Raw genomic sequence first — 57,671 nt, forward strand, 5'->3', positions numbered from 1 at the left:
AGGTACGACTCGGCGTCGCGCTTGAGCTTCATCAGCACGCGCGCGGAGATCTCCTGCGCGGTGTAGCGCTTGCCGTCGATCTCATCGGTCTTCCAGTCGGAGCCGATGTGCCGCTTGACCGAGCGGATGGTGCGGTCCACGTTGGTGACCGCCTGGTTCTTCGCCGGCTGGCCGACGAGCACCTCGCCGTTCTTGGCGAAGGCGACGATGGACGGGGTCGTCCGCGAACCCTCGGAGTTGGCGATGACCGTCGGCTCACCGCCTTCGAGAACGGCGACGACGGAGTTGGTCGTCCCCAGGTCGATGCCGACCGCTCGCGCCATGAAATCCTCCCGGTAGTGTTGCTGCTTCGCCTTGAGCGTGTGTGGCTCAAGTCTGCTACCGAGAGTCTGCGCCGGTCAAATCAGACTTGAGCGAATGCCGCTCAACCTTCCTGACAGGCCAACGAGCGGGGTGCGGGATTTGTTCCCGCCGGGTCAGGCGGCGCGGTAGCCGACCTCGATGTCGCCACTGCTGGCTTCCAGATTCAGCACGTACTGCGACTGCGGGCTGGTGTCCACGCTGATCCTGCGCTCGCCACTGTCGGTGCTCACGTCTGCCCGGTACAGCTGGCCGCGCGGGACCGTGACACGGATGCCGCCGCTGCTCGCGACCACCTTGACGCTCTGCGGCACCGCCATGTCGACCCGGACGTCACCGGACGAGCTTTCCACCGACGTCCTGCCCCCGACCCCGACGGCGTTGACCTCGCCGGACCGGGACAGAACGGTGAGGTCACCCTTCACGTCGGTGACGGACACGTCGCCGGAACTCGCCTCGACCACGGCCGACTGGCCAAGCCCGGTCAGCTCCGCCCGGCCGGAGCTGACGTTCACCGTGACGGGGCCCGGGACATCCCTGACCCGGACATCGCCGGACCCGGCCCTGACCCCGACCTCGGCCATGCCGACGACCTCGACCTCGCCGGACCCGACCTCCCCCATCACCTTGGCCGCGGTGGGCAACGTGACCTCGTAGTCGATCGAGCAGTTGCGCTGCTCGCAGTCCTCAAGCACCAGCGTGTCCCCGTCCACGCGGTGGGTCTGCCCAGGTTTGTCGTCGCGGTAGTAGACGGTGCGCCGCACCGACGCGGTCGCCCCGGCCCGGATCCGCACGGCCCCCGAACCGTTGTCGATCCGGACCGACGCGACCTGCTGCGTGATGTCCGTCGTATCGCTGAAGTTCTGCGACGACATCCGGAAACCATCGCAGCCGGACAACAGGAGCGTGCCCGCGCCGATCGCGCAGACCCCCAGCACAACACGACGAGACATGACCATCTCCTGCTCCCCATCCGCGTCCGAACGACGTTCCGAACCTATTGAGGCGGCGAACCGGCGGCATCCGGGACCACCCGGAGCCCACCCCGGGTCGCCGACCCTGAGCGGACCGTCGGCAAGGAAACTACGCGTCAGGGTCCCGGCGCGCGCTGGAGTTGGCTTCCGTTCCGGCCGTGGTGCTGGCCCTACCCCCGTTCGGATGAGCGCCCATGATCGCGGCTCGAGCCCTCGCTCCAGCGGATTCCCCCGTCCCCCAACAGTCTCCCCGCCGATTCCCGCAGCCGTCCTCCGCGCCGCGTTCCGCCCCTTGACCAGCCCCCACCGCTCCCGGGGGGCGACCCCGTGGCCAGTCTACCGGGGGTAAGGGCTGGTCATGGGGGTTACTGGCTGGTTGTGACAACTGGATTTGTGGACGGACCGTTGGTACGGACACCTTGCGTTGCGGACAAGCGTGCCCGCACCACGGGCGGGCGGTATCTCGGCTGGAGCCGGAATGCGACCGGGCCTCGGGGCACGGCACGGCCACAAGAGCACCCTCGAAACCTTCGCGGCGGCGCGACCGAACGCCAGCGCCGGAATCAGGAGACTCCGGCGGAACCACCTCCGCTACCTCGGGCGGCGACGGGTCGGGGCGCGGCCGTGCGGCTGGCGTGGGGCTGGGTGGTCGGGGGTGGCGGGGATCGGGAGGATCACGGGTTCCGTACCGAGGGTGAACGGGTCGCCATGGTGCGTCAGTTCGAGTGGTTCGCCCGCGTGCAACCGGTAGGCCGCGCGTTCCGGGCGGATCTCCACCGCGATCTTGCTGCCGCGGAAGGTCATCCGGAAGGCGATCTTCGTCAGTTCCGGTGGCAGGCGCGGCGCGAAGGTCAGGTTGCCGTGGTGGTCGCGCATGCCGCCGAAGCCCGCCACGACCACCAGCCACGCACCCGCGAGCGAGGCGATGTGGAGTCCGTTTTGGACGTTGCCGTGCAGGTCGTGCAGATCTGTCAGTGCCGCTTCGGCGAAGTAGTCGTAGGCCAGTTCCAGGTGGCCGACTTCGGCGGCGATCACTGCCTGTGTGGACGCTGACAGGGACGAGTCGCGGACTGTCAGGGCCTCGTAGTACGCGAAGTCGCGGGCTTTCTGGTCGGGGGTGAACTCGTCGCCGCACAGGTGCAAGGCCAGGACCAGGTCGGCCTGTTTCACGACTTGCTTGCGGTACAGGTCGAAATACGGGTAGTTCAGCAACAACGGGTAGTTCTCGTCCGGAGTGTTGCGGAAGTCCCAACGCGCATGGCTGGTGAAGCATTCGGACTGGGGGTGTACGCCGAGGTCGTCGTCGTACAACACGACCATGGCGTCGGCGGCGTCGCGCCAGCGGGACGCTTCCTCGGTGTCCACGCCCAAGTCGTGAGCCAGTGCGGTGTTGGCTTCGACCATGGCCGCGGCGGCGCGCAGGTTACGGCGTGCCATCAGGTTCGTGTAGACGTTGTTGTCCGCGACGGCCGTGTACTCGTCCGGGCCGGTGACGCCGTCGATGCGGAAATTGCCGTGGGTGTCGTGGTGGCCGAGGCTCATCCACAACCTCGCGGTCTCCACAAGCATCTCCAACGCGCACTCGGACTCGAACGACTTGTCCTGGGTGGCGTAGAGGTAGCGCATGGTGGCGTCGGCGATGTCGGCGTTGATGTGGAACGCCGCCGTGCCCGCGGGCCAGTAGCCGGAGCATTCGTCGCCACTGATCGAGCGCCACGGGAATGCGGCGCCCTTCTGGCACAACGTTTCCGCCCGCGCCCGCGCTTTGTCCAAAGTGGAGTGACGCCAGCGCAGCGCGTCGCGGGCCGCGTCCGGGATCGTGTACGTCAGCACCGGCAGCACGAAGGTTTCCGTGTCCCAGAAGGCATGGCCGTCGTACCCGGGACCGGTCAGGCCCTTGGCCGGGATCGCCCTGGTCTCACCACGGGCACCGGCCTGCAACACGTGGAAGAGCGCGAACCGCACCGCTTGCTGAAGTTCGGCGTCGCCTTCGATCTCGATGTCGGCGGTGTCCCAGAACTCGTCGAGGAAGGCTCGTTGTTCGGCCAGCAGTCCTTCCCAGCCGGTCTGCAGCGCACCGACGAGCGCCGCCTCGACCTGTGACCGCAGCGCGGGTGAGGACCGCTTGCTCGACCAGCCGTACGCCAGGTATTTGGTCAACGTCAGCTTGCTGCCCTTGGGCACGTCGGCCGCGACGGTGAGCCGGGCGAGATCCTCCTCCGCCTTGATCTCCGTGCGGATGTTGTCCTCGTCGAGGAACAACTCGTGGTCCATGGCCGCGGCCATCCGCAGTCCGGACGCGCGTGTGTGGTGCGCCAGCACCGCGCGGTAGCTGCCCCGCTCGGCGAACGCGTCGTCGCTGATCAGCGGGTTGTCCAGAGCGGCCGCGACCCGCGGGTCGTCGGTCCTGGTGGTCACCGGTTCGTTGGCGAGCAGGTCCGACTGGACCACCAGCTGGATCTCGTCGTCCAACGGCTCGACGGTGTAGTTGATCGCGGCGATCGCACGCTGGGTGAAGGAGACCAAGCGCTCCGACGTGATCCGCACGCGACGACCGGTCGGGGAGACCCATTCGGTGCGCCTGCGCAGGCTGCCGGAGCGGAAGTCGAGCACACGCTCGTGCCGCGGCGCGCTGCCGTAGCGCATGTCCAGCGGCTCGTCCTCGACGAGCAGGCGGATGATCTTGCCGTCGGTGACGTTGACGACCGTCTGCCCGTCCTCCGGGAAGCCGTAGCCCGCCTCGGCGTACGGCAGTTTCCGTCGTTCGTAGAAGCCGTTGAGGTACGTGCCGGGCAGGCCGCGCGGTTCGCTTTCCTCGAACGTGCCCCGCAGTCCGATGTGACCGTTGGACAGCGCGAACGTGGATTCCGTACGCCGCAAAGCGTCCAGGTCAAGTCCCTGCCAGCGCAGCTGCCACGGCGAGATCTCGTAACTCGGCTTGTCCATCAGGCCTCCAGCAGCTGCGCGAGGTCGGTCACCACGATGTCGGCGCCGTGCGCGCGCAGGGCATCGGCCTGGTTCGCCCGGTCGACTCCGACAACAAACCCAAACTTCCCATCTCGCCCAGCCTGTACACCTGACAGCGCGTCCTCGAAGACCGCGGTCTCGGCCGGAACCACACCCAAAGCCTTGGCACCGGCCAGGAACGAGTCCGGCGCCGGCTTGCCACGCAGTCCTTCGGACACGATCGTCACGCCGTCGACGCGCGCCTGCACGAACGGAGTCAGGTCGGCGGCGTCCAGCACGGCGGCGCCGTTCGCCGACGAGGTGACCACGCCGATCCGCAGGCCGGCGTCCCGGGCGGCTTCGAGGTATCGCCGCGAACCGGGGTACGGCCGCACGCCCTCGTTCTGGATGATCGACAGCAGCAGCTCGTTCTTCCGGTTGCCCACGCCGTTGATCGTCTCCGCGGACGGCGGGTCGTCCGGACCGCCTTCCGGCAGGGTGATGCCGCGCGACGCGAGGAACGTCCGCACCCCGTCGGCGCGCGGCCTGCCGTCCACGTAGTCCAGGTAGTCCTGTTCGGTGAAGGGGCCCTGCCCCTGCCGACCGGCCAGGAAGTCGTCGAACGTCCGCTTCCATGCCTGCCTGTGCAGCTCGGCGGTCCCGGTCAGCACGCCGTCGAGATCGAACAGCAGGGCCTTGATCGCTTCCGGCAGTCCTATCACCCGTTCGAAACTACCGGTCCGGGCCGGTTCTCACCGGGTGGCGGCGTCGGCGATCTTCACCACGATTCCGGGCTGTCCCTCGGTGGACTTGGTGGTCACGTTGGCCGAGTAGGCCGCCTTACGCGCCAGGTCACGGGTGGCGAACACGCCGCTGGAGTAGCCGTACCTGCTGCCGGTCTTGCCCCACATGGTCACGCCGTTGAGCGTGATGGTCTGCAGTCCCTGGCTGTACATGGCCGGTCCACCGTTGTTCACGGTGTCGACGTCGGGCACGGCGAACAGCCGGTCCATCATGGCCGGACCGAGCAGGCGGCCACGGAACAACGCCGTTATGAACGTGTCGAGGTCTTCGGCGGTGGAGATCATCCCGCCAGCCGCCCACGGGATCGACTGGTTCATCTCAGTCACGTCCACCAGCTTGTCCTTGACCGTGATGTAGCCGCGTGCCGCCGGGTTGGGCAGGTGCGGGTCGTTTCCGGGCGCGTAGGTGTGCCGCAGGCACAACGGCTGGGCGATCCGCTCACGCACGGCACGCTCGTAGCTCTTGCCTGTGACCTTCTCGACGAGCATCCCGGCCACGATGTAGCTGGTGTTGCTGTACTTCTGCGCCGTTGCCGGCGTGAACTCGTGCGGGTGCTTGGTCGCCGTGGCCAGGACCTGCGCCGGAGTCCAGCTGTCGAACCGGTGGTCCACGACGTACTGCGGGTCGGCCATCTCCGGGATGTCGATGTGCGGCAGGCCCGAGGTGTGGTCGAGCAGGGTGTACACCGGGATCGGCGGATAGGCCGCCGGCAGCACGCCGGGCAGGTACCGCTGCACGGGCTGGTTCAGGTCGATCCGGCGCTCCTGCGCCAACTGCAGCACCAGCACCGCGGTGAAGACCTTGGTGGCACTGCCGATCCGGAACGATCCACGCGGATTGACCGGAGCGTTGGTGGTGATGTCGGAAACGCCCGCGGTGCCGCTCCATCTCCCGGCCGATCCGGTGATCCGGACCAGCGCGCCGGTCGTGTCCGGGTTGGGTAAGCCCGAGATGGACGCTTCCAGCAAGGCCGGCTTCAGCGGCGGCAGAGTGGCGGCCTGCGCGGGCAGGGCGGTCACCGCGACGGCGGCCGCGGTGGCGAGGGCGACAACGGTTTTGCGCATGCGGTAGAGCTTTTCGGCTCAGCGGCGGCACGCCATCCGGGCTGAACCCTGGCTGATCAAGATCAGGGTTTCGAGGGTCGCATCAGGTATGCGACCACGGGTTCGAGCTCGGCCACCGTGGGTGGTTCGTCGTCGATCAGCCCTTGCATCAGCAGGCCGTCCATCCCGGCGAGGAACGCCCGGAAGGCGACCTCGTCGTCGTGCTGCACCAGGCTGGTCAGCACGTCCAGCCACAGCCGGGCCGCGGGGCGCAGCGCCGGATTGCGCGCCGCGAACAGGTAGAGCTCGTACTCGGCCATGGTCCGGCCGCGCTGCGGGCCGAGCGACTCGACGATCATCTCGGCGACCTCGCGGGCCCCCTGACTTCCCCTGATCCTGGCCCGTTCGACGAGGTCACGCACTGCTGTGCTGAATCCTCCGGCGCACCACGTGAGCGTCGCCGTGAGCAGGTCCTCGAGGCTGGAGAAGTGGTACGTCGTCGACGTCGTCGGCACTCCGGCCTCTTTGGCGACCGTCCGGTGGGTCACGCCGGCCACGCCGTCGCGTTCGATCACGCGCAGGGTCGCCTCGATCAGCTCCTGCCTGCGGCGATCACCCCGGGCCTTGCGGCCGTCCGGCTGCGTGATCAGTGCGCCCTCCCGAGTTCGAGCATCACGACGCCGCCGATGATCAGCAGCAGTCCGCCCGCCATCGTCCAGTTGACCGGTTCGGAGAGGAACAGCGCCCCGATGACGGCGACTGCCGCGATGCCCGCGGCCGCCCAGATGGCGTACGCGACCCCGACCGGGAAGCCGTCCTTCAGCAGCTTGGCCAGCACACCGAAGGCGATGAGGTAGCCGACGACGACCACGACGGACGGCAGCGGCTTCGAGAAGTTCTCGGAGAGCTTCAGCGAGACCGTGGCGGCGACTTCACCGGCGATGGCGATCGCCAGTAGCAGGTAAGGCGGCATACGGCCAAACTAATGGGACGATAGTCCCAATACCAGGTCAATTTGAGCGATCCAGATCACGTGCCACTGGTTACTGGCGAGTAACCCTGGTTACCGTCGGCGCCATGACAGGCTTGGGGCTGATCCTCGGCATCCTCTGCGTGCTGCTGACCGCGGTCGCGGTCGTCATGACGACCATGACCGTGCGCCGCATGCTCGCCACGATCCGGCTGGGGCAGCCGGACCCGACCCGCAACGGCCCCTTCGGCCGCCGTGTCCGCGTCATGCTCAAGGAAGTCCTCGGGCACACCCGGATGCTGAAGTGGAGCCACATCGGTGTGCTGCACTGGTTCGTGATGGCCGGGTTCGGCGGGCTGATCCTGAGCGTCGTCGCCGCGTACGGCGAGGTGTTCGTGCCCAGCTGGGACCTGCCGGTGATCGGCCACTGGGGCCCGTACAACCTGTTCGTCGAACTGCTCGGGCTCACCACAGTGCTGGGCATCCTCGGCCTGGTCTACATCCGGCTGAGCAACCACCCGCGCTTCAAGGGCCGCAAGTCGCGGTTCATGGGCTCACGGATGGGCCGCGCGTACTTCGTCGAGGCGATCGTGCTGATCGAAGGCCTCGGTGTGATGGGCATCCGCGCGGCCAAGTACGCCGCCGGCTACTTCGACGTGCCGACCTGGTCGGCGCCGGTGACCAAGCTGATCGGCTCGGTGCTGCCCGCCGAGCCCGCGCTGGTGTCGGTCTTCGCGGCGATGAAGATCTTCTCGGCGATGGTCTGGCTGATCGTGATCTCGCTGAACACCACCATGGGTGTGGCGTGGCACCGGTTCACCGCGTTCTTCAACATCTACTTCAAGCGCGAGGAAGGCGTCGCGCTCGGCGGGCTGAAGCCGATGATGAGCGACGGCAAGCCGCTGGACTTCGAGGAGGCCGACCCGGAGAAGGACGTCTTCGGCGCGGGCCGGGTCGAGGACTTCTCGTGGAAGGGCTGGCTGGACTTCACCACGTGCACCGAGTGCGGCCGCTGCCAGTCCCAGTGCCCGGCGTGGAACACCGAGAAGCCGTTGTCCCCCAAGATGGTCATCACGCAGCTGCGGGACCACGCGTACGCCAAGGCGCCGTACCTGCTCGCCGGTGGGCGCCGCGACATGGCGGGCGAGGAGATCGGCCTCGACTCGCACGCGGGCATCGACGTGCTGGCGTTGGCCGAGTCGGAGAAGGCGCTGGTCGGCGACGTCATCGACCCGGACGCGCTGTGGTCGTGCACCACGTGCGGCGCCTGCGTCGAGCAGTGCCCGGTGGACATCGAGCACGTCGACCACATCGTCGACATGCGCCGCTACCAGGTGCTGATCGAGTCGAACTTCCCGGCTGAGCTGAACGGGATGTTCAAGAACCTGGAGAACAAGGGCAACCCGTGGGGCCAGAACGCCAAGGACCGGCTGCAGTGGACCGAGGACCTGGACTTCGAGGTGCCGGTCTACGACGGCACACAGGACTTCGAGTACCTGTTCTGGGTCGGCTGCGCCGGCGCGTTCGAGGACAAGGCCAAGAAGACCACCCGGGCGGTCGCCGAGCTGCTGCACATCGCGGGCGTGCAGTACGTGGTCCTGGGCTCGGAGGAGGCGTGCACCGGTGACCCGGCCCGCCGCGCGGGCAACGAGTTCCTGTTCCAGATGCTGGCGCAGCAGAACGTCGAGATCCTCAACGGCGTCTTCGAGGACCGCAAGGTCAAGAAGATCGTGGCGACCTGTGCGCACTGCTTCAACACGCTCGGCAACGAGTACCCGGAGCTGGGCGGGCAGTTCGAGGTCGTGCACCACACGCAGCTGCTGAACCGCCTGGTGCGGGAACGCAAGCTGGTCCCGGTCGCGCCGATCGCCGAGGACGTCACGTACCACGACCCGTGCTACCTGGGCCGTCACAACAAGGTCTACGAGGCGCCGCGTGAGCTGATCGAGTCGTCCGGCGTGTCGATGCGGGAGATGCCGCGGCACGGCGACCGCTCGATGTGCTGTGGTGCCGGTGGCGCTCGCATGTGGATGGAGGAGCGGATCGGCAAGCGGATCAACGTCGAGCGTGTGGACGAGGCCCTCGGCACCGCGCCGACGAAGATCGCCACCGGTTGCCCGTTCTGCCGCGTGATGCTCAACGACGGCCTGACCCAGCGCAAGAGCGACGGCCTCGCGAGCGAGAACGTCGAGGTCGTGGACGTGTCGCAACTGCTGCTCACGGCCGTGAAGCGCGGCATGCCGCAGCCGCGGAAATCGGGTGACAGCGTTCCTACAGTCAGCTAGGTGACTACTACTGACACGCAGCACTGGGAATCGCAGGCCGCCAACTGGGTGGAGTGGGCCCGCAAGCCCGGGTTCGACGCCTATTGGCATTACCGGGAACGGTTCTTCGACCTGATACCCCCGCCCGGCGGGGTGACCCTCGACGTCGGGTGCGGCGAGGGTCGCCTCACCCGGGATCTGGCCGAGCGCGGGTACGACGTGACGGGCGTCGAGCCGGCGCCGGGGTTGCTCAAGGCCGCGCAAAAGACCGATCCGGACGGCAGGTACGTCGCCGGGGAGGCCAAGGACCTGCCGTTCGGCGATTCCTCAGTGGACTTGCTGGTTTCGTACAACGTGTTGATGGACGTCGACGACCTCGACGGCGCGCTCACCGAATTCGCCCGGGTGCTCAAGCCGGGCGGGAGACTGGCCATCACCATCGTGCACCCGGTGGCTGACTCGGTCGGGTTCGACAAGGACGATCCCGAGGCGCCGTTCGTCATCGACGCCTCCTACCTCAGGACTCAGCCGTTCAGCGCAGTGGCCACCCGCGACGGCGTCACGATGCACTTCAGCGGCTGGCACCGCTCGATCGGCACCTACTGCGACGCCCTGTACCGGGCGGGCCTGCTGATCGAGACGATCCGTGAGCCGATGCCGCACGACGACTCGCCCGCGGACGAATGGGACCGGTGGCGCAGGCTGCCGATGTTCATGCACATTCTCGCAACCAGGCGCTAACCACCTAGTACGTGCGCGACGGCCGCATTCGTGGTGGGCTTGGCCCATGACAGCTGAGAATGTGGACGTCGTGGTGATCGGGCTGGGCCCGGGTGGCGAGGCCCTCGCCACCCGGCTCGGCAAGGCGGGTCTGTCCGTTGTCGGTGTGGATGCCCGGTTGGTGGGCGGCGAATGCCCGTACTACGCCTGCATTCCCACGAAGATGATGGTCCGCGCGGCCGACGCGCTCGCCGAGGCGCGGCGGGCCAGCCAGCTGGCCGGGTCCGCGCAGATCCAGCCGGACTGGGCCCCGGTCGTGGCCCGGGTCCGGGACGAGGCGACGGCCGACTGGAACGACCAGGCCGCGATCGACCGGCTGGAGGCCGTGGGTGTGCGGTTCGTCCGCGGCTTCGGCAAGATCACCGACACCGACGAGGTCACCGTCGCCACCTCGGACGGCGACAAGGTGTTCCGCACCCGCAAGGGAATCGTGCTCAACCCCGGCACCGACCCGGCCATCCCGCCGATCGACGGCCTCGCCGACACTCCACTCTGGACCAACCGGGAGGCGGTGCCGGCCACGGCCGTGCCGTCCTCGCTGATCGTGCTCGGCGGCGGGCCGGTCGGCTGCGAGTTCGCCCAGGTGTTCTCGCGGTTCGGCGCGAAGGTCACGATCGTCCAGTCGCCGGACCGGCTGCTGGCAGGCGACGAGCCCGAGTCGAGCGAACTGCTCCGGCAGGTCTTCGAGCGGGAGAACATCCGGGTCGTCACCGGAGTCCGGGCGACCAAAGTGGACTACGACGGCGCCTTCCACGTCTCGGCGGGCAACGAGGTGCTCAGCGCCGACCAGCTCCTGGTCGCCACCGGCCGGACGCGTGACCTGGCCGCGCTCGGCGTCAAGGCGGTCGGCATCCCGGACGACGGCAAGTTCATCACCGTGGACGACCGGATGCGCGCGGCCGACAAGGTCTGGGCGATCGGGGACATCGCGGGCACCGGCGCGTTCACGCACATGTCCATGTACCACGCGGACATCGCGGCGGCCGACATCCTCGGCGAGGACGGCCCGCGGGCGCAGTACCACGCGGTTCCGCACGCGACCTTCACCGATCCGGAGGTCGCCTCGGTCGGGCTGACCCAGGCCGAAGCCGAGCAGCAGGGCGTCAAGGTCCGCACCGCGCTGACCAAGTTGCCCGAATCCTCCAGGGGTTTCATCCACAAGCTCGGCAACGACGGGCTGATCAAGCTGGTCGAGGACGCCGACCGTGGTGTCCTCGTCGGAGCGTCGGTCGTCGGGCCCGGCGCCGGGGAGATCCTGGGTGCGTTGGTCGTCGCCGTGCACGCACAGGTCCCGACCACCACACTGAAGGGCATGATCCTGGCGTACCCGACCTTCCACCGTGCGATCGGCGCGGCGCTCGCCGAACTGTGAGCGGATCCAAGCAGGGCGGCGGCGAGAGCACACTCACCGTCGTCCTCGCGCTCCTGGTCAACCTGGCGATCGCGATCATGAAGGCGATCGCCGGGCTGATCACCGGCTCCGCCGCGATGCTCGCCGAGGCCGCGCACTCGGTCGCGGACACGTTCACCGAGGCCCTGCTGCTGACCGCGTTGCGCACGTCGGTGCGGCCGGCCGACCGCAGGCACCCCTTCGGTTACGGCAAGGAGCGCTACTTCTGGTCGCTGCTCGCGGCCGTGTCGATCTTCGTGTCCGGCGCGGTGTTCTCCTTCTACGAGGGGTTCGACGCGATCTTCGGCGAACCGGTCGAGCAGGAGTCGCCGATCGTCGCGTACGTCGTGCTGGCGCTGGCGTTCGCGCTGGAGATGGTGTCGTGGTCGCAGGCGGTGCGGCAGACCCGCCGGGCCGCCAAGGCGGAGAACCGGACTCTAGTCGAGTACCTGCGGCACAGCGACGACCCGACGAGCAAGACGGTGTTGTTCGAGGACAGCGCCGCGTTGATCGGCCTGTTCATCGCGTTCGCCGGGATCGGGCTGCACCAGATCACCGGATCGCAGTTGGCGGACGGTATCGCGTCGGTGCTGATCGGTCTGTTGCTCGCGGTCGTGGCGTACCTGCTCAGCCGGACCAACCGGGGCCTGCTGATCGGCCGCCAGGCCGATCCGGTCCTGGTCTTCGCGGCGGGCAAGCGTTTGCGGGAGACGCCGGAGGTCGACGCGGTGGTCGACCTGCTGACGATGACCACCGGCACGGACAGCGTGCTGCTGTGTGCCCGGCTGGACTTCGACGACTCGCTGGGCGCGGCGGATCTGGAACGCGCCTGCGTCCGGATCGAGGGCGAACTGCGGGCCGAGTTCCGGGAACTGACCGAGATCTTCCTGGAACCCGTGCCGCGCAACGACCCCGGCCTGCGCGCCAAGGTGCTGGCGCGCTACGGCCGTGAGCTACATGGTGGCGCCGGTCAGTGACCGCGGATCGCGTGTGCGCCAGGCACCACGGTCCACCGCGCTGACGAACCTGTCCACAGTGGAGTTGAACAGGTCCGGCTCTTCGAGGTTCGCCGTGTGACCGGTCTGCGGCAGCACGGCGAGACCGGCCGTCGGGATGGTCCGCTTTAGCATCAGGTCCGGCTCCAGGCAGCCTTCGTCCTCGTCACCGACCACGACCAGCACGGGTGTCTCGATCTTGGCGAGGTCTTCTCGCAGTGCGTACAGCGAAGGCCGTGAAGCTTGGACACCGCGCATCGTCAACGCCGAGCCAATGGACGAGTGCTGGCTGAGCGCCTCGGCGAATTCGGCCCAGCCACGCGGGTTCTTGTTCTGGAACTGCACACGCGCGGGACCGATGGCGTACGTCTTGGCGACCTCGGCAGCGCCTTGGTGCTCGAACGCGTCCGCGGTCGCGTGGCACTCCGCACGGAACCCTTCCTGCCGCTCGGGTTGCGCGCCGTAACCGGCGCCCGCGACGACCGCCGACGCCACGCGATCAGGGTGCCTGAGCGTCAGGTGCAGGGTCGTGAAACCGCCCATCGACAACCCGACGACGTGGGCCTTCTGGACCTCAAGGGCATCGAGGACCGCGATGGCGTCCTTGACCGCGCGTTCCTGGGAGTACGCGCCCGGGTCGGTGGGGACGTCCGACGGCGGGTAGCCACGAGCCGAGTAGGTGATGCAGCGATGGGTGTTGGAGAAGTACCGGACCTGTGGTTCCCAGCTGCGGTGGTCGCCCGCGAACTCGTGCACGAAGAGCAGCGGGAAGCCGGTCCCGGTCTCCTCCACGTGCAGAAACACCCCGTCGTCGGTCTCGATCCTCGGCACGAGCCCTCCCGGTTGAGATTTGGTATATCAAATGGTATACCAGACTCTCCGCTCCTGAGGAGGCGTCCGGTATGCGCACAGGTGATCAGGTAGTTCAGGAACTCCCATGGCGATGGCGTGCTCAGGGAACGATTTTCCTCGTCGGCGGGCTCGGGTTCATGTTCGACGCGTGGGACGTCACGCTGAACGGATTCCTGATCCCGCTGGTGTCCGACGAATGGGGCCTGACCAAGGCCGAAGGTGCCTGGGTGGGCACGGCGAACCTGATCGGCATGGCGATCGGCGCGTTCGCCTGGGGCGGGATCGCCGACCTGATCGGCCGGAAACGGGCGTTCAGCCTCACCCTGCTGATGTTCTCGGTGTTCTCCGTCGCCGGGGCGGTCGCTCCGGACTTCGTGACGTTCTGCGTGTTCCGTTTCCTTGCCGGGCTTGGCCTTGGTGGCTGTATCCCGGTCGACTACGCGCTGGTCGGTGAGTTCACGCCGGCGAAGGTCCGTGGACGTGTGCTGACCGCGATGGACGTGTGGTGGCCGATCGGCGCGACCCTGTGCGGGGTCGTTTCCACCGCGCTGCAACCGAACTGGCGCGCGATGCTGCTGGTGATGGTGTTGCCCGCGCTGCTTCTGTTCTGGGTCAGGCTTTCCGTGCCCGAGTCGCCGATGTACCTGGTGCGGCGCGGCAAGGACAAGGAGGCCCGCGCGGTGATCGAGGGCCTGATCGCCAAGACCGGCGCGAAGGTCGGGCCGTGGGAACTGCCGCCGCCGGAACGGATGCCGAGGCTGTCGGCGACTGCGATGATCTCCCAGCTGAGGGATCTCTGGCGGTACAGCGCGAAGATCACGTCGGCGTCGTGGGCGCTGTTCCTCACGGTCTTCCTGTTGTACTACGGCGCTTTGACGTGGCTGCCGTCGATCCTGCGAGCGCAGGGTTACGGCACCTACGCCGCGTTCATGGTGACCACGTTGATGACGGCCGTGGGCATCGTGGGGGTGCTGGTGTCGGCGTGGCTGGTCGATGTGGTCGGTCGCAAGTGGGTGATCGGGCTGTCCGGCCCGGTGTCCGCGCTGGCCATGGTGATCTTCGCGATCCAGCTGGACATCCCGGGCGCCGCCAAGTTCTGGATCGGGGTGTTCGGGTTCGTCATCGAGCTGACGATCCCGGCGCTGTACGCGTACGTCTCCGAGCTGTACCCGACCAGGCTGCGGGCGAGCGGATTCGGCTGGGCGTCGACGATCAGCCGGATCGGCGCCGGATTCGTCCCGTTGATCTTCGGGTCGCTGCTCTGGCCGTACCTCGGTCTGCCGATGACCTTCCTGGTGATCGGCGTGCTGCTGGCGTTGGCATCGCTGTGGATGGCCGTGGCCGCACCGGAGACCAAGGACCGGGAGCTCGACCACCTTAAGCCAGCGGCTGTGCACCCATGATGTGCTCGTAAGTCGCCTTGCGGGCGGCTTCCGCGTCACCGCGCCGCAGCGCGTCGATGATCAGCTCGTGCTGGCTGATGGATTCGGCGTGGCTGCGCGCGACGCGGGGGCCGCCGTGCAGGGCCTGCCAGAGCAAGCGCATCAGGGACAGTAACAGCGGGCTGTGCGAGTACTCGTAGAGCGTGAAGTGGAACTCGCGGTTGAGCTCGGGGTACGTCGGGTCGTCCTCGGCGAGGTGCCGCATCCGCTCGTTCAGGTCCGTCAGCTTGGCGATGCCCGCGTCGTCGATCTTGGGCGCCGCGAGGCCCGCGCCGAGCGACTCCAGTGCCGCGCGGATCTGGAAGTTCTCCTCGGTCGAGCCGGAGTCGGCCTCCACCACCGTGAACCCGCGGTGCGCGTCCCCGATCACCAGGCCCTCGGACTCCAGCCTGCGCATCGCCTCGCGCACCGGCGTCTGGCTGACGTGGAACCGCGCGGCCAGGTCACGCTGTCTGAGCTGTTTGCCCGCCGGGAGCTCGCCGGTGATGATCAGCTCACGGATGAGTGCGACCACCATGTCCGTTTTGCTGACATAGTTCAGCGCAGGTTGTTGTGTCGACTCCGTCATGTCCCCTCCTCGATCAGACCGCGCACCCGCTCCGCGGTCATCGGCAAGCGCCCCACCGAGCCGGTGAGGCCCAGCGCGTCCCTGATCGCCCCCGCGATCACCGCGCCTGCCGCGGTCAGTCCTCCCTCACCGGCCCCCTTCACCCCAAGGGGATTGCCCGGCGCCGGAGCGTCCTGGGCCACCAGGACGTCGATCCGCGGCACCTCGGCCGCGGTCGGCATCAGGTAGTCCATGAACGTCACCGCCTGTGGTTGTCCGGCCTCGTCATACCGGAACTCCTCCAGCAAAGCGCCCCCCACCCCCTGAGCGACACCACCGAGTAGCTGACCTTCGACCAATGTCGGGTTGATCGCCCGGCCGACCTCGTACGCCACCAGGTAGCGCAGCACTTCGACGTGTCCCGTGCCGGTGTCGACGTCCACGAGCGCGACGTGCACACCGTACGGGTACGTCATGTGCTCGACCTCGAACCTGCGTCGCGCGGTCAGCCCGGCCGGTTCGTCGGGCCCCAGGTAAGGGCTACCCGGGCGGCATGCCTTCGCAACATCGGCATAGGAGACGCTCGAACCGGGTGCGCCGCGCACTCCGATCATCCCGGCCTTGATCTCCAGGTCCTCCTCGGCGACCTCGAGCATCCGCGATGCCATCCGGACGGCACGTTCCCGGACAGCCACCGCGGCCCGGTGCACCGCGCTGCCGCCGACGACGGTGGAACGGGACGCCCAGGACCCGCCGCCGAAGGGCTGCAACACCGTGTCACCGTTGATCACCGTCACCACAGCGGGGTCGATGTCCAGCGCGTCCGCGGTGACCTGCGCGAGGATCGTCTCGATCCCTTGGCCGAGCGAGGTTCCGCCGGAGTGCACCCGCACGGCACCGGACGTGGACACCGTGACGTCGGCCGTCTCCTGCGGACCGAGGCCGCTCTTCTCCAGGAACATCGCGACCCCGAGCCCGGCCGCGTGGCCCTGCGCCCTCAGCGATTCCAGGCGCGACAGATAGCCGAGCCGGTCGGCCTCGACCATCGCCTTGTCCAGTAGCCCCGGGTAGTCGCCGGAGTCGAGCACGACGTCCGTGCCGAGTGTGCTCATCGCCCTGGTGTGCGGCAGTTCGTCCGCGGTGAGCAGGTTCTTGCGGCGCAGTTCCACGCGGTCGATGCCGAGCTGGTCAGCGGCGACGTCAAGCAGCTGCTCGCGAACCGAAGTGCCCTCGAAACGGCCGGGTGCGCGGTACGTGCCGCACGGGGTCTTGTTGGTCAGCATGACCCGGACGCGGCCGTGGAAGGCCGGAACTCGATACGGGCCAGGCAACATCGCCAAGGTCAGCTCGGGCACGATGATCCCGTGCGTCCTGGCGTACGCGCCGTTGTCGTGCAGCACGTCGTCCTTCAGGCCCAGCAACGTCCCCTCGTTGTCGAAGGCGGCCGAGATCACGTGTTTCTGCTGACGGGAGTGGTTCACCGCGACCAGGTGCTCGGCCCGGTCCTCGACCCACTTGACCGGGCGGCGCAGTGTCCACGCCAGCCACGGCACCAGGAAGTCCTCAGGGTAGAACTCCCCACGCACACCGAATCCGCCGCCGGCGTCCATCGCGTGCACGTGGATCAGGTTCTCGTCGATGCCGAGCATCGTGGCCAGCACGTCCCGGTTGAACACCGGCACCTTGGTCATGCCGAAGATCTGCAACGCGCCGGACGCCGGGTCCACATCGGCCAGCAACGCCCGTGGTTCCAAGGGGACCGCGCTGTGCCTGCCGACCTCGAACTCGATCCGTACGACGTGGCCGGCCTCGCCGAACGCGGCTTCGACGTCGCCGTACCCGAGTTCGAACTCCGCGGCCTGTGTGCCGTCCGCGGTGTCCACTGTGACCGGTAGTTCCTCGATGTCGACCTGGACGAGTTCGGCCAGGTCTTCGGCTTCGTACGGGTCGTCCGCCAGCACGACGGCGACCGGTTCGCCGACGTACCGGACCTCGTCGGCGGCGAGCACGGGTTGCAGGTGGTCGTCCAGGTCGATGCCCTGGACCTTCAGGCGTACCGGGATTCGCACGCCCGGCGGCACGTCCTCGGCCGTGATGACGTGCGCACCTTCGGGTTTGCTGATGGAGACCAGCCGGCCGTGGGCCAACGGCGAGCGCACCACGCGCATCCACAGCTGCCCCGGCCGGTCCTGGTCGTCCCCGAACCGGCCCAGACCACGCAGCAGCCGTGGATCCTCCTTGCGCGCCAGGCGCTCGCCGATCGATGTCATCCCGCGCGCTCCTCGGCGACCTGCCGGACGGCTTCGACGATGCCCTGGTAGCCGGTGCACCGGCAGATGTTGGACGCCATCACCTCGCGGACCTGCGCCTCGTCCGGCACACCGTCTTGTTCGGACAGGTACGCCTCGGACAGCATCAGGAAGCCCGGTGTGCAGAAGCCGCACTGCAAACCGTGGCAGCGGCTGAAGGCTTTCTGCAGGTCGGAGAGCTCCTCGCCGTCGGAGAGGCCTTCGACCGTGCGGACGTCACAGCCGTCCGCCTGAACGCCGAAGACCAAGCACGCGCGCACCGGCTGGCCGTCGAGCAGAACCGTGCAGGCGCCGCAGATCCCGTGTTCGCAGCCGATGTGCGTGCCGGTGTAGCCCAGGTCGTGCCGCAGCACGTCGGCGAGAGTCCGCCGTGATTCGACCACGATCTCGTGCTCTTCGCCGTTGACCGTCAACGCGATCAGGTGGATGTCCTTCATGACAGCACGTCCTCCGGCAGTACGGGAATGTGGTCGAACTCGATGCCCCGGTGCGCCAACGCGTCGTTGATCGCGTTGAGCACCGCGGCGGGCGCGCCGATCGTGCCGCCTTCCCCCATCCCCTTGGAACCGTTCTCGCTGAACTGCGAGGGCGTTTCCAGATGGTGGATCTCGATCGGGCAGATCTCGCCGGCGGTCGGCACAAGATAGTCCATCAAGGTCGTACTGGTCGGCTGTCCTTCTTGGTCGAACGTGATCCGTTCGTAGAGTGCGGCCGCGATGCCTTGCGCGACGCCGCCGCGCACTTGGCCGTCCACTACCAACGGGTTGATGATGACGCCACAGTCTTCCACGACCATGAACTTGCGCGCACGGATCTCACCGGTTCCGGGGTCGACAGAAACCAGCACGGCGTGACACGCATTGGAGAACGTACCCGGCGGATCAGCGCTTTCCCGTGCTTCCAGGCCATAACGGCATTCCTCGGGCAGCTGGTGGGTTTGGAAATGCACTATCCTGGCGAGTTCGCTGATCGGCAGGGAAACGTCCGGCACGCCGCGCACACCGGCCTCGCCCTGCGTCAACTCGACGTCGTCCTCGCCGACCTCCAGCAGGTGGGCGGCCACTTTCCGGAGCCTGCCCGCGACGGTGCCCGCGGCCTTGCGGGCCGCACCGCCGCCGATCACGATCGACCGGCTGCCGAAAGTACCCCAGCCGTACGAGGTCAGATCGGTGTCGCCTTGCCGCAGCCGCACCTGGTCGGGATGAATTCCCAGTTGGTCCGCGACGATTTGGGCGAACGTCGTTTCGTGCCCCTGCCCATGGCCGGATGTCCCGGTGGTCACGATGACCTCGCCGGACGGGTCCATCCGGACGTGTGCGGTGTCGTATCCCGGTGTCATCCGCATTCGCCGCTGCGACATGGTGGGCGTGCCGTACGCGGTCCGTTCGGAGAAACACGAGAAGCCGATTCCGGCGAAAAGTCCTTGCTCACGCAAGCGGTCCCGTTCGGCGTACCACCCGGCCTCGGTGATCTTCTTCTCGGTCAGATCGAGGGATTCCAGGTAACTGCCCTCGTCGTAGGTGATGTTGTTGACGCCGGTGTACGGGAACTCACCAGGCAGGATCATGTTGCGGCGGCGGATGTCCACCGCGTCGACGCCCAGCCTGGCCGCGGCTTTCTCCATCAGCCGTTCCATCACGAGCACGATCTGCGGCCGTGACACACCGCGATAGGGCGCGGTCGGCGCTTTGTTCGTGGCGAACCCGCGGCCGCGGGCCCGGTAGGCCGGAACCTTGTAGATTCCGGGCAATTCGGTCGCGGCCATCAGTGGTTCGACCGCGCACGTGAACGGATAGACCGAGTACGCGCCGATGTCGCACCGGATGTCCGCGGACAGCCCCAGAATCCGGCCGTCGGCGTCGAACGCGGCGGTGACCTCGTATTCCTGCTCGTGGCCGTGCACCGACGCGGTCAGGTTCTCCTGCCGGTCCTCCACCCAGATCACCGGACGGCGCAGGCGCATCGCGGCCGCGGCGAGAACGACCTCCTCCCGGCTGACCACGCATTTCTGCCCGAACCCGCCGCCGACGTCCGGCGCGATCACCCGGACGGACCGTTCCGGGATGCCGAGGGCCTGCGCGATCCCGGACCTGGTCTGGTGCGGCACCTGTGTGGAGGTGTGCACGACGACCTGCCCGTCGCGGTCGTCCCACTCGGCGAGCGTCGCCCGGCCTTCCATGGGCAGCGCGGAAACCCGGGCGCTGCGGAACGTCGCCTCGATGGTCAGCGGGGCGTTCGCGAAGATCCCCGGCAACGCCGGGTCGTCGAACATCACCAGATCGACGAGGCAGTTCCCCGTTCCACTGTGCACTTCCGTGGCGGCTTCGAGCGCGGCGGCGATGTCCGGCACAACCGGGCCGGTCTCCCACTCGACCTCGACCGCCTCGGCACCGTCCTCGGCGGCGTACGCGTCCTCGGCGATCACCACGGCCACCGGTTCACTGGCGAACCGGACCCGGTCGGTGGCCAGCATCGGCATCTTGGTCGGGGTGAACTCGTCGCGCTCCAGCACCGCTTGCAGGAACGGGTCACCGAGATCCTTGCCGGTCAGCACCTCAAGCACACCCTCGACCTGCCTGGCCGCGCTGACGTCGATGGATCTGATCGTCGCGGAGGCATACGGGCTACGGACGAAGCTGGCGTGCAGCGTGTTCGCGCGGGCCATGTCCGCCACGAAACGTCCCCGGCCCAACAACATCCGGCGGTCCTCTTTGCGGGGTACCCGCGCCCCGACCCAGGCCGTCATGCCGCGGCCTCAGCGAGGGCACGGGCGACCAGCGTGGCCGTCAGTTTCTTGCGGTACGCGCCACTACCGTGCCCATCGGAGGGCGGATCGACCTGCGCGGCGGCCGCTTCGCCTGCCGCGCGCCAGGTCTCTTCGTTCGCCGGTTGACCGGCCAGGTCCACGTCGACGACCGCCGGTTGCGGCCCGACGCCGCCGAGCACGATCCGGGACGTCAGGATCTCGTTCTCGGCCAGGTCAAGCCGTGCGCTCGCGGCGACGACGGCGAAGTCACCCTGCCGCTGGGAGAACTCGGTCAGCGCCGCGTGCGGCGCCGGCCGGGGGAACCGCACCTCGACGATCATCTCGTCGGGTTCGGCGGCGGTCATGAAGAACCCGTGGAAGAACTCAGTCGCCGGGACTTCGCGCCTGCCGCGCGGTCCCTGCAGCACGATCCAGGCTTCGAGGAGCACCGTGAGGAGGCACCACTCGGCCGTCGAGTCACCGTGCGCGATGCTGCCGCCGAACGTGCCACGGCAGCGGATCGGGTAGTGGCCGATCCACCTCGCGGCCTTCGACAGCACCTCGAACCCGTCAACCTTGGTCGTCTCCACGGTCCGGTGCCTGGTCAGCGCGCCGATCCGCAGGCCGCCCGCGTCCTTCGCCAGGAAGTCGAGGCCGCCGATCCGGGTGATGTCGACCAGCGCGCTGGGCCGCGCGAGCCGGAAGTTCATCATCGCGACCAGGCTCTGCCCGCCTGCCAGGATCTTCGCGTCCGGGCCGAGTTCGGCCAGCTGCGCGATCGTGTCGTTCACGTCGTACGCGCGGTGATAGGTGAACGCCGCTGGCTTCACGACACTCCATTCTGTGTCTTTGTCCTCGCTCCGCTCAGACGAACTTGGTATATCATATTTCACCATGCGCCTCGTCCAGGAGCGGTCAGCTGACTTTGTGCGCCTCAAACTGAACCGATCCGAGCGGCGGAACGCAATGGACGAGGCGACAGTGATCGAACTGCTCGACGCGTTGTCGGCCGATCCGGCCGTGCCCGTCCAGCTGGGCAGCACCGATCCGGCGATCTTCTCGGCGGGTGCCGACCTCCGGGTCTCCGACGCCGAACGCGCCCGGCTGTCGGATCTGTTGTACGAGTGCTACTCGGTCATGATCAGCCGTCCCGGCCCGGTGATCGCCGTGGTGTCCGGCCCGGCCGTCGGCGGCGGCGCCCAGCTCGCCGCCGCCGCTGATCTGCGGATCTCCGGCCCCGGAGCCCGGTTCCGGTGGGTCGGTCCGGGACACGGGCTCGCGGTCGGGGCGTGGATCCTGCCCACGTTGGTCGGGCGGAGCACGGCGATGGACTTGCTGCTGACTTCCCGGTGGCTGGATGCTGAACAGGCGCATCGACTGGGGTTCACCACGCTCGCCGATGATCCGTGGGCGGCGGCCGACTCGGCCACCACGCACATCGCCGGTCTCGATCGGGGTGCGGTCGCGCGGATCAAGGCGATCACCGCGTCCGACGGGCTGCCGGAACGCCTCGACGCGGAACGGACGGGGAACAGAGCGAGCTGGTCGGGGGCGATATGACAGTTGAGTGGAGCGAGCAGTCGTGGCGCGTGCACCTGCCTGACGTGGACGATCCGTTGGCGTACGTGCAGTCGCTCGGGGCGTCGACAGTCCCGTTGCTCGCCCAGGCCAGCGCGGCCCGGTTCCCGGACAAAATCGCCATGGAGATCGACCGGGATTCGATCACCCACCGGCAGCTCGACACCGAAGCCGCCTCCGCCGCGGGCTGGTTCGCCGCACGTTTCCCGCCTGGCACACGGGTTGTGCTGGTCGGGCGTTCGTCCCTGGGTTTCGTGCGGTGCTACCTCGGTGCGCTGCGCGCGGGGATGATCGTCGTGCTGGCCAATCCGGCGTACACGCCGGCCGAGTTGGAGCACCTGGTGTCCGACTCGGGTGCTTCGCTGACGCTTTCGGACTTCGCCGAGCCGGTCGGCGACCCGCTGGAGCCGGTCGGCGGACCCGACGACGTGGCGATTCTGGCGTACACGTCCGGGACGACGGGCAGACCCAAGGGCGTTCCGCTGACGCATCGGAACCTGCTCACGTCGATCCGGTCGGCGATGGCCGCGTGGCGGTGGAGCCCGGATGACGTGCTCACCCATGCGTTGCCGTTGTTCCACCAGCACGGCCTGAGCGGCGTGCACGCGACCGTGATCGCCGGATCGTCGGCACGGCTGTTCTCGAAGTTCTCCGACTCGTTGGTCGAGTCGATGCGTTCGGCTTCCGTGTTGTTCGCCGTGCCGACGATCTACGCCCGGCTCGTGTCCTCGCCGGACGCGTTCTCGGGCTTGCGGTTGTGCGTCTGCGGCTCGGCTCCCCTCAGTTCCGCGTTGGCCGGCCGGTTGCCGCGCGTGCCGTTGGTCCGTTACGGCACAACGGAATCCGGGTTGGACACGTCGAATCCCGTTGATTCACCGCGAGCCGACACGATCGGGATTCCGTTGCCCGGTGTCCATGTCCGGTTGCAGGGCGAGGAAATCCAGCTGCGCGGGCCGCAGGTGTTCGCCGGATACTGGGGTGACACCGACGATCCGTTCACTTCGGACGGCTGGTTCCGCACCGGGGACCTCGGCGAGATCGTCGACGGGCACCTGGTGATCAAGGGCCGCAGCAAGGAACTGATCATCAGCGGCGGGATGAACGTGTATCCCCGCGAGGTCGAACTGGCCCTGGAATCGCATCCCGCCGTTGTCGAAGCGGCCGTCGCCGGGTTGCCTGACCCACAGTGGGGCGAGCAGGTCACCGCCTGGGTCGTCCTGCGAGAACAGGCGGATCTCATCGAGCACGCGCGAACCGTGCTGGCGCCGTACAAGGTGCCGAAGCAGGTCTTCGAAGTACAGTCCCTGCCCCGCAACCACATGGGCAAGATCGACCGCAAACGCTTGGCCTCTCCCGTGCGACGGGCCGCGGACCTGGGTGCGTTCGTCTCGGTTTCCGACGTCGAACAGGGGATTCCGGTCGCGGTCAAGGACAACATCGCCGTCGACGCGCCCGTGTGGCAGCGGCTTGTCGACGCGGGTTGCTGGTCGATGGGCCGGACGACCATGCCTGAGCTGGCGTATTCGGTTCTCACGCCCGGCTGCGTGAACCCTTGGGATCCTTCCCGGCACGCAGGCGGATCGAGCGGCGGATCTGCCGTCGCGGTCGCGGTCGGCGCCGTCCGGTACGCCCTGGGCACCGACACCGGCGGTTCGATCCGTATCCCCGCGGCTTTGTGTGGCGTGGCCGGGCTTCGCCCGACGTACGGCGTCCTGCCGATGGACGGCATCAAGCCGTTGGCGCCTTCGCTCGACACGGTCGGCCCGATCGCGTTGACCGCAGCGGATTGCCTGTGGATGTTCGAGGCCATGGGCGGCGCGGTCGCGCCGGTGCCGTCGTCGTTCCGCGTCGGCTACAGCTTGCGGTTCTGCTCCAACGAAGTGCGTTCCGTGCTCGAAACCACGATGGCCGAGCTGCCTTCGGTTTCCTTCGTCGAGGTCGAGATTCCGGACGCCCGGTTCGCCGCGTCCTCGTTGATGCGGTCCGAGGCACGCGGGCTCTACTGGCCGATCCGGGATTCCCTGTCGCCGCGGCTGGTCGAAATCCTGGCGGCGGACTCGCCGGTCGTGCCGTTTCCCGGATGGACGTTCCCGGCCGGCCTGGACGCGATCCTGCTGCCGGTCACGCCGATGCCCGCGGCTCCGGTCGGCACCGAAGGGCTGGAGTCCCAGTACTTCCGGTTCACCGCGCTCGCGTCGATCACCGGTCTGCCCGCCCTGTCCGTCCCGGCCGGGCTCGCGGACGGATTGCCGGTCGGCGCCCAACTGCTCGGCCCGTCCGGGTCGGAGTCCACGTTGTGCCGGCTCGGGACGATGATCGAGGGGACACCGGGCAGCGTGACCCTCGCTTCCGCACGAGCCAATCTGGTATACCAAATATCACGCCCGAGGTGAGGAGTGGTTCATGGACCTGCAGCTGACGGACAAAGTCGCCTTCGTGACCGGGGCCAGCAAGGGCATCGGCCGGGCGGTCGCCGAACACCTCGCCGCCGAGGGCTCGGACGTGGTGATCACCGCGCGGACCGCCGAATCCCTTGAGGTCACGGCGAAGGAGATCGCCGCCGCGAGCGGCCGGACGGTCGTGCCGATGGCGGGCGACATGAGCAAGTCCGAGGACGTCGAACGCTGCGTCGCGGCCACTCTGGAACGCTTCGGCCACATCGACACGCTGGTCACGTGCGCGGGCAGCTCCCCGGGCGGCCTGCTGGAGGAGCTGACCGAAGAGCAGTGGATGTCCAGCCTGAACCTCAAATTCATGGGCTACGTGCGATCCGTGCGCGCGGTCATCCCGCACATGCGCGCCCGAGGCTCCGGCTCCATCGTTCTCGTCGTCGGCAATGACGGCCTGAAGCCCAGCTACTGGGAGCTGACCGCGGGCGTGGCCAACGCCGCCGACATCAACTTCGCGTCGTCCATCGCCGAGCAGTACGGCCGCTACGGCATCCGCGTGAACACGGTGAATCCCGGGCCAGTCAACACGGACCGGTGGGACACCCTGGAAAAGGCGTTCGCCCGGGACAAGAAGGTCACCCAGGACCGTGCGCACGAACTGGCCACCAGCTCCATCCCGTTCGGCCGGATCTGCGAGCCCGACGAGGTCGCGGCACTGGTCGCGTTCCTCGCCTCGCCACGGGCTAGCTTCATCAACGGCGCTCACATCCCCGTCGACGGCGGGCAACGTAAGGCACTGATGGATCTGTGAAACTCACGAACGAAGTCCACATCGCGCAGGACCCGGCGAAGGTCTTCGCGACTCTGCTGGACGTGGAGCGGGTGGCCGGGTGCATGCCCGGCAGCAAACTGACCGGCCGCGTGGACGACTCCACGTACAGCGGGGAAGTGAAGGTCAAGGTCGGCCCGCTCGGCGTCTCGTACACCGGGACCGTGAAGTTCCTGTCGGTCGACGAGTCCGCGCGCACAGCGGTGCTGAAGGCGTCCGGCCGTGAACAACACGGTCAGGGCAACGCCGACGCGCACGTGACTGCGCGCGTCCTGCCCGACGGTTCCGGCTCGAAGGTGTCGATCGAGACGGACCTGATGATCCGCGGCAAGGTCGCGCAGTTCGGCCGCGGCGTGATCGGCGAGGTGTCGCAACGGCTGATCGACCAGTTCGCGCAGAACGTGGAGAAGTCCTTCGACACGCCGGACAGGCCCGCGCCGGTGGCTGCCGCCGCGGAGCCGCTCGACGGCGCGGCGCTGGTGATCACGCCCCTGCTGAAGCGCTTCGCCCCGGTCGCCGCGGGTGTGGCGCTCGGCCTGCTGGCGGGCCTGGGCCTGCGGCGCAGGCGCGTGATCGAGGTGATCATCCGCCACGAGTAATGTCGGGACTATGGTCCCAATTGTTTTGGTCCACGGCATCCGCGCACACGCGGGTGCCTGGGTCGCGTACTCGTTCGGGCACCCCGTCGACCTACCCGGTCACGGTGTCCGGCTCGGCGGCACGTTCACCATGCCGTCAGCGGTCTCCGTGGTCGCCGACGCGATCGACTCCCTCGGCGGGCGGGCCTTGGTCGTCGGCCATTCGATGGGCGGGTACGTCTCGATGGCCGTGGCGGCCGCCCATCCTTCGCGCGTCGCAGGCCTCGTCATCGCCGGGGCGACGACTGTGCCGGACCGCTTCGCGACCGCGCCGTTCCTGGCGATGTACCGGATGCTGAGCCGCTTGCCCGACGGCGGCGACCGGTTGAGCCGCCGCATCTTCAGCGCCACACTTCCGTCCGATGTGGCCGCCGCGGTGACCTCCGGTCCAATCGCGACACCCGCGATCCCTTCCGTGGTCGCCGCTTTGCGTTCCTTCGACCCACTGTCCGCCGTGGCGCGGTACCCCGGTCCCACGTGGTTCATCAACGGCGGCCACGACCACCTCCGCTTCCACGAACGCAAATTCCTCGCCGCAGCACAGAACGGCCGCCTGATCGTCATCCCCGGCACCGGCCACTACCTGCCCATGACGCACCCCACGCTCTTCGCACGCCACATCCTCGACGCCGCCGCAGTCGTCCACCACTCCGCCTGACGCCGGTGGCCGGCTCACTCACGCGGCAGGTCCGGGCCCGAGCTGTGTAGCGCGACAGGCGATGCCGGCACGAAGATCGCGGACCGGCTGTCGGCGTTGATCGACCGGCACTGTGGCGAGGGCGACTGTGCGGACAGCACGGCGAGATGGTCTACAACCGGAAGGGGTGCCTCCCGAGATCGGGAAGCACCCCTTCTGAACTGCTGAAACTGCAAGAGAGCGGATGACGGGAATCGAACCCGCGTATTCAGCTTGGGAATCAGAACGATCAACAACCGCACCGCCTCCAACCAGCATCGCCGCCTGGACCCACATGACCGCTGTTGACCGTGGTTGACCAGCGCTAATAGCACGCAGACAGCACGCTACTTCAGGCCTTGTGCGCTTCAGCCCGCGTCGATTTCCTGTAGGAGGCGGGCGGACTGCGTTCTCGAAGAGGAAGCGCATGAGACACTGGGATGGGAGCCATACGGTCACCCTCTTATGCGTAACGTATAGCTCACCCCCCTTCACCCTCCGTTGAGTGAGTTGAAGGGATGCCATGTTGTTCATGTGGCCCTCGTTGGTCGCTGCCGCCCTGGTGATGGTCGTTGCCGGGACAGTGGCTGTACTGCATCCAGACCGTGCACGTCGTGCGGACGCACGACTGGTCATGGCGGCGATTGAGCGGTTGCTGATGCGGCTGAGGTCGCGACGGTGAAGTAGCTCATTACCGGGCAGAGCTGGGGTGCATCCCTTGGTGTGCCCCGGTGGCCGTTGGCGCGGAGCGTCGACGGGCGTCGATCGCCGTGCCCAGCTCGATGAGGTCTGCACGCGGCGATCGTCACGGCGCCGTGCGGCTGGTGGTTCTACTCCTACGCGTCGCCGGTGGCCACCTGCTCACGCGGCAGCTCGGGTCTGGCCGGGCGGCCGACCGGGCGTAGCGGAGCGGGAGCCCGGTCGTGTCGTGATGGATCGGCCCGAGCTGCGAGCGTGACGCGCGCCGCCACCGGCGGCGCGCCTTGATCTCATAGAGCCAAATTCGGCAGGCAACTACATGGTCGGGCGCTATAAGGTTTGACAGCACATTGAAAGGAGTGCTGTGGCAAGGAAGTCAGCAAGACGCGTAGAGCTGTCGCAGCCAGCGAAGGACCGGTTGTGGTCGGAGTCTGGTGGACACTGTCAGAACCCTGAATGCCGCGCTGATCTTCATGGTTTCCTGAAGCGAAAACACATCGGCGAGTTGGCGCATATTATTCCGGCAAGTTTTGAAGGTCCCCGAGCGGACGAAGCAATGGAGCTTTCGGAGGACGAACGTGCAATGCCAGAGAACGTCCTAGTTCTGTGCCCAACATGTCATACTGTGATCGACAAAGCACCAAGCGAATATCCAACTTCCGTATTACGCACGTGGAAGACACGCAGCCAAGAAGCTCGCACCACCGCCCATGGAACACCGGTGTTCCATTCCAGATTTGAGGCGCGACAGTTCATTGAAGGGCTACTGGACGCCAATCGCGCCGTGTTCAACCTATATGGACCGCTTGATAACGCTTATGATAGCACGCGGGCTGAACAGTGGCGCCGCCACGTGAACGGCACGATTATTCCGAATAATCGAGTAATACTGCGAGTACTGCAAGCCAACCGCCGCCTGTTAACAGATGCAGAAAAGATGACTCTCGGCATCTTTGCTGTTCACGTTCGAGAACTTACAGAACGCCACCTAGAGGGAAACTGGACTCCTGGCTCAACCAAGTTTCCCAGTGCTATGGAGTCAATTCTGAAAGAGGACGGATGGGAATCCAGCGCTGGATCGTAGAACAGCTGCACAAGAGGTTTAATTTTGACCAAGTCGATTTCGGCACGAAGACTCCTTATGCGGTCAAGACGATTGGCGACTACGGGGTGGAGATAACACGGCCAGGCAAGTCACCTGCGGTTGCGTATTGCGTAGAGCCGGACAATTTCAACTCATTTACAGTCCAGATGTTCCAGGATGCGATCGATACCCTCCCTCAAACAGGTATGCTAATAGTCACGCGAAGGGCTATTGATCCCGACGTACTCGACTACGCTCGCCATGTAGATGTATGTGTAGAGACATTTGGCGGTTTCGTTAACGCCATTTATTCACTAGATGATATTTCGCAGTATGTGGACCCGGAAGAAGTTTACGTCCGCAGGAGACTGAGGGGGACCAGGGCTGTGACATCAATAGCCCGTCGAGGTCTTCGAGCATTGGAACTCCAACGCATCAAGAACCTTCGACCGTTAATGATAGTTTTTAATAATCGGTATGAGCTAACTGACGACGAGTTTGCCGAAATGCTCAACCGGTACCCTAAGCTGATCATAGACGCATTGGTCATTACTAACCCAAATACACAGGGTTTCGGAGACCGCGTTGTACAGACCGCCCGCCATGCAAATGTGCGGCTATATACATTCAACGAATTCATCGCCATGATTCGGAACCCATGGACCTAAAGAGCCAGTGGCCCGTCCTTGATGAAATTTGTCGATGCGTCGACCGTCTCTCCGGGCTACAGGTTTGGGCATTTGGGTCCATGCTGCGGTCTGGCACGCCGAACGACTTGGACGTTCTGATTGTGTATATCGATCGAGCTGACGTAGTTGCTTTGCGGGAAATGGGCATGTGGGAGGTAAACTTTCCCCCGGTGGATATGATTGCTATGACGCCAGACGAGGAGCACTACTACCAGTTCGTACGCATGACAGGCGCAATACGCTTGTACCCACCGGCCTGAATCTTATGAGTTAACATTTCCACCGCTCAAGCCTTCACACAACATGAAGTGAAACTAGTAGAATTTGGATTTCCGTAGTGATTGCCGCAGCTTTTGCTTCCATAAGTTGCTCGACCTTACCGGCCTTGTTGGCGTATCCAACAGCTACGATTTGAGCGGCGTTGGCAGCTTCGATGTCGGTGGTTGAGTCGCCAACAAGAGTCGACCGAGCGGGTTGCGCTCCAAGCGCGTCGACAGCCTGGCTCACAAGATGAGGATTTGGCTTGAGCATCGAAACATTCGCAGCAGTTCGGGCAGCGATGTAATCGACGTATTGGTGGAGATCGTAAAGGTCCAGGTATGTCTCAACAGCTGTACGTGAGTTATTGCTGACGATGGCGAGGTTGCGATGAGTGCCCTTCCAAGCCTTGATGAGCGCGTGGGCGCCTGGTGTGGGCTCGGCGCTGTGGATGGCTTCTACTTCGTGCGCACGGAAGGCGGCGTTGAGGAGCTCGGCTTCTTTACCGCCGAGTGTGGCTGTGTAGTGGAGGAGGTCGAAGGGGTCGGTCGCGGCAGCCACGTCGGGCGGTAGCACATGACCGGCTTCGGTGAGGATCTCGGCGAGTTGTCTGGCTACGACTGGGGCAGGGAAGCCTGCGAAGACTGAGCAGATCGGGCCGTCGAAGTCGAGTAGGAGGGCGTCGGTGTTGGCCAGGATGCGGGCGATGACGTCTGGGTCGTCGACGGGCACGGTCACCGGACGTACTCCCGGGCGACGGTGGTCCACATGCTGTCGAACCACATGCGTGATTGCTCTACGTATTGACTGCCGGTGCTGGTGTCGTCGTCGCTGATGGAGTGGTGGAAGAGGATGGCGTCCTTGCCCATCAGGTCGTAGATCGCTTGAGGTTCGCCGCCCAGGCTGAGGACGTGCTCGCGGACTGGGTAGTAGCCGAAGAAGGCCTCTTCGTTGTTGATCAGGTAGAGCTTGAACAGCGGGGCTGCTGGGTGGACTCGGATTTCCGCGGTGGCCTTCTCGACCAGGCCGAGTGACGCCAGCTCGGTCACGGCGTCGACTATGGCCAGGGTGTGGCGGCGCATGATCTCTGTGGCGCGCTCGCGGAAGGCCGGACTGTCTTTGAGGCCCTCGACTGTGACCGGCAACGACCAAGGCACCGATGGGTCTGGGACCAACATCCGGACGGCGATGGTCTGTGGGGTGAGCCGGCCGATTCGGATCTTGTCGATTGGCTCGGAGATCACTCCGTGCAGGGTCTCGCCGGAGAATCCTGCAAAGTCGATCCTGACGTGCTCGGCTGAGAAGGCTCGCTCGATGTGGGGACGTAGGCCGACCGGTCGCTCTGTGCGCTCTCGGACGAAGACCCCGCTCCCCTGGCGCGACACGATCAGACCCTCGTCCCGAAGCTCACGCAAGGCGTTCTGAACGGTCATCGGCGCGACTTCATAGCGCTTCGCCAGTTCGGTCCTTGACGGCAGCTTGTCGCCTGCCTGGAAAACCTTGGTGAGGATGGCAGCTCTCAAGGCATTCGCCACCTGCACGTATGGCGGACGTGGGTCGTCCGGATCGAGTGCCATATGCCCTCGTGCCTCCCTTGTCGCAGCGTCTGCTTGATCGGCATCAAGCTTCAGATCCCAACCATCAGACTCAAGCTTAGAGCTTGTCTAGGCCAGCTAGCTAGACAGTCGACCCAGCTTGCTTGACTTGTCTAGCCAGGCTGGCTAAGCTGGCCACGTCAGACACGCTAGATAGCTTGGGCTCAACGCCCACCAGGAGGACAACAGTCATGGCGGTTCCGCGCGGTACGCGCTTCGCGATTGAGCACGACACGGTGTTTCCGGATGGGGCTGCGGTGGTCGGCCCTGTTGCTCCGGACATGGAGTACGTCTCCAACGAGGACAAAGCCAGGGGTAAGCAGCCAAAGCAGAAGGTCGACGAAGTCACCGGGCTTCCACAGTGGAAGGTGACGGTCTCAGATCCGTCCGCGGAGAAGGACCGGGACAAGTCCGTCTCCGTCGTGCTGCTGGCCAAGGTCCAGCCGGTTCCTCCGCCTGCCGCTGTGGCGGGCTTCGACCTTCGGCCCGTCGTGTTCGAGGGCTTGATGGTTGAGCCCCGGGTGATGGGCGAGAAGTTCAAGTACCAGGGCTGGGTTCTGCGGGCCACCGGCATGCGGGATCCGAAGAAGTCCAGCTCGGGTAAGCCTGCTGGTCAGGCGCCGAGTGAGCAGAACAAGGCGGCGTGATGGCCGCGCGGCCGTCAAGGGAGGCGGTCGCTCGGTGGAACGACGCGTACTCCGAGCAGACGGCGGCCTTGTTCGCCGCCATGAGGGCACAGCCTCACGACGTTGCGGCGATCCGCCGTCTTGCTCGGGGTTACCTGTCTGTCGCTATCGCCTGGCGCAGCTTGGCGGCTGATCTTGCTGTGCCTATGTGGGCGCGGCATGCCTCGGTCATCGCTGCTGAGGAGTTCGAGCGGCGGGCACAGCTCGAAGACACCCGCGCTGACTTGGCAAGCATTGAGGGACAAGACCTATGACCGCGAGACCAAGCAAGATCCCGAACTTCCACGTGCGGCGACTGAGCCGCAAACTCGCCGAACTACGGACCAAAGCTGGTCTGACCCAGAAGGACCCCTACGAGACAACGAAGATCGACTTCCGGCGGATCTGGCGGTTCGAGAACGGTGAGCAGATCCCGCGCTTTGTGGAGCTGAACGCCCTGCTCGACCTGTACGGCGTTCCGAGCTTCGAGTGGGAGCCCTACCACGACATGTGGAATGCGGCCAGGCAGAAGGGCTGGTGGCACGGTCAGCCTCTGCGGAACATCGACTTCGTCGCCAACGAACAGGAAGCCAGCCACATCCGGGACGTACAACTGACCTACGTACCCGAACTGCTGCAAACAGAGGAGTACGCCCGTCGAGTGCTGGACACCTGCGTACCTCCGATGAGCAACAACCGCCTGTCCGTCGAACTGGCCAGCCGTCCAGTGCGTCAGCAGCGGCTCGACGCGGAGAGTCCAGTCAAGCTGCATGCGCTGATCTACCAGCCAGTCATCCACGCCAGGGTCGACAAGGCGCAACTTCGACTGCTCGCGGACCGGGCCGACCAGGCGAACGTGACGCTGCAAATCCTGCCGCGCATGGATGAACCACACGGCGCTCTCGCCGGCTCGTTCACCTTGCTGTCCTTTCCGGACAGGGACGAACCAGACCTCGGCTACACCTCAGAACCCCTCGGCTTGAAGATGTCCGATGACCCTGAGATGACCACGGAGCTAGGGCGGATATTCAAGGCCCTCGCACGCCGCTCGAAGTCTCCCGAAGAGTCCCGTGCCTACCTCGACAAGCTGCTCAACCAGCGACACCTAGCGGGGACCGGCATCCGATGACACATCGCCCAAACAGATCGCGAACGAGCACGGCAGCGGCCATCCCGGTCCACAAGAGACAGTCACGGCGAGTCGTGCGGCAATGACCGGATGGCTCGGATGGGGCTGACGACATGCGGATCGCACTGCTCTACCTGTCGGCGTTGATCGACCGGCACTGTGGCGAGGGCGACTGTGCGGACAGCACGGCGAGATGGTCTACAGCCGGAAGGGGTGCCTCCCGTGATCGGGAAGCACCCCTTCTGAACTGCTGAAACTGCAAGAGAGCGGATGACGGGAATCGAACCCGCGTATTCAGCTTGGGAAGCTGATGTTCTACCATTGAACTACATCCGCAACGCCTGACCGAGCATACACAACATCAGCTGCGGGGCGCAGCTAGGGTGTGGGCGTGCTGCTGAGTGATCGTGACCTGACCAAGGAGCTGGAGTCGGGACGGCTGGGCGTGGAGCCCTACGACCCGGCGATGTTGCAGCCCTCGAGTATCGATGTGCGACTGGACCGGTTCTTCCGGGTGTTCGACAACACCAGGTACACGCACATCGATCCGGCGCAGCAGCAGGATGAGCTGACCTCGCTGGTCGAGCAGGAGGGCGAGGACCCGTTTGTCCTGCACCCCGGCGAGTTCGTGCTCGGGTCGACCTACGAGTACGTCACCCTGCCCGACGACCTGGCGGGCCGCCTGGAGGGTAAGTCCTCGCTCGGCCGCCTCGGGTTGCTCACGCACTCGACGGCGGGCTTCATCGACCCCGGGTTCTCCGGGCACATCACCCTCGAACTGTCGAACGTGGCGAACCTGCCGATCACGTTGTGGCCGGGCATGAAAATCGGGCAGCTCTGCCTGTTCCGGCTGTCCAGCTCGGCCGAGCACCCGTACGGCTCGCAGAAGGCCGGATCGCGCTACCAAGGCCAACGTGGGCCGACGCCATCCAAGGCGTACCTGAATTTCCACCGGGTGGACACCAGGCGCGACACAAGCGGGTGAAGCAGCGCTCCTTGCCCCGGTGGACGCTGACGTCACGCGCCCGGGAAAGGGATTGCTCCGGGCTTCCTGACGGCCGTAGAACCCGCTCCAGGGCCACGGCGACCATACGGGAAGCCACGGGACCCGATTCCGGCAAGGCGATCACGATCTTGTTGAGCGACACCGGATCGAGGAACTGATCGAGTACGGCGTGGCATTTCGTTCGACAGGTTGCTCAAGTGAATTCTTTGGAGCCGCCGGTTTTGAAACAATGTCGCTCGGGTAACCGAAGCGATTATTCGTGTGTGAATCACCCGGTAAAGCGGCAGACAAAAAGTAACCGCCGTCGCACGGAATGCGACGGCGGTTACCTTCAGCTCATCATCAGAGCGGTGACGCTAACCAGGCGTGGCGCCAGGGCCTCTCGGTTAGCCGTGCCGACAACCCGGTTTCGACCGCCTTCTTTGGCCACGTACACGGCCGCGTCCGCCGCGGCGAGAACCTCGTCGAGCGTCAGGCCGGCGTTCGGATACGCGGCCACGCCGATGGACGCGGTCCGTTCGGTGATCGTCACGGGCGACCCGTCGTTGGTCTGCGTGGACACGACCAGCTCCGTGATCAGGCCACGGATCCGCTCGGCCGCGGCCAGCGCTTCCAGCTCGGACGCGCCCGCCAGCAGCACCACGAACTCCTCACCGCCGAACCGGCCGACCAGGTCGTGTGACCTCGTCTCACGTTTCAGCAGGTCGGCGAGGGCGATCAGCATGTCGTCGCCGGCCAGGTGGCCGTACGAGTCGTTGATCTTCTTGAAGTAGTCCAGGTCGATCATCAGCACGCTGAACTCGGTCGAGGTCCGCGCGGCCCTGGAGACCTCGCGCTCACCGCGGTTGTGCCAGGTGACGGCGTTGAGCAGGCCCGTCTTCAAGTCCTTCGACGCCATCTCCTCGAGCTGCTTGGCCAGCATGGAGCGCTGCAGCACGAACATCGGGAAGAACATCAGCACGGACAGCATCGGCTGGTGCAGCAACACCAGCACCATCAGCCCACCCAGGCACAGGGTGGTCAGCTCGAGGGCGTTGTCGTCGTAGCTACCGAGCAGCCGCTCGGGCGTCGCCTTGTCCGGTTCGGCCAGGTAGAGGGCGACCACGGTGACCGCGAGGGCGGCCGCGAAGTGGACGACCACGCCGACGATGACGGCGATGGCGACGGCCTCGATGTCCACCGTCGTGTCGATCGGCCCGGACAGGAAGAAGCTGGCGGCGAACAGGGCGGCGTAGCAGGACAGGATCATCGTCGTGGCGTTGGTCACTGTCTTGTGCGCTGCGACGTGCTTCAGGTTGCCCCAGCTACGCACCCCCAGGTGCGCGTAGAAGACGGCAGCGAGCACGGCGACCAGCGGCGGCGGCAGCAACAGCGCCGCGGGCAGCATCCAGACCGAGGTCATGTTGATGTGCGGCGTCACGTTCAACGTTCGCCGCATACGCTCGATCTTGCGTGTCGCTTCGGTGTGAACCAGCCCGAGCACCGCGAGAAGCGCGAACACCCCCATGTCGCGCGTGGTGATCGGAAAGACGAGGAAAGCCGCGATGGTCAATCCGAGCGTAACGGCTTCCGTACTCAGCGTGAAATACACCCAGTGCCGGGGCCGCTTCCACAACGCCCAGTCACGGATCGCGACCCATCGTCGCCTCGGTGGGTCCTCTGCTTGCCTATTCATGGGCCCCCATTCCCCTCGTCAGCCCCTCTTGCTCGCGCTGGGCGACCAACCCATCTACACACAGTTTCCACCCCAACGCTTCTTTTGACCAGAGCCAGAGGTGTGTATTTTTATTTCCGCGTCATAAGGAAGGTGAGCAGCATGCGCGGTCGTGACCAGTGAGTGAAACCCGCTGACCCCAGATCTCTGGAGTCGATAGCGGTCGTAGTCATGCTGGGGTTGTAGGTGTGGTGTCGTCTGGTGTCCACCGCTCCGGGTCTGAGCCGATGGCTCTGAACCATGCCCATGCCAGCACAGCTGTGAGCAGAATCCCCACAACTCCGAATATCCCTACGGCCGCCTGCGCTCCCACCGTGTCCGCGGCAACACCTCCAATCGCCGGACTGAGGCCCATGGCCGTCGTCAGGCCGGTGTTCGACAGTCCCATCGTCTGCGCTCTGCTCGAGTCCGGCACGGCCAACGACAACGACGCAGTCGCCTGCATCAGTGCCGCGGTCCCCAGTGCACCGCACACCAGGAACACCACCATCGACGGGATCAGCCCCGGTCTCAGGAACGCCACCAGCATCGGCACTGCCGCCAGCACGGCCAGCGGGCCGATCAGCTTCGGTCGCGTAGCGGGCTGAACCCAGCGCGTGAACACGAACGCACCGATAACACTACCCAGCGGATCGCTGGCGAGCAGCAGACCTACTTCGACCGATCCGCCTCCGAAGGCGTGCGCATAAGGTGCGGCCAGTCCTTCGTAGACGGGCAATATCCCGGACACCCAGGTGATGAGCAGCAGCGTGCGCAGGCCGGAGTCGGCGAACACCAGGCGGCTGCCCTGCCCGATCGAACGGAAGAAGTCTGCCCTTCTGGCCGTCTTCCCGGCCGCCCGCGCGGCCGGTCTGCCGCGGACGCCGAACCGGACGAACAGCGCCGAAGCGATGAACGTCAGCCCGTCGAACGCCAGCGCCAGGTGCGGGTCGATCGCCGCGATCAGCAGGCCGCCGCCGGCGAACCCCAGCAGCTGGGCGGTCTGGTTGGTCATGCTGCGCAGCGCCAGGCCGACGACATAACGGTCGCCGGTCAGCACGTCGGGCATCAGGGCCAGCTGGGCGGCCTTGAACGGCGGGTTGAGCAGCGACACCCCCGCCACCAGGACGGCGAGCACGGCGAAGGACATGCCGGGGATCGCCACCAGCAGGATCAGCACCGCGCGGATCAGGTCGACACCGACCATGACCTCGCGTCGCGGCCACCGGTCGGCCAGGCCGGACAGGAAAATGCCGCCGAGCACGGACGGCGCGTAGGTCAACGCGTAGGTGAGCCCGGTCAGTGCCGCCGACTCGGTCTCCTGGAAGACGAGGACGGAAAGCGCCACTCTCGCCAGTTGGTCGCCAAAGATCGACAACAGCTCGGCGAACCACAGTGCCCGGAATTCCGCGATCGCGAAAACGTCGCGGAACGTGACACGTTGCGGTGCTCTCGTCACTCACCGACCCCTTATGTACCCAACCCGGCCGTCGCTCACGGAACCTTAGGTGCTTGCCGTCACGAGTCAATCACAAAGCGTCAACCGCTCAGTGCAGTGTCTCCCAGCCGCGTGTGCTCCAGGCAACTGTTGCCTGGTCTGACGCGGAAACTGGCAAACCGTTCCACGCCGTCCGGCCCAACCACCAGGGCCGTTCGGAGCTTTCTCACCTCAGCGAAGCGTAGGCGAACAGGACTGTGGGCGGGAACGACGCCGTTCCCGCCCACCGTGTGCTTGCCGGTCAGGTCACTTGGCCGCGGCGACCTCCGGGGTCGCCTCGTCCGATTCCAGCGTGTCGATCAGTTCGTCGCGCTGCGTCGTGCGCTCGGGCATGAAGATGCCAAGCAGGACGTAGACCACAGTGGACGTCAGGATCGGATAGGCGACCAAGGCCTCTTTGGACACCGTGACGCCGGTCTTCTGCGAGATGAACAGCGTCGCCCAGACACCGAGGCCGAGCAGCACCGCCGACAGCGCGGCGCGGGGGCCGGAGCGGCGGAACCACGGCAGCAGGCCGAGCATCAGCGGGATGCCGATGACGCCGACGGTCGCCGCGACCACGTCCACCACGATCTTGATGACCACGCCGGTGCCGCTGGTGCTGATCGCGATCAGCATGCTGGCCGCGATGAACAGGAAGGTGGTGATCCGGGCCAGTTGCAGCTTGGCCGCCTCAGCCATCCGGGACGCGCCCTTCCAGATCCTCGGCAGCATGTCGCGGGTGATCACCGCGGAGATCACGTTGGCGTCCGAGGACACCATCGCCATCGTGTGCGAGAAGAACCCGGCGAGGACCAGGCCGACCAGGCCGGCGGGCAGCATCTGGATGCCCATCGCGACGTACGCGTCGTCGGCGTTGCCGAGGCCGGGCACGATCAGGGGTGCCGCCCACATCGGCAGGAACAGCACCAGTGGCCAGACCAGCCACAGCACGCTGGACAGCGCGGCCGAGCGGCGTGCGGCGGACCCGTCCGGCGCGGCCATGTAGCGCTGCGCCAGGTTCCACATGCCGCCGTTGTACTCCAGCGTCTTGATCAGGAAGAGTGCCAGGAAGAACGTGATCGTGTACGGACCGGCGAGCGGCTCGCTGTGCGACGGAGGCAGTTGGCCCCACATCTCCCACATCCAGGAGACGCCGCCGAAGTGGGCGATGACCGCGCCGAGCATCGCGAACCCGGCGACGGCCTGGATGATGAACTGGCCGAAGTCGGTCAGCGCGTCCGCCCACAGGCCGCCGATCACCGAGTAGATCATGGTGACGGCACCGATCAGGATGATTCCCCAGGTGATCGGCACGCCGGCGAAGCCACGCAGCAGAACGGCGACGGCCGCCCACTTGGCCGCGATGTCCACGACCTTGAGCAGCGAACCCGACCAGGCGAGCACCTGTTGGGTGGGCACGTTGTAGCGCCTGGCCAGGTACTCCAGTGGCGACGCCACGTTGTACTTGGAGCGCAGCCTGTTCCAGCGCGGCGCGAACAGCCACGCGCCGATCCCGACGCCGACACCGATGGTCAACGCCCACCAGACGTACACCGTCAGGCCATACCGGTACGCCTCACCCGCGAACGCCACGAACATGACGGCGCTGTAGCCGGACATGTGGTGGGAGATCCCGGAGAGCCACCACGGCATCCTGCCGCCGGCGGTGAAGAAGTCACTCGTGTTGTTGATGCGGCTCTTCGACCAGACGCCGATAGCCACCATCACGAAGAAGTATCCGACAACGACTGCCCAGTCCAGTGTGCCCATCGCACCTCCAACGTCGACCAAGCGCCCGGCTTGTGACGTACGTCTTACGGACGCGTGACAGCACAGCGGAAGGTCTGGGCCACAACTGAGTCACATTCGTGACTCGATTTCATGTAGATGAACCGTTAGCCTTGCGTAGCGTCGCTACCGCCCGGTCCATCTCCCAGAACGCCCGCAAGGACTTGATCAGGCCGTCCGGCCCGACCCGGTAGACGAACACACCTTCGGTGTCCAACCGCATGTCACCGGGCAGAAACGCATGGATGACGCCGACGTTGGCGACCTCGTCGCCCGCCGCGAACGAGTCCACGATGTCGAACTCGAACCGGTCGACCGTGGCGACCGTTTTGTCCCAGAACGCCCGGATTCCCTCGTGGCCGTGGTGCCCGAGGCCGGTCGGGTCGATCGGCGAGACCCCGACCGGGTCCTCGATGACGGCGTCCGGCGCGAACAGCGCCACCCACTCCTCCTTCGCGCCGCGGCTGACCGCGCTCATCGAACGACGCGATGCGGTACGGGCCGGGTGCTCGGTCTCGGTCGCCTGCCAGGTCACGGCGGTCATGTCTCTCCTTCTAGAACTTGTGCAGGATCTCGTCGGCGAAGCGCTTCATGCCGTCCTTCTTGGCGGCCAGGTCGCCGTCCATGCCCACGCCGTAGAACATCCAGGGCGCGACCAGCACGTCGGTGACGCCGATGTCGGCCTGCTGGCGGTAACCGTCGAGACCGAAGCGGTCGATGCAGACGGCCTGGATCTCGAAGGGCACGTCGGCCCGGCCGTACTCGGCCCGCAACCGGCCGAGCCGCTCGATCACGGCCTTGAGGTCGTCGAACTTGATCATCGCCGAGGTCCAGCCGTCACCGACCCGCGCGGCCCGGCGCAGGCCGCGCTCGGTGTGCCCGCCGACGTAGATCGGCACGGGCTCGCTCGGCGCGGGGCTCATCCGCAACCGGTCGAAGTCGAAGAAGCGGCCGTGGTACTCGACCATGCCGCCGCCCAGCACGAGCTTGAGCACCTCGATCGACTCGTCCACCCGCGCGCCGCGGTCGGCGAAGGGCGCGCCGCACCACTCGAACTCCTCGGGCGTCCAGCCGATGCCGACGCCGAGCCCGAACCGGTTGCCGGTCAGACAGGCGACCGACTGCACCTGCCGGGCGAGCAGCAGCGGATTGCGCGGACCGAGCTTCAGTACCTGCGTGTAGAACCTGATCTCATCAGTGACCGCGCCCATCGCGGCGGCCGCGACCAGTGGGTCGACCCACGGTGTCTCCTCGTTCCAGAAGCGTGCACCGTCCGGTGTGTACGGATAGTCCTCTGACACCTTCTCGGAGTAGAAAATCGAGTCCGGCAACGCAATCGCCGAGTATCCGCACTCCTGTGCGGTGCGCGCCAGCTCGGTCAGCTGATCGAGCGGGCTCAACGCGATGGCGACCGTGAACTTCATCGACATGCCGTCCTTCCGCGTGCTGCCAGGAAGGACAACTGTAACGTGTTCTAGTTCTTGCTGTCACCGTCTGGGCGATTGAGGAACACCACGCCGCGGTCGAGATCTATTAGGTGTGGCGGAGCACCGTCCTGTTCCTCTTCACGCATCAGCGACTGCGTCACGCGCTGATCGAGCTCGACCCGCTTGCTGCCGTGGAGGAACGCCGTGAACTCGTCGAAGGCGACACCGGAGAAGGGCGCGCCGGACTCGCGTGTGCGCCGGATCCGGCGCCAGACCAGTTCCATGATCGCCAGCCCGACGAGCACCAGGGCGAGCGCCGGCAGTGACACCCCCCACATCATCTCCACCCCTGGCCAACGGCCGGGCGGACGGCCCCGTTCCGGCCTCGCCGTCTCAAAACAGGCGTCGGTTATCACCCGCGGGGGTGAGTTTTTGTGTTACCGGCGGTCACAGCGCCGGAGAACGTCACGTGTCGGGTGTCCTGACGTCGCACTATCGGACGAGTGACCCGGCGTGGAGGCGTGGATGGCGAACAACACCGACCACCGCCAGGTGCGACCCACAGGGGCGGTCGTCACCGGGCGGTCGACAGAAGGCGGGCTGGGGATCGCCTTGGTCGACTCGGTTCCGCTCGTCCGCGAAGGCCTGTCCGCGTTGGTGATGCGAACCCGGGGACTGCGCTGGGTGGGCGCCGCGGGCAGCCCGCACGCCGCGCTGCAACTGTGTGAGCGGTTCCGGCCGCACGCGGTGATCATCGACTCCGGGCTGGACCCGCGCTGGCACCTGTCCAAGATGCTGATCGGCAACGACCCGGAGCTCGGCGTGCTGCTGATGATCCGCGAGTCGCAGCGCAACACGCAGTACATCGCGGGCGCGATCGCCGCGGGCGTGCACGGCGTGATCTCCCGCCGCAGCGAACCCCCGCAGCTCATCCAGGCGATCCAGCGGGTCCACGCCGAGCGGCGGTACATCGACCCGACGCTCGCGCCCGCACTCGGCTCGCCGAAGGGCAAGGGCGGGCCGACCGTGGTCAACCAGGGCCAGCAGCCGCTGTCCCGGCGCGAGTACCAGGTGCTGCAACTGATCGCCGACGGTCTGGAGAACCAGGCGATCGCCAAGGTGCTGTACGTATCTGTGGAGACCGTCCGCACTCATGTGAAGAGCATCCTGCGCAAGCTGTCGGCACGGGACCGCACGCACGCCGTGGCGGTCGCGTTCCGGTCAGGGGTGCTGACGGTGAACCAGGAAGATCATCCGTATTGACGGCCGAGCCGTCCTGGACGTCCGCGTCCTGACGTAGTCACGTCTGCTTTGCCACATCAGCCGGATCCGCTTGCCCAGGTTACTGACAAGTAATATCCTGTTGTTACCGGCGAGTAGCGCAAGCCTGCCCCGGAAACGCAGACACACAGGGGAGCGACCCAATGGCCCACTACAAGAGCAACGTTCGCGACCTGGAGTTCAACCTCTTCGAGGTGTTCAAAGTCCAGGAGCGGCTCGGCACCGGCCCGTTCGCCGAGGCGGACGAGGAGACGGCGCGTGGCGTGCTGTCGGAGCTGAACAAGGTGGCGACCGGCCCGCTGGCCGAGTCGTTCGTCGAAGGTGACCGCGAAGGCACCACCTACGACCCCAAGACCTTCTCGGTCACGCTCCCCGAGAGCTTCAAGAAGTCCTACCAGACGCTGTGGGACGGCGAGTGGTACCGGCTGGGCCTGAGCGGCGAGCTCGGCGGCCTGGGCATCCCGCCGTCGGTGACCTGGGCGGCGGCCGAGCTGATCCTCGGCTCGAACCCGGCGATCTTCATGTACATGGCCGGCCCGAACTTCGCCGACGTCATCCACCGCAACGGCAACGACGAGCAGAAGCACTGGGCCGAGCTGATGATCGACCGCGGCTGGGGCGCCACCATGGTGCTGACCGAGCCGGACGCGGGCTCCGACGTCGGCGCGGCGCGGACCAAGGCCGTGCTGCAGGAGGACGGCAGCTGGCACCTCGACGGCGTGAAGCGCTTCATCACCTCGGCCGACCAGGACATGACCGAGAACATCATGCACCTGGTGCTGGCCCGCCCGGAGGGACCGGGAATCGAGAGCAGGCCGGGCACCAAGGGCCTGAGCCTGTTCCTGGTGCCCAAGTTCCACTTCGACTCGCGGACGGGCGAACTGGGCGAGCGCAACGGCGCCTTCGTGACCAACGTCGAGCACAAGATGGGCCTGAACGCGTCGGCCACCTGTGAGCTGACGTTCGGCCAGCACGGCACCCCGGCGGTCGGCTGGCTGCTCGGCGACGTGCACAACGGCATCGCGCAGATGTTCCAGGTGATCGAGTACGCCCGGATGATGGTCGGCACCAAGGCCATCGCGACCCTGTCGACCGGTTACCTGAACGCGCTGGACTACGCCAAGGAGCGCGTCCAGGGCGCGGACCTGCCGAACATGCTCAACAAGGCCGCGCCGCGGGTGACCATCACCAACCACCCCGAGGTGCGCCGCAGCCTGATGCTGCAGAAGGCGTACGCCGAGGGCCTGCGCGCGGTTTACCTCTACACGGCCTGCTTCCAGGACCGGATCGCGCTCGGCGAGGACACCGACCTCAACGAGCGGGTCAACGACCTGCTGCTGCCGATCGTGAAGGGCGTCGGCTCGGAGCGGGCGTACGAGCAGCTGACCCAGTCGCTGCAAATCCTCGGCGGCTCCGGCTTCCTGCAGGACTACCCGATCGAGCAGTACATCAGGGACGCGAAGATCGACTCGCTGTACGAGGGCACGACCGCGATCCAGTCGCTGGACTTCTTCTTCCGCAAGATCGTCCGCGACAAGGGCCAGGCGCTGGCGCACGTGGCGGGCCAGATCACCGAGTTCCTGTCCGGCGAGGGCGGCAACGGCAGGCTCAAGGAGGAGCGCGCGCTGCTCAAGCAGGCGCTCGAGGACGTCCAGGGCATGATCGGGGCGCTGATCGGCTTCCTGACCTCCTCGCAGGAGGACCCGCAGAACATCAACAAGGTCGGTCAGCACACCGTCCGGCTGCTGCTGTCCACCGGCGACCTGCTGATCGGCTGGCTGCTGCTGCGCCAGGCCGAGGTGGCGCTGCAGGCGCTGTCCGGCGAGGTCTCCGCCCGTGACAAGGCCTTCTACGAGGGCAAGGTCGCCGTGGCGTCGTTCTTCGCCCGCAACGTCCTGCCGGAGCTCTCGGCCGGCCGCAAGATCGTCGAGGCGGCGGACAACTCCCTGATGGAGCTGCCCGAAGCAGCCTTCTGAGCTCGGCGAGCCGGTAAGCCCCCGCTCCCGCGGCGAGGAGAAGGGCGGCGATCCCTGGCGGGGGATCGCCGCCCTTTTACGTTCCCGGTCTTCTACCGTTCCCGGAAAACCGAACAGCCACCCCGGTGAGTACCGGAGTGGCTGTTCGTGCGCGCTGCGATCACGCTGGTGGTGGCGGGCAGGTGATCTTCGGCTGCGGGTTGTACTTGACCGTGCGGTTCTCCCGCCGGATCTCCCGGCCGCCGAGGTCCTTGATGATCCGGGTGTCGGTCACCGTGAAACCGGGCGCGCCGTTGCTCGGCTTGCAGTTCTCCGCCGGGCCGGCCTTCTCGGTCGGCGGGGTCGGGTTGGTCTCCGGGCCGGTCACCGACTCGACGATGTAGCGCTTGGTCCCCCAGATCTTCACCGTGATCGAGCCCGGGCTCCACGCGGTCTGGATGGCGATTCCGGTCTGCGCGTCGTTGGTGAACTTCAGGTCGATCACGCTGCGGCCGGCGTGGTCCTGGAACACCGTCGCCTCGCGAGCCTTGTGGTACCGGCTGATGTAGTAGCTGTGCTCCTTGTGACCGGCGTCCTTCATGCCCGCGAAGTACGCCGCGTTGTACAGCGTCGTGGCGAACTGCGAGATACCGCCGCCCACTTCACGGCCGGGGGCGCCGTCCTTGATCACGCCTGCCTCGACGTACCCCTGCGCGGTGCCGCGAGGACCGGTGAACCCGTTGAGGCTGAACGTTTCGCCGGGTTTCACGATCGCGCCCTGGACCTTCTGCGCCACGGTGCGGATGTTCACGCCCGAGTCGGGAGCGAAGCCACCGGTGGTGAACTCGCCGATGACCTCCTTGATGCCCAGCGCGTTGGCCTGCTCGGTGGTCACCTTCGCGGGCTTGACCGTGTACTGCAGCTTCAGTTCCCGGCCGTCCTGCTTCTGCGCGACCTCGGCGAAGGTGGCCAGGCTCGGGTCCCAGTTGACCGTCTTGCCGTCCTCGGAGGGATGCACGGCCGGCCGGCCGCCCTCGAAGACGATCGTGGCGTCCTTGCCTTCCTTCTCCGTGGACTTCAGCTGCGGACCGGCCACCTCGACGATCTTGGCGTTGTCCACCTTGGCGACGAGGTTGTTGTCCTCCGGTTCGAACCGCAACGCGGTCGCGATCTGCGTGGGCGTCAGCGTGACGTCCTTGCCCTCGCCCTTGAGCACCAGCGGGCCGGACGTGGCGACCTTGGCCTTCTCCAACGCCGCCTGCACGGCCTCCGGGGCGATCTTCACCGGCGTCGTGGCCACCGGCAGCTCGATCGGCTGCCCGTTGACCCACTCGGCGACGATCTGGTCCGACGCGCCCTTGGCGTCGAGCTTGCGGCCCTGCTTGGCCTCCACCACCGACGGCGTGGCGCCGTCGAACTTGATGCTGCCCTCGACCGGGTCCTGGTCGACCTTGGCGCGGACCTGCTCGACGGCGCCCTCGAGCGCCTTCTGGTCGGTCTGCGTCGCGAAGCCGACCTCTCGGTCGCTGAAGAACGACGTCAGCCGGGTGATCGGGTTGATCGGCTGCTCACCCGCGGCGTCGAGGGTCCTGGCCCAGTCCGGCGCCAGCCCGGCCTTGGCCGGCTCCAGCTCGGTGGTGAAGTCGCCCGCCTTCAGCTGGATCGGCTGGTTGAGCCGCGGCTCGATCTCCTCACGCAGCTTTTTCTCCGCCGCCGCCCGGGTCATCCCGCCGACCTCGACACCGGCGACCGTGACGCCGCGCGGCACGTCACCCTGGCTGACCAACACGTCGACGAGGTAGAGGACGCCGAGCACACCGAGCACAGCGCCGGCCGCCATCGCGGTCTTGCGCAGGTTCTTCTTCTTACGGCCGTTACCGTCGGTGCCGTCGGCCGGCTGTTCGGCCGCAGGCTGCTGCTGGTCGCCCCACCGCACCGTCGGCTCGTCGTACGCGGACGTGGCCTGGAAGGCCGGCACGCCGTGCACGACCGTGTGGTCGACGCCAGGCGTGGACGGCTGAACATTGACGGCCGGTAGCACATCGGTCTGCTCGCTGTGCGACTCCGGCCAGTGGTGCTGTTCCGGCAAGGCTCAATCCTCCGCGGGACTACAAGTACAGCCCGGTTCCGTGTTCGGTGCGTTCGCTGGCGATGGCGTGCACGTCGCGCTCACGCATGACCAGGTAGGTCTGCGCCTGCACCTCGACTTCGAGCTGGTCCTCGGGGTTGAACAGCACCCGGTCGCCGACCTTGACCTGCCGGACGCTGTTGCCTACCCCCAGTACGTCACCCCACGCGAGCCTGCGCGCCATCTGCGCGGTTGCCGGAATGACGATGCCGCCTGTGCTTCGCCGTTCCCCATCCTCGGGTGAGATCCGCACGAGCACGCGGTCGTGCAGCATCTGGATCTCGAGTTTGAGTTCGGACACAACGCGAATCGTACTTGTCCGTGCCGAGGGCCTGAACGGCGCACGGCACCTTATCAGTCGTCCATTCCGCCCAACATCAACGGCAAACGCCGGAGACCGCCGTCCTGCATCCGGATCGGAACCCCCCAGTCCTGCCTGGTCAGGCGGCATGCGGGGTGCTCGATGGCGGGGTCGTCGTCGCAGCTCGCGGCCTGGGCGACGACATGCAGCACACCCATGTCGACACCGTCGGCCACCACAAGCCGCCGAGTGAGTGTCGTGCTCGTTCCGGCGCCTTCGACCAGCAACTCCGGCGGTGACGACGTGATCTCCAACCGGGTCGACGGGCCGTACCGCTCGTCGAGTTTCTGCCCCGGCGGCGGCTGGAAGACGACGGTCAGCTCGACCTCGCCGGGCGCCAGCACGGTCGGCGGCCGCTTGACCTGATGCGCCTTGCCCGCGACGAGCTGTTCGTTGTCGCCCGGCGAGATCGGCCGCTCAAGCCGGTGCGCGGCCGACGCGACGACAACGAGTTCGCCGTCGACGATCGCCGCGCCAGACGGCTCCTTGATGCCGTCGGCGAGCGTCGACACCTGTCCGGTTTCCGGGTCGTACCGCCGGATCGCTCCGTTGTAGGTGTCCGCGATCGCGACACTGCCGTCGCCGAGGACCGTGACGCCGAGGGGATGCTGTAGCAACGCTTGGTCACCGTCGCCGTCGCGGTGCCCGAAATCGAACAGGCCCTTGCCGATCGCGGTGTGCACGACGTGCTCGGTGTCGATCCACCGCAACGCGGACGTTTCGGAGTCGACCAGCCACAGCCGGTCACCGGCTGCGGCGAGGCCGGACGTCTGCGCGAAGAACGCCTGTTCCGCAGGACCGTCGTGCAGTCCTTCGACCGTCGTGCCCGCGTAACGGGAAACGGTCCCGGCGATGGGATCGAACGCGCTGAGGGTGTGGTTGCCCGCCATCGCGATGATGACCTTGCCGTCCCACCAGGCGACGTCCCACGGGCTGGAGAGGTCGATCTCGGTGGCCGGGCCGTCAGTCGGGCCGTCGCGCCACTGTTCACCAGTCCCGGCGATCGTGGTGACCACACCGGTGTCCAGGTTCAGCCCGCGCAGCAGGTGGTTGACCGTGTCGGCGACGACCGCCTGGTAACCGGTCCGCTCGGCGATCTCGGTTGGCAGCAAAGCGATGCCGGACGGCTCGGAGAAGCTGGGACTGTCCCCGTCAGACCGTCCTCTGTGGCCGGTCCCGATCCGGCGGACCAGCGTTTCGCCGTCCGCCTCGAGCTCGGCGATGCTGTGGTTGGCGGCGTCCGCGACGAGCAGAGTCCCTTGGGGCGTAACGACAACCTTCGACGGGAACCGCAACTCGGTACGCTGCCGCTCAGGCGGCTCGTACGGGCCGTCACCCCGATGCAGCGTGCCTTTGGCCTCGTGCTCTTTGACCAGCTCACGGATGACACGGCTAAGCGCCTCCGCGTGCCCCTCGCCCGCCGCATGGTGCACGACGTAGCCCTCGGGGTCGATGAGGACAAGCGTCGGCCACGCCTTGACCGCGTAGTTCTGCCACGTGGTCAGCTCAGGGTCGTCAAGCACCGGGTGATGGACCTCGTAGCGCTCGACCGCAGCCGCGAGGGCGTCCGGGTCGGCCTCGTGCACGAACTTCGGCGAGTGCACCCCGGCCGTCACCAGGACGTCGGCGAACTCCTCCTCCAGCGGCCGCAGTTCGTCCAGCACGTGCAGGCAGTTGATGCAGCAGAACGTCCAGAAGTCCAGCAGCACGATCTTGCCGCGCAGGTCCTTCAGGTGGACGTCCTTGCCGCCGGTGTTCAGCCAGCCGCGGCCGGCGAGCTCCGGTGCCCTGACCCGGGCCTTCCGCTTGATCGAAGAGGTCACACCTACAGTGAACACCGCCGCGGTCGCAATCGTTCCGATGCCCACCCAGCGAGACCAGGACGGCGTAATCCCTCGTGAGTGTTTATCGGTGTTCTAACCCTGATAAACACTCACGAGGGGCGGACTGTGCTGGGGCCGAGCACGGAGGCGCCGAGTTCGGTGACGCGGGCCTTCAGGCCACGGTCGGCGGTGACGACGTAACAGGACCGGTCCGCGCCCTCGGTGCGGACGAGCTCGACGATCGCGTCGTCACCATCACCGGAGGCCGGGGCGGGGATGACGCGAATGGTGTCCGAAGAGGGCACGTCACGGGCCTTGCCCTCGACGACCATCACGACGTCGACGGGTGGCTCCACGCCCGGAACGCCGGAAACGGGCAGCGAGGCCAGTTTGTCGCGAAGGCGTTCGGTCGCGCCGAACCGGTCGCGCCACCAGCCGTCGGGCACGGAGCCGACGACGTTGGCGGCGTCGATGATCAGCAGCGGCGCGCTCATGCCTCCGCCTCTCCTTCAGGCGCCGCAGGGTGCGGGCGATGTGCGGTGGGTTCCACGGTGTCCCCCTAGTTACGCCTGAGCATCCGGGTCAGGCCCGCCGCCGCGGTGGTCGCCAGGATCCACCCGGTCGCGATCAGCCCGGTCGCCACCCATTGTGAGGCGCCCGGCGCCTGCCAGCGATTCTTGTTGCCGAAGTCGATGATCGGCACGATCAGGTCCAGTGTGTACAGCACCGGATTCCAGATCAGCGTGTCGTCGGAGTTGATCTCGTTCGGTTCACCGCGGAGCGCGAACCAGACACTGCCCAGCACCAGGACCACCAGCAGCCACACCAGGGCACGAGTCGGCCGGTAGCCGTAACCGACCATGGAACGTTGCAGCCAGCTCCATAGCCGCACGCCCGGCCACAGCACGCGCATACCGTCGGCGAGGGCGACGTAACGCCATCGGTGCTTCTCGATCAGCACTGTGGCCGCGTGTTCCTCGTTCCCTGTCGCCCGGAACACGGCCGCGAGCTGGTCGTACGGGCCTGGACTGTAGTGCCCCTGCATCGAGTTGCGCAGCCAGCGCAGCCGCGTGCGGACCTTCTTGTCGTCCTTCAGGTCGATGGGGACGGCCAGTGCCTCGTACCGGAAGTCCTCCAGGTCGATCCGGCCGGTGCCGTCCCAGAACTTCTCGTTGTCCGCCAGCGAGGCACAGCGCGCATGCCGCAGGGTCACGCGTCCGCGCGGCGCCTGGCCCACGGTCAGCACGAGCTCCAACGCGACCATGCCGTGCGCGTTCAACGCGGTCCCGCCGAGGCCGGAGCCGAGGATCGCTCCGTCGAAGTTGGCCTCCCGGCCGATCTCCGCACGGTGCATCCGCACTCCGCCGTGTGCGGCGAACGGGCGGTGTCCCGCGGCGAGGATGAGGTCACGGCCGATGGTCGCGGCCCGGATGTCGACCGACGGGGACACGTCGCCGGTCCGCATGTTCTTGCCCGGCTCGACCAGCCGGGTGCCACGCAGGTCCATGTTCGCGCCGATCTTGGCGCCCTGGAAGGAAAGGCAGCCCGCCGCCTCGACGAACCGGCCGTCCAGGTTGCCGCCGACGCCGCACCGCCTGCCGAGGACCACGTCCGACTCGGGGTTGCGCAGGTTCGCGCCGTCCAGCATCAGGTTGCCGCTGATCGACACGTCGACCATCCTGGCCTGCCCGGCCAGCCGCATGGACCGGGCGTCGAAATCGCCGCTGACCTGCGTTCCGTCCAGGTGCAACGCCCGGTGCGGCCACGGCGGTTCCTGCTCGCCGGACACGTCTATGTCCGCACTGGACAGTCGCAACGAGCCGCCGATCACGCCGTTGACGATCCGCAGCGTGCCGTTCGAACGCAGGCCACGGTCCAGTTCGAGGTTCCCCTCCACCCTCAGCCGGTCGGCGATCAACGTCGCGGTCACGTCGAACCCGGGATCGCCGGTGATGTCGACGCCGGTCGTGTCGCCGTGGTTCAACTCCGCGCCACGCAAGGAGAAATCACTCTCCACCCGGGTCGCGGGCAGGAACAGCCAGCCGGTGGACGAGAACCGGGCGCCGGTCGTGACGTCTATGCCGCACAACAGGTTTCCACCGACCTGCATGCCGTAGCCGTTGAGCGCGTAGCCATCCGCGTTGTCGAGCACAGCGCCCGAGAAGTTCACGTTGCCGCCCGCGCGCAGCCCCGGCATCCGGATTTCGCCGCGCGCCACCACGTTGTTGGCCAGCAGCGCGCCCGCGAGCACGAGCCGGTCGGCGAGCAGGGCGCGCCCGGTGTGGTTGCCGATCTTGCTGCCGGTCAGGTTCAGCGACCCCTCGATGTGGGTGTCGACCAGGTCGACCGGTGCACCGTCCACTGTGCTCGACACGAGCACGAGGTCGTTGTCGCAGCGCATGTTCTTGGCCTGCAGGCCGGGCAACCAGCAGTCCCGGAACTCCAGCCCGGCCAGTTTGGCCTGCCGCAGGTCGGGCGGGAGTTCGAACCGGCAGCGCAGGAACTCCAGCACGTACGGGAACTCCAGGGCCCGCAGGTTCAACGTGCCGGTCAGGAACCGGTCCTCGACCACGATGACCGGCGGGCTGGCGGGCCTGCGACGGAACCGCAGGCCCGCCCCGTCCGGTTCGACGACCCGGCGGATCACGTCGGCCGCGGCCATGTGCGCCCATCTGCCCGGCCGTGGGTCGGACACGTCCAGACGTCGCTGTGGTGGCTCCTCGGACGAGGAGCCACCACGGTTGACCGACAAGGTCCGTCAGTCCTTCCTCAGCACCCGGGACAGGAACGCCTTGGTGCGCTCGTGCTTCGGCGACCGGATCACGTCCTCCGGGTTGCCCGCCTCGACCACGACACCGCCGTCCATGAACACCACGGAGTCGGCCACCTCACGGGCGAACTCCATCTCGTGCGTGACCACGACCATGGTCATGCCGTCCTTGGCCAGTTGACGCATCACGCCGAGCACCTCACCGACCAGTTCGGGGTCGAGCGCGGACGTCGGCTCGTCGAACAGCATCAGCTTGGGCCGCATCGCCAGTGCCCGGGCGATCGCGACGCGCTGCTGCTGGCCGCCGGAGAGCTGGCGCGGGTAGCTCTTCGCCTTGTCGCCGAGACCCACCTGGTGCAGCAAAGCCGTGCCGAGCTCGCGCGCGGCGGCCTTGCTCTCGCCTTTGACCTGGATCGGCGCCTCGATCACGTTCTCCAGCGCGGTCATGTGCGGGAACAGGTTGAAGCGCTGGAACACCATGCCGATCTCACGGCGCTTGTGCGCTACCTCGTTCTCTTTCAGCTCGTAGAGCTTGTCGCCCTTCTGCCGGTAGCCGACCAGTTCGCCGTCCACCGACAGCCTGCCCGCGTCGACCTTCTCCAGGTGGTTGATGCAGCGCAGGAACGTCGACTTGCCCGACCCGGACGGCCCGATGATGCACGTCACCTCACCGGGCTGGACCTCCAGGTCGATGCCCTTGAGCACCTCCAGGTTGCCGAACCGCTTGCACACGCCTTCGGCCTTCACCATCGCGGTCACGGGCGCTCCTTCGGCCGACCGAACCGGAACCCGAACATCCGGCTGGCCCATCCGGTCGTCCGGACCGTGGACGGGCTGAACTTGCGCTCGATCCAGGACTGGAACACGGTCAGCACGCTCGTGCAGACCAGGTACCAGATGGCCGCGACGATCAGCAGCGGGATGACCCGGTAGTTCTGTGCGTAGATCTGCTGGACGACGACCGTGAGCTCGGTGTACCCGATCACCACGACCAGCGAGGTGGTCTTCAGCATCGAGATCAGCTGGTTGCCGGTCGGCGGGATGATCACCCGCATGGCCTGGGGGAGCACGATCCGGCGCAGGGTCTTGCCCCGGGTCATGCCCAGCGCGCCTGCGGCCTCGGTCTGACCTTCGTCGACCGACGAGATGCCCGCCCGGACGATCTCGGCCATGTACGCGGCCTCGTTGAGACCGAGGCCGAGCAGTGCCGCGACCGGCACCGTGATCGTCGTGGTCGTGTGCCAGGTGACGAACTCGGGACCGAACGGGATGCCCAGGCCGAAGCTCGGGTACAGCGCGCCCAGGTTGGCCCAGAAGATCAGCTGGGTGATCAGCGGGGTGCCGCGGAACAGCCAGATGTAGACGCCCGCGGCACCGGAAAGCACCGGATTGGGTGACAGCCGCATCACCGCGAGGATGACCCCGCCGACGATGCCGATGGCCATCGACGCCACGGTCAGCCACAGGGTGGTGACCAGCCCATTGGCGATTCTGGTGTCGAACAGGTACGGCCCGACCAGCTCCCAGTGGAAATTCGGGTTGACGATGATGCTGCGGACCGCGAGCGCGGCCAGCGCGAGGACGACCGCGCCCCCGATCCAGCGGCCGTAGTGCCGCACCGGAACCGCTTTGATCGGTTCCGGGCGGCGCTCTTCGGTTGACGATGACAACAGAGACTCCAGATCAGCCAGCAGGCGCCGGGTTCACCTCGGACTTGGTGATCGCGCCCTGCTGCACGCCCCACTTCTCCAGGATCTTCTTGTACGTGCCGTCGTCGATCAAGGACTGGATCGCGCCCTGGACGGCCTTGGCGAAGTCACCCTTGGCCTTCGGCAGCGCGAGGCCGTAGGGGGCGGAGTCGTAGACCTGCCCGAACTGCTCGAGCTGGCCGTTGGTCTGCTTGATCGCGTAGTCGACGACCGGCGAGTCGGCCAGCATCGCCTGCACGCGCTTCGAGGTCAGCGCGAGGTTGGCGTCGGTCTGGTTCTGGAACTGCTGGACGTTGATGTCCGGCTGGCCCGCCTGCTTGCACTTGGCGGTGCGCGCCTCGAGGTCGTCGACCTGGACGGTGCCCTTCTGCACGGCCACGTTCTTGCCGCAGAGGGTGTCGAGGGTGAGCTTGTCCGGGTTGCCCTTCAGCACCGCGCCCGACGTGCCCGCGGTGAAGTAGGTCACCATGTCGACCTCTTTGATGCGGTCCGCGTTCACGGTGAACGACGACATCGCGGCCTCGTAGCGGCCGGACGCCAGGCCCGCGATCAGGCCGTCGAACGCGGCGTTCTCGAAGCTGAACTCGGTGCCGAGCTTCTGCCCGACCGCCTTGCCGAGGTCCACGGCCATGCCGGTGACCTGGCCGTTCTCCACGAACTCGTTCGGCGGGTAGCTCTGGTCCTGGCCGACGAGGATCTTGCCGTCCGACTTGATGTCGGCGGGCACCATCGCCGCGAGCGCGTCGTCCTTGCTCACGGTCGGGATCGCCGACTGGGTGTTGCCGGGCGCCCCGCCACCGCCACCGCTGGGGTTGTCTTGCACGGTTCCGCACGCGGCACTCAGTGTCGCCAAGGCCAGCGTCGGCAGCAGGGCGAGCAACTTGTGCCTGGTCCGTAGCGCCACAGGTCACTCCTTCTCTTGGTCAAGTGCCCGCATACTGCCACTACTGGGCGCTCGTTCCCAGCAAGCACCCGTTACGACCTGGTCACCACGCAGGCGGTTGGCGAAATCGCTTTGCCGTATCGGTGTGTCGCCTACGATTCCTCCAGTGACGCGACGTTCGCTGCCGCCTTCGAAGGTGCTCGGATCGATGCTCGCCGGCGCGGTCGGCGACGCGCTCGGTTCGCCGATCGAGTTCACCTCCATGGACGACATCCGGGACCGGTTCGGCGAGGCGGGCCTGCGGGACTACGCCGGCGAGCACGGCGGCAAGGGCAAGATCACCGACGACACCCAGATGACCCTGTTCACGCTGGAAGGCCTGATCAGGGCGCACGCCGGGCTCCGCCGAGGCACCGAAACCGACCTCACCATGGTCCTGCAGCACGCCTACCAGCGCTGGTACCTCACCCAGGGCCAGCCGTGGGAACGGTGGGGCGGCGTGTTCGCGCAGCGCTCACCTGAGCCGGACGGGTGGCTGATCACCAACCGCGGCCTGTTCCACCGGCGGGCGCCGGGCGGGACGTGCATGGCGTCGCTGCGGACGTTCGCGACCACCGGCGAACCGGGCACGCCGGACAACCGGATCAACGACTCGAAGGGCTGCGGCGGCGTGATGCGGGCCGCGCCGGTCGCGTTCTGGTCGGAGGACCCAGCCGAGATCTTCAGGATCGCCGTGCGGAGCGCCGCGCTCACCCATGGCCATCCCAGCGGCTTTCTGTCGGCGGGCGTGCTCGCGGTGATCGTCAGCGAGTTGCTCGAAGGCACGGAACTGCCGGACGCGATCACGGTGGCGCGTGAGCACCTGATGCGCTGGGACGACCACCAGGAACAGCTGGACATCTTGGACAAAGCAGTCGAACTGTCACAGCACAAGCCGGACCCGGAGACCATCACGGCCCAGCTCGGCGGCGGCTGGGTCGGCGAGGAGGCGCTCGCGATCGCGGTGTGCGCGGCGCTGGCCGCCGACGACATGGCCGAAGGACTGCTGATGGCCGTCAACCACTCCGGCGACAGCGACTCGACCGGGGCGATCTGCGGCAACATCCTCGGCGCGGCGTGGGGCATCGACGCGATCCCGCCCGAGTGGCTGGCCGAGCTCGAACTGCGCGAGGTGATCGAACGGCTCAGCCTGGACGCGGTGATCGAGTTCGGCCCGCGGCCGTTGCGCGACCCGGCCTGGTACACGCGATATCCGGACTGGTGAGCACGGCGTGCTGCCCGAACCCGTGCCCGGCGACGACGCCAAGCCGGTCGCCGATCTTCCTGAAGTCCGGCGGACTGACTCTGCCCGAAGCCGTCTGACGGCGGCCGTCAGTCCGGAGGAGGCCGTCGTGCTGCAGCTTCAGTCGGCTCATCTGGTCGAGCGGACCACACCGGACGGGTTCGCGCCGAAGATCGCGGCCGGGCTGGACGTGGCGTACACGCCGGACTCGGACAGGCTGGTGGCCGCCGCGGTCTGCGTCGACATCGCGACACTGGCCACTGTGGACAGTGTCGTCGTCCGGGACGTCGCCGGTTTCCCTTACATCCCAGGGTTGTTCGCCTTCCGGGAGCTGCCCGCGCTGATTCCCGCGCTGGACAGGCTCACGGTGGAACCGGACGTCCTGGTGTGTGACGGCCAAGGCCTGGCGCATCCCCGCAGATTCGGGCTCGCCTGCCATGTCGGCGTGCTGACCGGGCTGCCCACGATCGGCGTCGGAAAGCAGGCGCTCGGCCGGTACGAGCCGCCCGGGCCGGACCGCGGTGACTGGAAGCCGTTGGTGGACAACGGCGAAACGGTCGGCCGGGCGCTCAGGACACAGCACGGCGTCAAGCCGGTGTTCGTCTCCATTGGACACCGGATCGACCTGGACACCGCCTGCGACCTGGTGTTGCGGCTCAGCCCGGAGTACCGGCTGCCCGAGACCACCCGGGCAGCCGATCACCTGGGCCGCGAGGTGTCAGCGGGTCGCGTGCGCGTTCAGGACGTGGGCGACTGACGCGGTCACGCGGACGGCCTGGCCGAGGTGCAGCCACTCGTCCGGCACGTGGATGTTGCTGTCCGAGCCGAGCGCGCCGGTCACCACGAACTGCGCCGACGGGTAGGTCTCGGCCAGCAGGCCCATGAACGGGATCGAGCCGCCCAGGCCGATGGACCCCCACGGCGCCTCGAAGATCGTCTTGCTCACGTCGTCCAGCGTGGTCCGCAGCCAGGGCGCCAGCTCCGGCGCGTCCCAGCCGTCGGCCAGGTCCGAGCGGCTCAGCTCGACCTGGGCGCCGTAGGGCACGTCCGTGGTCAGCGCCTTCTTCAACGCGGCGAGCGACGCGGCCGAGTCCGCGGTCGGCGGCAGGCGGAAGCTCAGCGACAGCGTCGTGAACGGCCGCAGCACGTTGCCCGCGTCCAGCGGCTGGGGCAGGCCGGAAGCGCCGATCACCGACATGGTCGGCCGCCAGCTGTTGTTCAGGATCAGCTCAAGGTCGTCGTCGGCCACCGGCCGGACGCCGTCGGCCAGCGGGAACGCGGTGGCCGCCCGGCCGGGTGCGGCCGCGGCGCTGGTCCGGGCCTCTTCGAGGCGGTGCGCGGGGATCTCCACGTTCATCTCCGGCAGCAGGATCGCGCCGGTCTTCGAGTCCTCCAGCCGGTCGAGCAGGGTCCGCAGGACCCGGAACGAACTCGGCACGACTCCGCTGGCCAGGCCGGAGTGGGCGCCCGCGTCGAGCACGCGCACGGTGACGTCCACCGAGACCAGCCCGCGCAGCGAGGTCGTCAGCCACAGCCGCGAGTAGTCGTTACCGCCCGAGTCCAGGCAGATCACCAGGGTCACGTCACCGAGGCGCTCACGCAGGTGCTCAAGGTAGGGCGCGAGGTCGGGGCTGCCGGATTCCTCGCTGGTCTCCAGCAGGATCACGCACCGGGCGTGTGAACCGCCGCCCGCCCGTACGGCCTCGATCGCCGCCGTGGCCGCGTAACCCGAGTAGCCGTCGTCAGCGGCGCCACGGCCGTACAGCCGACCGTCGCGGATGACCGGCGTCCACGGGCCGAGGTCCTCGCTCCAGCCGCCGACGGGCGGCTGCTTGTCCAAGTGGCCGTAGAGCACGACAGTTCCGGCGTCCTCGGCGCCCGGAGCCGCCGGGACGTCCACCATCACCAGCGGTGTCAGACCGTCCAGCCGCACTATCTCCACGGTCGCGCCCGGCAGGTCGCGTCCGGCGATCCACTTGCCGACGTGCGCGGCCGCGTCGTCCAGGTGCCCGTTCGCCGCCCAGGCCGGGTCGAACACCGGCGACAGCGCGGGGATCGTGACCAGCTCGGACAGGCTTGGCAGGATCTCCGCGGCCCAGAGCCAGCTGACAGTCGTGTTCAGGGTGTTGTGCTCCACCCCCCGATCCTGTCACGAACGGCCGCGTGGCCCAGATCACATTCCCGGCCGGGAGGTGTTCAGCCGACCGGACGCGCCGGGTCCCCCGGACGGGTTCTGGCATGCGCGGCGCGGGTCCTCGCTAGGCAGCCCGATCATCGGGGTTCCTACGGTTTCGCCTGTTCAGGACCGTTTTGAGATGAACGAGTACGGCCGCCTGACTCACCAGATCGGGCGACGGCATGCCAGGATGGAATGCGACAGCAGTCAACGCCGACCGCCGCTGTCCGCCTTCCAACCCGAGGTGGCGAGCGCGGCCGGAGTGGCCGCCAGGCGCCGTCACGAGCGATGCCGTGGCCTCGAACACGAGGAGAAAGCCGCATGTCGTCCCCAGAACAGTGGACGCACCCGGAGCCGGGGGGCGGGCCAGCCGCCACCGCGGCCAAACCGACCCCAGAACAGGTGATCGCGGGTTTGCGTGCGACCAACGAAGGCGGCGCGGAGCTGGTCGAGCTCCTGACGCCGGAGGGTGAGCGAGTCGCCAACCCCGAGTTCGACCAGTATGTCGACGACATCGGTGCCGAACAGCTGCGCGGTCTCTACCGCGACATGGTCCTCGTCCGCCGCGCCGACCGTGAGGGCAACGCGCTGCAGCGGCAGGGCCAGCTCGGCATCTGGGTTCCGTTGCTCGGTCAGGAAGCCGCGCAGATCGGCGCGGGCCGTGCGTTGAAACCGCAGGACATGGTCTTCCCCAGTTACCGCGAGCACGGCGTCGCGTGGTGCCGGGGCGTCAAGCCGGAGCAGATCCTGGCGACGTTCCGCGGCACGCAGCACTCCGACTGGGACCCGGTCGAGCACCGGTTCCACCCGTACACGATCGTGATCGGCAACCAGGTCCTGAACGCGACCGGGTACGCCATGGGCCAGAAGTTCGAGGGCAAGGTCGGCAACGAGCCGGACGCCGAGGCCACCATGGTGTTCTTCGGTGACGGCGCGACCAGCCAGGGTGACGTGCACGAGGGCTTCGTGTGGGCCGCGGTGTACGACGCGCCGGTCGTCTTCTACTGCCAGAACAACCAGTGGGCGATCTCCGAGCCGACCGAGCGGCAGAGCCGGCTCCCGCTGTACCAGCGCGCCCGCGGTTACGGCTTCCCCGGTATCCGCGTCGACGGCAACGACGTGCTGGCGTGCCTCGCGGTGTCCCGCTGGGCGTTGGAGCAGTGCCGGTCGGGCAACGGCCCGGTGCTGATCGAGGCGTTCACGTACCGGATGGACGCGCACACCACGTCCGACGACCCGACCCGCTACCGCCTCTCC

At 67.1% G+C, this 57,671-nt stretch carries 50 protein-coding genes and 1 tRNA gene (2 of these 51 only partly in view); 20 read left to right on the forward strand and 31 right to left on the reverse strand.

Annotated features, from left to right (window positions below; genetic code table 11):
* The 7 genes from dnaK to GC106_RS05395 all read right to left on the reverse strand — a co-directional run.
* Positions 1 to 323, reverse strand: the start of a protein-coding gene (dnaK, locus tag GC106_RS05365) for a molecular chaperone DnaK (RefSeq protein ID WP_173125035.1). Its footprint begins 1,528 nt before the window's first position; the window shows 323 of its 1,851 coding nt (coding positions 1–323); its start codon is at positions 321 to 323; its stop codon lies beyond the left edge, outside the window.
* A gap of 153 nt (positions 324 to 476) precedes the next feature.
* A complete protein-coding gene (locus tag GC106_RS05370) occupies positions 477 to 1,313 on the reverse strand; it encodes a DUF4097 family beta strand repeat-containing protein (RefSeq protein WP_173125037.1) in 837 nt (278 codons plus the stop codon).
* A 612-nt stretch (positions 1,314 to 1,925) separates the two neighbouring features.
* Positions 1,926 to 4,280 carry a glycoside hydrolase family 65 protein gene (locus tag GC106_RS05375; protein ID WP_173125039.1) on the reverse strand — a complete coding sequence of 785 codons (2,355 nt, stop codon included), beginning with the start codon at positions 4,278 to 4,280 and terminating at the stop codon, positions 1,926 to 1,928.
* The gene (locus GC106_RS05380) at positions 4,280 to 5,002 is read right to left on the reverse strand and encodes an HAD family hydrolase (RefSeq protein WP_173125041.1); all 723 of its coding nucleotides are present in this window, start codon (positions 5,000 to 5,002) and stop codon (positions 4,280 to 4,282) included. The genes GC106_RS05375 and GC106_RS05380 overlap by 1 nt, the downstream gene beginning before the upstream one ends.
* 30 nt (positions 5,003 to 5,032) lie before the next feature.
* On the reverse strand, positions 5,033 to 6,148 hold the full coding sequence (locus tag GC106_RS05385; RefSeq protein ID WP_173125043.1) for a serine hydrolase domain-containing protein: 1,116 nt from the start codon (positions 6,146 to 6,148) through the stop codon (positions 5,033 to 5,035).
* Between the two features lie 62 nt (positions 6,149 to 6,210).
* Positions 6,211 to 6,777, reverse strand: coding sequence for a TetR/AcrR family transcriptional regulator (locus GC106_RS05390; RefSeq protein ID WP_173125551.1), 567 nt, complete (start codon positions 6,775 to 6,777; stop codon positions 6,211 to 6,213).
* On the reverse strand, positions 6,774 to 7,100 hold the full coding sequence (locus tag GC106_RS05395; RefSeq protein ID WP_173125045.1) for a DMT family transporter: 327 nt from the start codon (positions 7,098 to 7,100) through the stop codon (positions 6,774 to 6,776). Before GC106_RS05395 ends, GC106_RS05390 begins: the two co-directional genes overlap by 4 nt.
* Positions 7,101 to 7,204: 104 nt before the next feature.
* Between GC106_RS05395 and GC106_RS05400 the strand changes: the two genes are divergently transcribed.
* Genes GC106_RS05400 through GC106_RS05415 form a run of 4 tightly spaced genes read left to right on the forward strand, consistent with a single transcriptional unit; the run spans position 7,205 to position 12,508 of the window.
* The gene (locus tag GC106_RS05400) at positions 7,205 to 9,382 is read left to right on the forward strand and encodes a (Fe-S)-binding protein (RefSeq protein ID WP_173125047.1); all 2,178 of its coding nucleotides are present in this window, start codon (positions 7,205 to 7,207) and stop codon (positions 9,380 to 9,382) included.
* The gene (locus tag GC106_RS05405; RefSeq protein WP_173125049.1) at positions 9,383 to 10,102 is read left to right on the forward strand and encodes a class I SAM-dependent methyltransferase; all 720 of its coding nucleotides are present in this window, start codon (positions 9,383 to 9,385) and stop codon (positions 10,100 to 10,102) included.
* A 46-nt stretch (positions 10,103 to 10,148) separates the two neighbouring features.
* Positions 10,149 to 11,513 (forward strand): dihydrolipoyl dehydrogenase family protein, encoded by a 1,365-nt coding sequence (locus GC106_RS05410; RefSeq protein WP_173125051.1) that lies wholly within the window; start codon positions 10,149 to 10,151, stop codon positions 11,511 to 11,513.
* Positions 11,510 to 12,508: a cation diffusion facilitator family transporter gene (locus GC106_RS05415; protein WP_173125053.1), complete on the forward strand. Its 999-nt coding sequence runs from the start codon at positions 11,510 to 11,512 to the stop codon at positions 12,506 to 12,508. The genes GC106_RS05410 and GC106_RS05415 overlap by 4 nt, the downstream gene beginning before the upstream one ends.
* On the opposite strand, the gene GC106_RS05420 is transcribed toward GC106_RS05415, so the two are convergent.
* On the reverse strand, positions 12,485 to 13,357 hold the full coding sequence (locus GC106_RS05420) for an alpha/beta fold hydrolase (protein ID WP_173125055.1): 873 nt from the start codon (positions 13,355 to 13,357) through the stop codon (positions 12,485 to 12,487). The two genes, GC106_RS05415 and GC106_RS05420, sit on opposite strands and share 24 nt — an antisense overlap.
* Before the next feature lie 71 nt (positions 13,358 to 13,428).
* Between GC106_RS05420 and GC106_RS05425 the strand changes: the two genes are divergently transcribed.
* A complete protein-coding gene (locus GC106_RS05425) occupies positions 13,429 to 14,781 on the forward strand; it encodes an MFS transporter (protein WP_173125057.1) in 1,353 nt (450 codons plus the stop codon).
* Here GC106_RS05425 and GC106_RS05430 read toward each other — a convergent pair.
* The 5 genes from GC106_RS05430 to GC106_RS05450 are packed head-to-tail and all read right to left on the reverse strand — an operon-like array spanning position 14,756 to position 21,252.
* Positions 14,756 to 15,388, reverse strand: a complete 633-nt coding sequence (locus GC106_RS05430; protein WP_173125059.1) for a GntR family transcriptional regulator — start codon at positions 15,386 to 15,388, stop codon at positions 14,756 to 14,758. The genes GC106_RS05425 and GC106_RS05430 overlap by 26 nt on opposite strands.
* Complete coding sequence (locus tag GC106_RS05435; RefSeq protein ID WP_173125061.1) at positions 15,385 to 17,637, reverse strand: xanthine dehydrogenase family protein molybdopterin-binding subunit; 2,253 nt, start codon at positions 17,635 to 17,637, stop codon at positions 15,385 to 15,387. Before GC106_RS05435 ends, GC106_RS05430 begins: the two co-directional genes overlap by 4 nt.
* A complete protein-coding gene (locus GC106_RS05440) occupies positions 17,634 to 18,113 on the reverse strand; it encodes a (2Fe-2S)-binding protein (protein WP_173125063.1) in 480 nt (159 codons plus the stop codon). The genes GC106_RS05435 and GC106_RS05440 overlap by 4 nt, the downstream gene beginning before the upstream one ends.
* Positions 18,110 to 20,422, reverse strand: a complete 2,313-nt coding sequence (locus tag GC106_RS05445; protein ID WP_173125065.1) for a xanthine dehydrogenase family protein molybdopterin-binding subunit — start codon at positions 20,420 to 20,422, stop codon at positions 18,110 to 18,112. The genes GC106_RS05440 and GC106_RS05445 overlap by 4 nt, the downstream gene beginning before the upstream one ends.
* Positions 20,419 to 21,252, reverse strand: a complete 834-nt coding sequence (locus GC106_RS05450; RefSeq protein WP_173125067.1) for an FAD binding domain-containing protein — start codon at positions 21,250 to 21,252, stop codon at positions 20,419 to 20,421. Before GC106_RS05450 ends, GC106_RS05445 begins: the two co-directional genes overlap by 4 nt.
* A 64-nt stretch (positions 21,253 to 21,316) precedes the next feature.
* Here GC106_RS05450 and GC106_RS05455 point away from each other — a divergent pair, with 64 nt between their 5' ends.
* From GC106_RS05455 to GC106_RS05490, 7 genes are all read left to right on the forward strand, one after another.
* Positions 21,317 to 21,982, forward strand: a complete 666-nt coding sequence (locus GC106_RS05455) for an enoyl-CoA hydratase/isomerase family protein (RefSeq protein ID WP_173125069.1) — start codon at positions 21,317 to 21,319, stop codon at positions 21,980 to 21,982.
* Entirely contained in the window at positions 21,979 to 24,393 is a 2,415-nt protein-coding gene (locus tag GC106_RS46995; RefSeq protein WP_217280085.1) for an AMP-binding protein, read from the forward strand. Before GC106_RS05455 ends, GC106_RS46995 begins: the two co-directional genes overlap by 4 nt.
* A 10-nt stretch (positions 24,394 to 24,403) precedes the next feature.
* Positions 24,404 to 25,201, forward strand: coding sequence for an SDR family oxidoreductase (locus GC106_RS05470; RefSeq protein WP_173125071.1), 798 nt, complete (start codon positions 24,404 to 24,406; stop codon positions 25,199 to 25,201).
* Positions 25,198 to 25,818: an SRPBCC family protein gene (locus GC106_RS05475; RefSeq protein WP_173125073.1), complete on the forward strand. Its 621-nt coding sequence runs from the start codon at positions 25,198 to 25,200 to the stop codon at positions 25,816 to 25,818. The genes GC106_RS05470 and GC106_RS05475 overlap by 4 nt, the downstream gene beginning before the upstream one ends.
* A gap of 10 nt (positions 25,819 to 25,828) precedes the next feature.
* Positions 25,829 to 26,515, forward strand: a complete 687-nt coding sequence (locus GC106_RS05480) for an alpha/beta fold hydrolase (RefSeq protein WP_173125075.1) — start codon at positions 25,829 to 25,831, stop codon at positions 26,513 to 26,515.
* A gap of 1,081 nt (positions 26,516 to 27,596) precedes the next feature.
* Positions 27,597 to 28,316 carry an HNH endonuclease gene (locus tag GC106_RS05485; RefSeq protein WP_173125076.1) on the forward strand — a complete coding sequence of 240 codons (720 nt, stop codon included), beginning with the start codon at positions 27,597 to 27,599 and terminating at the stop codon, positions 28,314 to 28,316.
* Entirely contained in the window at positions 28,292 to 28,984 is a 693-nt protein-coding gene (locus tag GC106_RS05490) for a hypothetical protein (RefSeq protein ID WP_173125078.1), read from the forward strand. The genes GC106_RS05485 and GC106_RS05490 overlap by 25 nt, the downstream gene beginning before the upstream one ends.
* Positions 28,985 to 29,299: 315 nt before the next feature.
* Here GC106_RS05490 and GC106_RS05495 read toward each other — a convergent pair whose 3' ends face one another.
* Positions 29,300 to 30,001, reverse strand: a complete 702-nt coding sequence (locus GC106_RS05495) for an HAD family hydrolase (RefSeq protein WP_312872444.1) — start codon at positions 29,999 to 30,001, stop codon at positions 29,300 to 29,302.
* Complete coding sequence (locus tag GC106_RS05500) at positions 29,998 to 30,840, reverse strand: GntR family transcriptional regulator (RefSeq protein ID WP_173125080.1); 843 nt, start codon at positions 30,838 to 30,840, stop codon at positions 29,998 to 30,000. The genes GC106_RS05495 and GC106_RS05500 overlap by 4 nt, the downstream gene beginning before the upstream one ends.
* Before the next feature lie 209 nt (positions 30,841 to 31,049).
* Here GC106_RS05500 and GC106_RS05505 point away from each other — a divergent pair, with 209 nt between their 5' ends.
* Both GC106_RS05505 and GC106_RS05510 read left to right on the forward strand, forming a co-directional pair.
* Complete coding sequence (locus GC106_RS05505; protein WP_173125082.1) at positions 31,050 to 31,505, forward strand: hypothetical protein; 456 nt, start codon at positions 31,050 to 31,052, stop codon at positions 31,503 to 31,505.
* Between the two features lie 289 nt (positions 31,506 to 31,794).
* Complete coding sequence (locus GC106_RS05510; RefSeq protein ID WP_173125084.1) at positions 31,795 to 32,652, forward strand: helix-turn-helix domain-containing protein; 858 nt, start codon at positions 31,795 to 31,797, stop codon at positions 32,650 to 32,652.
* A gap of 265 nt (positions 32,653 to 32,917) precedes the next feature.
* Here the strand turns inward: GC106_RS05510 and GC106_RS05515 are convergent.
* Positions 32,918 to 32,988 (reverse strand) — tRNA-Gly (locus GC106_RS05515).
* 55 nt (positions 32,989 to 33,043) lie between these two features.
* On the opposite strand from GC106_RS05515, the gene dcd reads away from it, so the two are divergent.
* Entirely contained in the window at positions 33,044 to 33,637 is a 594-nt protein-coding gene (gene dcd, locus GC106_RS05520; protein ID WP_173125086.1) for a dCTP deaminase, read from the forward strand.
* A gap of 352 nt (positions 33,638 to 33,989) precedes the next feature.
* On the opposite strand, the gene GC106_RS05525 is transcribed toward dcd, so the two are convergent.
* The 6 genes from GC106_RS05525 to GC106_RS05550 all read right to left on the reverse strand — a co-directional run bounded on the left by GC106_RS05525 (position 33,990) and on the right by GC106_RS05550 (position 40,375).
* The gene (locus tag GC106_RS05525; RefSeq protein WP_173125088.1) at positions 33,990 to 35,333 is read right to left on the reverse strand and encodes a sensor domain-containing diguanylate cyclase; all 1,344 of its coding nucleotides are present in this window, start codon (positions 35,331 to 35,333) and stop codon (positions 33,990 to 33,992) included.
* Between the two features lie 208 nt (positions 35,334 to 35,541).
* On the reverse strand, positions 35,542 to 36,810 hold the full coding sequence (locus GC106_RS05530) for an MFS transporter (RefSeq protein ID WP_173125090.1): 1,269 nt from the start codon (positions 36,808 to 36,810) through the stop codon (positions 35,542 to 35,544).
* Positions 36,811 to 37,095: 285 nt separating this feature from the next.
* Positions 37,096 to 38,601 (reverse strand): sodium:solute symporter family protein, encoded by a 1,506-nt coding sequence (locus GC106_RS05535; protein ID WP_173125097.1) that lies wholly within the window; start codon positions 38,599 to 38,601, stop codon positions 37,096 to 37,098.
* Positions 38,602 to 38,710: 109 nt separating this feature from the next.
* Positions 38,711 to 39,163 carry a nuclear transport factor 2 family protein gene (locus GC106_RS05540; protein WP_173125099.1) on the reverse strand — a complete coding sequence of 151 codons (453 nt, stop codon included), beginning with the start codon at positions 39,161 to 39,163 and terminating at the stop codon, positions 38,711 to 38,713.
* 10 nt (positions 39,164 to 39,173) lie between these two features.
* The gene (locus tag GC106_RS05545; protein ID WP_173125101.1) at positions 39,174 to 40,043 is read right to left on the reverse strand and encodes a TIGR03619 family F420-dependent LLM class oxidoreductase; all 870 of its coding nucleotides are present in this window, start codon (positions 40,041 to 40,043) and stop codon (positions 39,174 to 39,176) included.
* Between the two features lie 50 nt (positions 40,044 to 40,093).
* Complete coding sequence (locus GC106_RS05550) at positions 40,094 to 40,375, reverse strand: DUF6191 domain-containing protein (RefSeq protein WP_173125103.1); 282 nt, start codon at positions 40,373 to 40,375, stop codon at positions 40,094 to 40,096.
* 196 nt (positions 40,376 to 40,571) lie between these two features.
* Between GC106_RS05550 and GC106_RS05555 the strand changes: the two genes are divergently transcribed.
* Together GC106_RS05555 and GC106_RS05560 are read left to right on the forward strand one after the other, a co-directional pair.
* Positions 40,572 to 41,309, forward strand: coding sequence for a response regulator transcription factor (locus tag GC106_RS05555; RefSeq protein WP_173125105.1), 738 nt, complete (start codon positions 40,572 to 40,574; stop codon positions 41,307 to 41,309).
* 161 nt (positions 41,310 to 41,470) lie between these two features.
* On the forward strand, positions 41,471 to 43,303 hold the full coding sequence (locus tag GC106_RS05560; RefSeq protein WP_173125106.1) for an acyl-CoA dehydrogenase: 1,833 nt from the start codon (positions 41,471 to 41,473) through the stop codon (positions 43,301 to 43,303).
* A gap of 160 nt (positions 43,304 to 43,463) precedes the next feature.
* Here GC106_RS05560 and GC106_RS05565 read toward each other — a convergent pair whose 3' ends face one another.
* The 8 genes from GC106_RS05565 to GC106_RS05600 all read right to left on the reverse strand — a co-directional run bounded on the left by GC106_RS05565 (position 43,464) and on the right by GC106_RS05600 (position 52,977).
* Positions 43,464 to 45,371 (reverse strand): VanW family protein, encoded by a 1,908-nt coding sequence (locus tag GC106_RS05565; RefSeq protein ID WP_246364920.1) that lies wholly within the window; start codon positions 45,369 to 45,371, stop codon positions 43,464 to 43,466.
* A gap of 19 nt (positions 45,372 to 45,390) precedes the next feature.
* Positions 45,391 to 45,684 carry a GroES family chaperonin gene (locus tag GC106_RS05570; protein ID WP_051793916.1) on the reverse strand — a complete coding sequence of 98 codons (294 nt, stop codon included), beginning with the start codon at positions 45,682 to 45,684 and terminating at the stop codon, positions 45,391 to 45,393.
* Positions 45,685 to 45,764: 80 nt separating this feature from the next.
* On the reverse strand, positions 45,765 to 47,594 hold the full coding sequence (locus GC106_RS05575; protein ID WP_312872446.1) for an NHL domain-containing thioredoxin family protein: 1,830 nt from the start codon (positions 47,592 to 47,594) through the stop codon (positions 45,765 to 45,767).
* A 110-nt stretch (positions 47,595 to 47,704) separates the two neighbouring features.
* Positions 47,705 to 48,088: an NTP pyrophosphohydrolase gene (locus tag GC106_RS05580; protein WP_173125108.1), complete on the reverse strand. Its 384-nt coding sequence runs from the start codon at positions 48,086 to 48,088 to the stop codon at positions 47,705 to 47,707.
* A gap of 65 nt (positions 48,089 to 48,153) precedes the next feature.
* Positions 48,154 to 50,289 (reverse strand): hypothetical protein, encoded by a 2,136-nt coding sequence (locus GC106_RS05585; RefSeq protein ID WP_312872447.1) that lies wholly within the window; start codon positions 50,287 to 50,289, stop codon positions 48,154 to 48,156.
* Positions 50,290 to 50,352: 63 nt separating this feature from the next.
* Entirely contained in the window at positions 50,353 to 51,114 is a 762-nt protein-coding gene (locus tag GC106_RS05590; protein ID WP_173125557.1) for an amino acid ABC transporter ATP-binding protein, read from the reverse strand.
* Positions 51,115 to 51,119: 5 nt separating this feature from the next.
* Complete coding sequence (locus GC106_RS05595; RefSeq protein ID WP_246364922.1) at positions 51,120 to 52,034, reverse strand: amino acid ABC transporter permease; 915 nt, start codon at positions 52,032 to 52,034, stop codon at positions 51,120 to 51,122.
* A gap of 13 nt (positions 52,035 to 52,047) precedes the next feature.
* Positions 52,048 to 52,977: an ABC transporter substrate-binding protein gene (locus GC106_RS05600; RefSeq protein ID WP_173125110.1), complete on the reverse strand. Its 930-nt coding sequence runs from the start codon at positions 52,975 to 52,977 to the stop codon at positions 52,048 to 52,050.
* Positions 52,978 to 53,122: 145 nt separating this feature from the next.
* On the opposite strand from GC106_RS05600, the gene GC106_RS05605 reads away from it, so the two are divergent.
* Positions 53,123 to 54,220: an ADP-ribosylglycohydrolase family protein gene (locus tag GC106_RS05605; protein WP_312872448.1), complete on the forward strand. Its 1,098-nt coding sequence runs from the start codon at positions 53,123 to 53,125 to the stop codon at positions 54,218 to 54,220.
* A gap of 127 nt (positions 54,221 to 54,347) precedes the next feature.
* Positions 54,348 to 54,995: an endonuclease V gene (locus GC106_RS05610; protein ID WP_312872449.1), complete on the forward strand. Its 648-nt coding sequence runs from the start codon at positions 54,348 to 54,350 to the stop codon at positions 54,993 to 54,995.
* Here the strand turns inward: GC106_RS05610 and GC106_RS05615 are convergent.
* The gene (locus GC106_RS05615) at positions 54,957 to 56,375 is read right to left on the reverse strand and encodes a M20/M25/M40 family metallo-hydrolase (RefSeq protein ID WP_173125111.1); all 1,419 of its coding nucleotides are present in this window, start codon (positions 56,373 to 56,375) and stop codon (positions 54,957 to 54,959) included. The genes GC106_RS05610 and GC106_RS05615 overlap by 39 nt on opposite strands.
* A 360-nt stretch (positions 56,376 to 56,735) precedes the next feature.
* On the opposite strand from GC106_RS05615, the gene pdhA reads away from it, so the two are divergent.
* Positions 56,736 to 57,671 carry the 5' portion of a pyruvate dehydrogenase (acetyl-transferring) E1 component subunit alpha gene (pdhA, locus tag GC106_RS05620; protein WP_173125113.1) on the forward strand. 273 nt of this gene lie beyond the right edge of the window, so 936 of the gene's 1,209 nt are visible here — the first part of the coding sequence; the start codon lies at positions 56,736 to 56,738; its stop codon lies off the right edge, out of view.

Source organism: Kibdelosporangium persicum (assembly GCF_013280595.1).
In the GTDB taxonomy this organism is placed as follows: domain Bacteria; phylum Actinomycetota; class Actinomycetes; order Mycobacteriales; family Pseudonocardiaceae; genus Kibdelosporangium; species Kibdelosporangium persicum.

Coding starts and splice junctions, on each gene's coding strand:
- GC106_RS05370 (WP_173125037.1), bottom strand. CDS start 1,313: ATGTCTCGTCGTGTTGTGCTGGGGGTCTGCGCGATCGGCGCGGGCACG.
- GC106_RS05375 (WP_173125039.1), bottom strand. CDS start 4,280: ATGGACAAGCCGAGTTACGAGATCTCGCCGTGGCAGCTGCGCTGGCAG.
- GC106_RS05385 (WP_173125043.1), bottom strand. CDS start 6,148: ATGCGCAAAACCGTTGTCGCCCTCGCCACCGCGGCCGCCGTCGCGGTG.
- GC106_RS05395 (WP_173125045.1), bottom strand. CDS start 7,100: ATGCCGCCTTACCTGCTACTGGCGATCGCCATCGCCGGTGAAGTCGCC.
- GC106_RS05400 (WP_173125047.1), top strand. CDS start 7,205: ATGACAGGCTTGGGGCTGATCCTCGGCATCCTCTGCGTGCTGCTGACC.
- GC106_RS05410 (WP_173125051.1), top strand. CDS start 10,149: ATGACAGCTGAGAATGTGGACGTCGTGGTGATCGGGCTGGGCCCGGGT.
- GC106_RS05425 (WP_173125057.1), top strand. CDS start 13,429: ATGCGCACAGGTGATCAGGTAGTTCAGGAACTCCCATGGCGATGGCGT.
- GC106_RS05430 (WP_173125059.1), bottom strand. CDS start 15,388: ATGACGGAGTCGACACAACAACCTGCGCTGAACTATGTCAGCAAAACG.
- GC106_RS05435 (WP_173125061.1), bottom strand. CDS start 17,637: ATGACATCGATCGGCGAGCGCCTGGCGCGCAAGGAGGATCCACGGCTG.
- GC106_RS05440 (WP_173125063.1), bottom strand. CDS start 18,113: ATGAAGGACATCCACCTGATCGCGTTGACGGTCAACGGCGAAGAGCAC.
- GC106_RS05445 (WP_173125065.1), bottom strand. CDS start 20,422: ATGACGGCCTGGGTCGGGGCGCGGGTACCCCGCAAAGAGGACCGCCGG.
- GC106_RS05455 (WP_173125069.1), top strand. CDS start 21,317: ATGCGCCTCGTCCAGGAGCGGTCAGCTGACTTTGTGCGCCTCAAACTG.
- GC106_RS46995 (WP_217280085.1), top strand. CDS start 21,979: ATGACAGTTGAGTGGAGCGAGCAGTCGTGGCGCGTGCACCTGCCTGAC.
- GC106_RS05470 (WP_173125071.1), top strand. CDS start 24,404: ATGGACCTGCAGCTGACGGACAAAGTCGCCTTCGTGACCGGGGCCAGC.
- GC106_RS05480 (WP_173125075.1), top strand. CDS start 25,829: ATGGTCCCAATTGTTTTGGTCCACGGCATCCGCGCACACGCGGGTGCC.
- GC106_RS05490 (WP_173125078.1), top strand. CDS start 28,292: ATGGGAATCCAGCGCTGGATCGTAGAACAGCTGCACAAGAGGTTTAAT.
- GC106_RS05500 (WP_173125080.1), bottom strand. CDS start 30,840: ATGGCACTCGATCCGGACGACCCACGTCCGCCATACGTGCAGGTGGCG.
- GC106_RS05505 (WP_173125082.1), top strand. CDS start 31,050: ATGGCGGTTCCGCGCGGTACGCGCTTCGCGATTGAGCACGACACGGTG.
- GC106_RS05510 (WP_173125084.1), top strand. CDS start 31,795: ATGACCGCGAGACCAAGCAAGATCCCGAACTTCCACGTGCGGCGACTG.
- GC106_RS05525 (WP_173125088.1), bottom strand. CDS start 35,333: ATGAATAGGCAAGCAGAGGACCCACCGAGGCGACGATGGGTCGCGATC.
- GC106_RS05535 (WP_173125097.1), bottom strand. CDS start 38,601: ATGGGCACACTGGACTGGGCAGTCGTTGTCGGATACTTCTTCGTGATG.
- GC106_RS05540 (WP_173125099.1), bottom strand. CDS start 39,163: ATGACCGCCGTGACCTGGCAGGCGACCGAGACCGAGCACCCGGCCCGT.
- GC106_RS05545 (WP_173125101.1), bottom strand. CDS start 40,043: ATGAAGTTCACGGTCGCCATCGCGTTGAGCCCGCTCGATCAGCTGACC.
- GC106_RS05555 (WP_173125105.1), top strand. CDS start 40,572: ATGGCGAACAACACCGACCACCGCCAGGTGCGACCCACAGGGGCGGTC.
- GC106_RS05560 (WP_173125106.1), top strand. CDS start 41,471: ATGGCCCACTACAAGAGCAACGTTCGCGACCTGGAGTTCAACCTCTTC.
- GC106_RS05570 (WP_051793916.1), bottom strand. CDS start 45,684: ATGCTGCACGACCGCGTGCTCGTGCGGATCTCACCCGAGGATGGGGAA.
- GC106_RS05580 (WP_173125108.1), bottom strand. CDS start 48,088: ATGAGCGCGCCGCTGCTGATCATCGACGCCGCCAACGTCGTCGGCTCC.
- GC106_RS05590 (WP_173125557.1), bottom strand. CDS start 51,114: ATGGTGAAGGCCGAAGGCGTGTGCAAGCGGTTCGGCAACCTGGAGGTG.